Source organism: Streptomyces sp. WAC03905, assembly GCF_057371075.1.
In genome coordinates this window covers 110,795-167,075 of sequence record NZ_JBXYDZ010000003.1, presented here as the reverse complement: position 1 = coordinate 167,075, position 56,281 = coordinate 110,795, and the positions used below count along the sequence as shown (strand labels likewise).

General features: G+C 73.1%; 50 protein-coding genes (1 of these 50 only partly in view). 25 read left to right on the top strand and 25 right to left on the bottom strand.

Going from position 1 to position 56,281, the window contains the following annotated elements; all coding sequences use genetic code 11:
* A protein-coding gene (locus AC2RP6_RS03695; RefSeq protein ID WP_486444796.1) for a serine/threonine-protein kinase crosses the window boundary here: on the bottom strand, positions 1–1,348 show its 5' portion. Its footprint begins 551 nt before the window's first position; 1,348 of the gene's 1,899 nt are visible here — the first part of the coding sequence; the start codon lies at positions 1,346–1,348; the stop codon falls past the left edge of the window.
* Between the two features lie 303 nt (positions 1,349–1,651).
* Between AC2RP6_RS03695 and AC2RP6_RS03690 the strand changes: the two genes are divergently transcribed.
* The 3 genes from AC2RP6_RS03690 (at position 1,652) to AC2RP6_RS03680 (ending at position 7,347) form a co-directional block, all read left to right on the top strand.
* On the top strand, positions 1,652–3,475 hold the full coding sequence (locus AC2RP6_RS03690) for a VanW family protein (RefSeq protein ID WP_486444795.1): 1,824 nt from the start codon (positions 1,652–1,654) through the stop codon (positions 3,473–3,475).
* Between the two features lie 182 nt (positions 3,476–3,657).
* A complete protein-coding gene (locus AC2RP6_RS03685) occupies positions 3,658–6,294 on the top strand; it encodes a SpoIIE family protein phosphatase (protein ID WP_486444794.1) in 2,637 nt (878 codons plus the stop codon).
* A 54-nt stretch (positions 6,295–6,348) separates the two neighbouring features.
* Positions 6,349–7,347: an RNA ligase family protein gene (locus AC2RP6_RS03680; RefSeq protein ID WP_486444793.1), complete on the top strand. Its 999-nt coding sequence runs from the start codon at positions 6,349–6,351 to the stop codon at positions 7,345–7,347.
* A gap of 41 nt (positions 7,348–7,388) precedes the next feature.
* Here the strand turns inward: AC2RP6_RS03680 and AC2RP6_RS03675 are convergent, their stop codons facing one another.
* Positions 7,389–9,473 carry a SpoIIE family protein phosphatase gene (locus AC2RP6_RS03675; protein ID WP_486444792.1) on the bottom strand — a complete coding sequence of 695 codons (2,085 nt, stop codon included), beginning with the start codon at positions 9,471–9,473 and terminating at the stop codon, positions 7,389–7,391.
* A 315-nt stretch (positions 9,474–9,788) separates the two neighbouring features.
* Here AC2RP6_RS03675 and AC2RP6_RS03670 point away from each other — a divergent pair, with 315 nt between their 5' ends.
* Positions 9,789–10,142: a hypothetical protein gene (locus AC2RP6_RS03670; protein ID WP_486444791.1), complete on the top strand. Its 354-nt coding sequence runs from the start codon at positions 9,789–9,791 to the stop codon at positions 10,140–10,142.
* Between the two features lie 45 nt (positions 10,143–10,187).
* Here AC2RP6_RS03670 and AC2RP6_RS03665 read toward each other — a convergent pair whose 3' ends face one another.
* Together AC2RP6_RS03665 and AC2RP6_RS03660 are read right to left on the bottom strand one after the other, a co-directional pair.
* On the bottom strand, positions 10,188–11,555 hold the full coding sequence (locus AC2RP6_RS03665) for a pyridoxal phosphate-dependent decarboxylase family protein (RefSeq protein WP_486444790.1): 1,368 nt from the start codon (positions 11,553–11,555) through the stop codon (positions 10,188–10,190).
* Between the two features lie 114 nt (positions 11,556–11,669).
* Entirely contained in the window at positions 11,670–12,194 is a 525-nt protein-coding gene (locus AC2RP6_RS03660) for a flavoprotein (RefSeq protein WP_486444789.1), read from the bottom strand.
* A 294-nt stretch (positions 12,195–12,488) separates the two neighbouring features.
* On the opposite strand from AC2RP6_RS03660, the gene AC2RP6_RS03655 reads away from it, so the two are divergent.
* The 4 genes from AC2RP6_RS03655 (at position 12,489) to AC2RP6_RS03640 (ending at position 16,317) form a co-directional block, all read left to right on the top strand.
* Positions 12,489–13,334, top strand: coding sequence for a hypothetical protein (locus AC2RP6_RS03655; RefSeq protein ID WP_486444788.1), 846 nt, complete (start codon positions 12,489–12,491; stop codon positions 13,332–13,334).
* A gap of 377 nt (positions 13,335–13,711) precedes the next feature.
* Positions 13,712–14,404, top strand: a complete 693-nt coding sequence (locus tag AC2RP6_RS03650) for a DUF6882 domain-containing protein (RefSeq protein WP_486444787.1) — start codon at positions 13,712–13,714, stop codon at positions 14,402–14,404.
* A 536-nt stretch (positions 14,405–14,940) separates the two neighbouring features.
* The gene (locus AC2RP6_RS03645; protein ID WP_486444786.1) at positions 14,941–15,585 is read left to right on the top strand and encodes a DUF4360 domain-containing protein; all 645 of its coding nucleotides are present in this window, start codon (positions 14,941–14,943) and stop codon (positions 15,583–15,585) included.
* Positions 15,586–15,633: 48 nt separating this feature from the next.
* On the top strand, positions 15,634–16,317 hold the full coding sequence (locus AC2RP6_RS03640) for a DUF4360 domain-containing protein (protein ID WP_486444785.1): 684 nt from the start codon (positions 15,634–15,636) through the stop codon (positions 16,315–16,317).
* Between the two features lie 85 nt (positions 16,318–16,402).
* Here the strand turns inward: AC2RP6_RS03640 and AC2RP6_RS03635 are convergent, their stop codons facing one another.
* Positions 16,403–16,867, bottom strand: a complete 465-nt coding sequence (locus AC2RP6_RS03635) for a hypothetical protein (RefSeq protein WP_486444784.1) — start codon at positions 16,865–16,867, stop codon at positions 16,403–16,405.
* Positions 16,868–16,998: 131 nt separating this feature from the next.
* Between AC2RP6_RS03635 and AC2RP6_RS03630 the strand changes: the two genes are divergently transcribed.
* The 3 genes from AC2RP6_RS03630 to AC2RP6_RS03620 all read left to right on the top strand — a co-directional run bounded on the left by AC2RP6_RS03630 (position 16,999) and on the right by AC2RP6_RS03620 (position 21,370).
* Positions 16,999–17,550, top strand: coding sequence for a GNAT family N-acetyltransferase (locus AC2RP6_RS03630; RefSeq protein WP_486444783.1), 552 nt, complete (start codon positions 16,999–17,001; stop codon positions 17,548–17,550).
* 210 nt (positions 17,551–17,760) lie between these two features.
* Positions 17,761–18,828 (top strand): hypothetical protein, encoded by a 1,068-nt coding sequence (locus AC2RP6_RS03625; RefSeq protein ID WP_486444782.1) that lies wholly within the window; start codon positions 17,761–17,763, stop codon positions 18,826–18,828.
* A 388-nt stretch (positions 18,829–19,216) separates the two neighbouring features.
* Positions 19,217–21,370 (top strand): discoidin domain-containing protein, encoded by a 2,154-nt coding sequence (locus AC2RP6_RS03620; RefSeq protein WP_486444781.1) that lies wholly within the window; start codon positions 19,217–19,219, stop codon positions 21,368–21,370.
* A gap of 98 nt (positions 21,371–21,468) precedes the next feature.
* Here AC2RP6_RS03620 and AC2RP6_RS03615 read toward each other — a convergent pair whose 3' ends face one another.
* Genes AC2RP6_RS03615 through AC2RP6_RS03600 form a run of 4 tightly spaced genes read right to left on the bottom strand, consistent with a single transcriptional unit; the run spans position 21,469 to position 26,173 of the window.
* Positions 21,469–22,848, bottom strand: coding sequence for a GH1 family beta-glucosidase (locus AC2RP6_RS03615; protein ID WP_486444780.1), 1,380 nt, complete (start codon positions 22,846–22,848; stop codon positions 21,469–21,471).
* A complete protein-coding gene (locus tag AC2RP6_RS03610) occupies positions 22,845–23,744 on the bottom strand; it encodes a carbohydrate ABC transporter permease (RefSeq protein WP_486444779.1) in 900 nt (299 codons plus the stop codon). Before AC2RP6_RS03610 ends, AC2RP6_RS03615 begins: the two co-directional genes overlap by 4 nt.
* Positions 23,734–24,786 (bottom strand): carbohydrate ABC transporter permease, encoded by a 1,053-nt coding sequence (locus tag AC2RP6_RS03605; RefSeq protein ID WP_486444778.1) that lies wholly within the window; start codon positions 24,784–24,786, stop codon positions 23,734–23,736. The genes AC2RP6_RS03610 and AC2RP6_RS03605 overlap by 11 nt, the downstream gene beginning before the upstream one ends.
* Positions 24,787–24,811: 25 nt before the next feature.
* Positions 24,812–26,173: an ABC transporter substrate-binding protein gene (locus AC2RP6_RS03600; RefSeq protein ID WP_486444777.1), complete on the bottom strand. Its 1,362-nt coding sequence runs from the start codon at positions 26,171–26,173 to the stop codon at positions 24,812–24,814.
* Between the two features lie 143 nt (positions 26,174–26,316).
* Here AC2RP6_RS03600 and AC2RP6_RS03595 point away from each other — a divergent pair, with 143 nt between their 5' ends.
* From AC2RP6_RS03595 to AC2RP6_RS03580, 4 genes are all read left to right on the top strand, one after another.
* Positions 26,317–27,621: an ROK family transcriptional regulator gene (locus AC2RP6_RS03595; RefSeq protein ID WP_486444776.1), complete on the top strand. Its 1,305-nt coding sequence runs from the start codon at positions 26,317–26,319 to the stop codon at positions 27,619–27,621.
* Positions 27,622–27,679: 58 nt separating this feature from the next.
* Positions 27,680–28,513, top strand: coding sequence for a class I SAM-dependent methyltransferase (locus AC2RP6_RS03590; RefSeq protein ID WP_486444775.1), 834 nt, complete (start codon positions 27,680–27,682; stop codon positions 28,511–28,513).
* A 176-nt stretch (positions 28,514–28,689) separates the two neighbouring features.
* Complete coding sequence (locus tag AC2RP6_RS03585) at positions 28,690–29,112, top strand: Ig domain-containing protein (RefSeq protein WP_486444774.1); 423 nt, start codon at positions 28,690–28,692, stop codon at positions 29,110–29,112.
* Positions 29,113–29,209: 97 nt separating this feature from the next.
* Positions 29,210–29,827 (top strand): nucleoside/nucleotide kinase family protein, encoded by a 618-nt coding sequence (locus tag AC2RP6_RS03580; protein WP_486444773.1) that lies wholly within the window; start codon positions 29,210–29,212, stop codon positions 29,825–29,827.
* Positions 29,828–29,978: 151 nt separating this feature from the next.
* Here AC2RP6_RS03580 and AC2RP6_RS03575 read toward each other — a convergent pair whose 3' ends face one another.
* The 3 genes from AC2RP6_RS03575 to katG form a co-directional block, all read right to left on the bottom strand.
* Positions 29,979–30,248 carry a hypothetical protein gene (locus AC2RP6_RS03575; RefSeq protein ID WP_486444772.1) on the bottom strand — a complete coding sequence of 90 codons (270 nt, stop codon included), beginning with the start codon at positions 30,246–30,248 and terminating at the stop codon, positions 29,979–29,981.
* A gap of 57 nt (positions 30,249–30,305) precedes the next feature.
* Entirely contained in the window at positions 30,306–30,476 is a 171-nt protein-coding gene (locus AC2RP6_RS03570; protein WP_486444771.1) for a hypothetical protein, read from the bottom strand.
* Between the two features lie 115 nt (positions 30,477–30,591).
* Positions 30,592–32,784 carry a catalase/peroxidase HPI gene (gene katG / locus AC2RP6_RS03565; RefSeq protein WP_486444770.1) on the bottom strand — a complete coding sequence of 731 codons (2,193 nt, stop codon included), beginning with the start codon at positions 32,782–32,784 and terminating at the stop codon, positions 30,592–30,594.
* Positions 32,785–33,095: 311 nt separating this feature from the next.
* Here katG and AC2RP6_RS03560 point away from each other — a divergent pair, with 311 nt between their 5' ends.
* Complete coding sequence (locus AC2RP6_RS03560; RefSeq protein WP_486444769.1) at positions 33,096–33,524, top strand: Fur family transcriptional regulator; 429 nt, start codon at positions 33,096–33,098, stop codon at positions 33,522–33,524.
* Positions 33,525–33,541: 17 nt separating this feature from the next.
* Here the strand turns inward: AC2RP6_RS03560 and AC2RP6_RS03555 are convergent, their stop codons facing one another.
* From AC2RP6_RS03555 to AC2RP6_RS03545, 3 genes are all read right to left on the bottom strand, one after another.
* Complete coding sequence (locus tag AC2RP6_RS03555) at positions 33,542–33,763, bottom strand: hypothetical protein (RefSeq protein ID WP_486444768.1); 222 nt, start codon at positions 33,761–33,763, stop codon at positions 33,542–33,544.
* Positions 33,764–34,043: 280 nt separating this feature from the next.
* The gene (locus AC2RP6_RS03550) at positions 34,044–34,238 is read right to left on the bottom strand and encodes an antitoxin (RefSeq protein WP_486444767.1); all 195 of its coding nucleotides are present in this window, start codon (positions 34,236–34,238) and stop codon (positions 34,044–34,046) included.
* A gap of 95 nt (positions 34,239–34,333) precedes the next feature.
* Positions 34,334–34,651 (bottom strand): SCO4225 family membrane protein, encoded by a 318-nt coding sequence (locus tag AC2RP6_RS03545; protein ID WP_486444766.1) that lies wholly within the window; start codon positions 34,649–34,651, stop codon positions 34,334–34,336.
* A gap of 279 nt (positions 34,652–34,930) precedes the next feature.
* On the opposite strand from AC2RP6_RS03545, the gene AC2RP6_RS03540 reads away from it, so the two are divergent.
* A complete protein-coding gene (locus AC2RP6_RS03540) occupies positions 34,931–35,167 on the top strand; it encodes a hypothetical protein (protein ID WP_486444765.1) in 237 nt (78 codons plus the stop codon).
* A gap of 171 nt (positions 35,168–35,338) precedes the next feature.
* On the opposite strand, the gene AC2RP6_RS03535 is transcribed toward AC2RP6_RS03540, so the two are convergent.
* The gene (locus AC2RP6_RS03535; protein WP_486450216.1) at positions 35,339–35,785 is read right to left on the bottom strand and encodes a C40 family peptidase; all 447 of its coding nucleotides are present in this window, start codon (positions 35,783–35,785) and stop codon (positions 35,339–35,341) included.
* A 312-nt stretch (positions 35,786–36,097) separates the two neighbouring features.
* On the opposite strand from AC2RP6_RS03535, the gene AC2RP6_RS03530 reads away from it, so the two are divergent.
* Positions 36,098–37,435, top strand: coding sequence for an MFS transporter (locus AC2RP6_RS03530; protein ID WP_486444764.1), 1,338 nt, complete (start codon positions 36,098–36,100; stop codon positions 37,433–37,435).
* Positions 37,432–38,619 (top strand): anhydro-N-acetylmuramic acid kinase, encoded by a 1,188-nt coding sequence (locus AC2RP6_RS03525; RefSeq protein ID WP_486444763.1) that lies wholly within the window; start codon positions 37,432–37,434, stop codon positions 38,617–38,619. The genes AC2RP6_RS03530 and AC2RP6_RS03525 overlap by 4 nt, the downstream gene beginning before the upstream one ends.
* 135 nt (positions 38,620–38,754) lie before the next feature.
* On the opposite strand, the gene AC2RP6_RS03520 is transcribed toward AC2RP6_RS03525, so the two are convergent.
* Complete coding sequence (locus AC2RP6_RS03520) at positions 38,755–39,255, bottom strand: hemerythrin domain-containing protein (RefSeq protein WP_486444762.1); 501 nt, start codon at positions 39,253–39,255, stop codon at positions 38,755–38,757.
* A 366-nt stretch (positions 39,256–39,621) separates the two neighbouring features.
* Between AC2RP6_RS03520 and AC2RP6_RS03515 the strand changes: the two genes are divergently transcribed.
* Positions 39,622–41,160: a glutamate synthase subunit beta gene (locus AC2RP6_RS03515; RefSeq protein WP_486444761.1), complete on the top strand. Its 1,539-nt coding sequence runs from the start codon at positions 39,622–39,624 to the stop codon at positions 41,158–41,160.
* A gap of 66 nt (positions 41,161–41,226) precedes the next feature.
* On the opposite strand, the gene gap is transcribed toward AC2RP6_RS03515, so the two are convergent.
* Both gap and AC2RP6_RS03505 read right to left on the bottom strand, forming a co-directional pair.
* On the bottom strand, positions 41,227–42,225 hold the full coding sequence (gene gap, locus AC2RP6_RS03510) for a type I glyceraldehyde-3-phosphate dehydrogenase (protein WP_486444760.1): 999 nt from the start codon (positions 42,223–42,225) through the stop codon (positions 41,227–41,229).
* 128 nt (positions 42,226–42,353) lie between these two features.
* Entirely contained in the window at positions 42,354–43,310 is a 957-nt protein-coding gene (locus AC2RP6_RS03505) for a GlxA family transcriptional regulator (RefSeq protein WP_486444759.1), read from the bottom strand.
* 106 nt (positions 43,311–43,416) lie between these two features.
* On the opposite strand from AC2RP6_RS03505, the gene AC2RP6_RS03500 reads away from it, so the two are divergent.
* A complete protein-coding gene (locus tag AC2RP6_RS03500) occupies positions 43,417–44,649 on the top strand; it encodes an FAD-dependent oxidoreductase (RefSeq protein ID WP_486444758.1) in 1,233 nt (410 codons plus the stop codon).
* 54 nt (positions 44,650–44,703) lie between these two features.
* Here the strand turns inward: AC2RP6_RS03500 and AC2RP6_RS03495 are convergent, their stop codons facing one another.
* From AC2RP6_RS03495 to AC2RP6_RS03470, 6 genes are all read right to left on the bottom strand, one after another.
* A complete protein-coding gene (locus AC2RP6_RS03495; RefSeq protein ID WP_486444757.1) occupies positions 44,704–46,434 on the bottom strand; it encodes an acyl-CoA dehydrogenase family protein in 1,731 nt (576 codons plus the stop codon).
* Between the two features lie 116 nt (positions 46,435–46,550).
* Positions 46,551–47,120 carry a PadR family transcriptional regulator gene (locus AC2RP6_RS03490; protein ID WP_486444756.1) on the bottom strand — a complete coding sequence of 190 codons (570 nt, stop codon included), beginning with the start codon at positions 47,118–47,120 and terminating at the stop codon, positions 46,551–46,553.
* 99 nt (positions 47,121–47,219) lie between these two features.
* Positions 47,220–48,620, bottom strand: a complete 1,401-nt coding sequence (locus AC2RP6_RS03485; protein WP_486444755.1) for a carotenoid oxygenase family protein — start codon at positions 48,618–48,620, stop codon at positions 47,220–47,222.
* A 70-nt stretch (positions 48,621–48,690) separates the two neighbouring features.
* Positions 48,691–49,173 carry an SRPBCC family protein gene (locus tag AC2RP6_RS03480; RefSeq protein ID WP_486444754.1) on the bottom strand — a complete coding sequence of 161 codons (483 nt, stop codon included), beginning with the start codon at positions 49,171–49,173 and terminating at the stop codon, positions 48,691–48,693.
* Between the two features lie 24 nt (positions 49,174–49,197).
* Positions 49,198–50,706 carry an MFS transporter gene (locus tag AC2RP6_RS03475; protein ID WP_486444753.1) on the bottom strand — a complete coding sequence of 503 codons (1,509 nt, stop codon included), beginning with the start codon at positions 50,704–50,706 and terminating at the stop codon, positions 49,198–49,200.
* 88 nt (positions 50,707–50,794) lie between these two features.
* The gene (locus tag AC2RP6_RS03470) at positions 50,795–51,361 is read right to left on the bottom strand and encodes a TetR/AcrR family transcriptional regulator (RefSeq protein ID WP_486444752.1); all 567 of its coding nucleotides are present in this window, start codon (positions 51,359–51,361) and stop codon (positions 50,795–50,797) included.
* A gap of 164 nt (positions 51,362–51,525) precedes the next feature.
* Here AC2RP6_RS03470 and AC2RP6_RS03465 point away from each other — a divergent pair, with 164 nt between their 5' ends.
* The 4 genes from AC2RP6_RS03465 (at position 51,526) to AC2RP6_RS03450 (ending at position 56,231) form a co-directional block, all read left to right on the top strand.
* Positions 51,526–51,858 (top strand): hypothetical protein, encoded by a 333-nt coding sequence (locus AC2RP6_RS03465; protein ID WP_486444751.1) that lies wholly within the window; start codon positions 51,526–51,528, stop codon positions 51,856–51,858.
* Positions 51,859–52,398: 540 nt separating this feature from the next.
* Positions 52,399–54,939 carry a DUF6777 domain-containing protein gene (locus AC2RP6_RS03460; protein ID WP_486444750.1) on the top strand — a complete coding sequence of 847 codons (2,541 nt, stop codon included), beginning with the start codon at positions 52,399–52,401 and terminating at the stop codon, positions 54,937–54,939.
* Positions 54,940–55,191: 252 nt separating this feature from the next.
* Entirely contained in the window at positions 55,192–55,680 is a 489-nt protein-coding gene (locus AC2RP6_RS03455) for a hypothetical protein (RefSeq protein ID WP_486444749.1), read from the top strand.
* A gap of 89 nt (positions 55,681–55,769) precedes the next feature.
* Entirely contained in the window at positions 55,770–56,231 is a 462-nt protein-coding gene (locus AC2RP6_RS03450; protein ID WP_486444748.1) for an ATP-binding protein, read from the top strand.
* Positions 56,232–56,281: the final 50 nt, after the last annotated feature.

Here is a 56,281-nt window from a genome sequence, read left to right as displayed (position 1 = left end):
GCCGGGGCCGGTCCCGCCGCCGCCCGCCGTGACCGGTGCGGTACCCGTGGCGCCCTGCGGCTGACCCGGGTCGGGGGCGGGCGGCGGTGCGGCAGGGGCCGTACCGGACGGATCGCCGGCGGCGGCAGCGGCGGGGCCGCCGCTGCGTGGGGGGAGCGGCCGGGGTGTTCTGCGCCTCGGCCCGCGGCGAGGACGTGTGCGGCAGGTACTGGATGGCGAGCGTCGTGCCGCCGGAGACCACCACGACGGGGATGACGGCGAGGAGCGCACGGGTGCGGCGGCGGCGCTCGCGCCGCTCCGGACGCCCGGGTCCGTCCGGCGCGGCCGCGACGGCGGGCGCGGGGCCGCCGCGCGGGTCCCCCTCCCCGCCGGCCGCGGCTCCCGGATCCGGCTTTCCGCCAACCAGCGGGAGCGTGGGCACGTCGATGTCCTGGACGTCCGCGGCGAAGGCGGCCCGTTCGGTCAGGCGCTCGTCGACGGCCGGGGGCCACAGCGGCTGCGTGAACGGGCCGTGCAGGGAGGCGCGCTCCAGGAGTTCCGGCGCGGTCGGCCGATCGTCCGGATCCTTCGCGAGGCAGGCCTCCACCAGGTCGGCCAGCTCCGGGTCCGCCTCCCGCAGGGGCTCCAGAGCGGGCTCCTCGTGGACGATGCGGTACAGCACGCCGTGCCCCGACTCCTCCCCGAAGGGCGGCTGCCCGCACGCCGCGTACGCCAGTACCGACCCCAGCGCGAACACGTCGGTGGCTCCGCTGAGCCGGCGCTTGCCCGAGGCCTGCTCGGGGGCCATGTAGGCGGGCGTGCCCACGACCATGCCGGTCCTGGTCAGCATGCTCTGCTCGGCGGCCCGGGCGACACCGAAGTCGATGAGGGTCAACCCGTCCAGGGTCAGCATGACGTTCGAGGGCTTGAGGTCGCGGTGCACCATGCCCAGCGCGTGGACCGCCGTCAGGCCGGCCGCCGCCTCCCGCAGCAGCAGCCACAGCGCGTCCCCGGGCAGGGGGCCGCCGTGCAGCGCGATGGCTTCCCGCAGGGTGATCCCGGGGATGTAGGCGGTGGCGAACCACGGCGGCTTCGCCTCGCGGTCGCTGGCCAGGAGGGGCGCGGTGGCGTCTGCGGGCAGCCGGGCGAGATTGTCCAGCTCGTGCCCGAAACGGCGCAGGAAGTCCTCGTCCTCGCCGACGACGGAGGCCAGGAGCTGCTTGACGGCGACGTACCGGCCGTCCTGGACGCCGAGGTACACCCGGCCCATGCCGCCGGCCCCGAGCCGCCCCGCCAGCGGGATGGGCCCGATCCGGAGAGGGTCCTCCGCCTCCAGCGGCTCGGCCCCGCTCCCCGTCAGCTCTAACACGTCGTCGCCTGCCCCGCCTCGGATGGAAACAGTTCCCGGAAATCTATCCCGATGATCCGAAGAGGGCAACGCGCCTGCTGAGCAGCCGAGTTGCCGGTCGGAGCGGGTGCCGGAGCCCGCCCCGGACGGCCAGACCCGGCGGCGGGCGGGCCTCGGATTCCCACCGCCCCGGCATCGTGAGAACGGTTACATTCTTCCCTTATTTGCCCTTTTGGGTGAATCATGATTCCCGGAACTGTCGTCTATGGGCCGTGCGAGTCGCGGCCCGCGCCGCCCGGGACGGTCGGCGCCACTGGGAGTGACATGGGACGCGTGCGCGGCTGGACGGGCAACCGGCGGATGGCCCTGCCGATGGTGGCGGGCGGAGCCGTCGTCCTCGGGCTGGGCGGCCTCTACGTCACCGGACTGGTGGCCGGCGGCGACATCGACCAGGGCACCCGTGTGCGCGGCGTCGACATCGGCGGAATGACCGCCGCGCAGGCCCGCCGGGCGCTGGACAGCGGGCTCGGACCCGCCGCCGCGGCCCCCGTCGCCCTGAAGATCGGCGACCGCGTCGAGAAGGCCGATCCCGCCGCGCTCGGGCTGTCGCTCGATGCCGGGGCGACCGCCGACCGCGCCGTGCGCAAGGGCTACGACCCCGTCACCGTCATCGGCGGCCTCTTCGCCTCCGGCGACCGCGACGTCGAACCCGTGGTCCGCTCGGACGAGAAGAAGGGCCGGGCCGAGGTGGCCCGCATCGCCGAGGCCACCGCCCGCGGGCCCCGCGACGGCGCCATCGCCTTCGAGAAGGGCGCCGCGAAGGCCGTGACCCCCCTCACCGGCGTCACCCTCGTCCAGGACCGGGCCCTCGACACCCTCCGCGACTCCTACCTGCGCACGGACACGTCCCCGGTCGTGCTGCCGGTCGAGCGCACCGAGCCGGTCGTCGGAGCCGAGGAGACCGGCCGGGCCATGAAGCAGTTCGCGCAGCCCGCCATGTCGGGGCCCGTCGCGCTCACCGTCGCCGGGAAGAACCTGTCGATCACCCCCGCCGTGCTCGGCGCGCACCTGAAGATGCGGGCCGACGCCGAGGGCCGTCTCGTGCCCGCCCTCGACTCCAAGGGCCTGCTCGCCGACCCCGCAGTGGCCCGGCCGATCGAGGAGGTCAGCCGCCCGCCGCTGGACGCCGCACCCCGCGTGGGCCCCGACGGCACCGTGGTCCTGGCCCAGCAGAGCCGTGCGGGACGCAAGGTCACCGAGGACGCGCTCGGCAAGGCGGTGCTGCCGCTCCTGACCCGTACGGGCGCCGCCCGCAGCGGCGAGGTCGCCACGGTCGCCGTCCAGCCGGAGCTGACGAGCGAGGCGGCCCGGCTCGGCATCAAGGAGAAGCTCTCCTCCTTCACCGTCGAGTTCCCCGCCGCCCCCTACCGCAGCACCAACATCGGCCGCGCCGTGGAGCTGATCAACGGCTCGGTGGTCCAGCCGGGCAAGGAGTGGAGCTTCAACCGCACGGTCGGCGAGCGCACCAAGGAGAACGGCTTCGTCGACGGCATCATGATCAATGACGGCCAGTACGTGAAGTCGCCCGGCGGCGGCGTCTCCGCGGTCGCCACGACCATGTACAACGCCGTCTTCTTCGCGGGTCTCAAGCCCCTGGAGCACGGCGCCCACTCCTTCTACATCGAGCGCTACCCCGAGGGCCGCGAGGCCACCGTCGCCTGGGGCACCCTGGACCTGCGCTGGCTCAACGACTCCGGCCACCCCGTCTACGTACAGGCCCGGTCCACCGACACCTCGCTGACCATCACCCTCCTGGGGACGAAGAAGTACGACGAGATACGCGCGACCAAGGGCCCCCGCAGCAACATCACCCCGCCCGCGAAGCGCACCGGTACCGGACCCGCCTGCGAGGTCCAGACCCCCCTCGAAGGCTTCGACGTGACCGTCGGCCGGGTCTTCGTCCAGGGCGGCAAGGAAGTCCGCAACGAGGAGTTCAAGACCCACTACACCCCGCGCGACGAGGTCGTCTGCACCCCGGAGACCCCCGGGGGAGCGCAGCCGCCGGCCCCCACGGGGCAGACCGCGCCCGCACCGTCCGGCACCACCGCCGGCCACGTCAGCGCCGCGGCCGCACCCGGCTCGTCGTGACGGCGGCACGGGACGAGGCGTGACACTCCCGACGCGAATTGTGCATGCCGGGAGCCATGGAGGCCCGGAAGTGCTACAACTGGGTTCGTGACCATTCCTCGCCACCCGTGCCGGGCACGTCGGTGCGGTCACCCCTAGGCAACCGCTTCAGGAGCGTCGCCGGCCAGGTATTCGTCCTCCAGGTGGCGATCGTGGTGTTGCTCGCAGCCGGAGCACTCCTGGCCCTCGTGCTCCAGTCGCGGCACGACATCGACCGCGAGGCACGCAACCGGTCGGTGTCCGTCGCCGAGACCTTCGCGCGCTCCATCGGCCTCCAGCCCGCGCTGAAGACCTCCGACCCCTCCGCGCTCCTGCAGCCCCTCACCGAGGAGACGCGCAAGGCCGCCGGCGTCGACTTCATCGTGGTGATGGACACCAACGGCATCCGCTACACGCACCCCCAGCCGGACCGCATCGGGAAACGATTCGTCGGAACGATCAAACCCTCCCTCGCCGGGAACGTCCTGACCGAGAGCGTCCAGGGCCCGCTCGGCAAGGAGATCCAGGCGGTGGTCCCGGTCAAGGACGCCGACGGCAAGGTCGTCGCCCTCGTCTCGGCGGGTCTGACGGTCAAGAACGTCACCGGCGTCGTCGACCGCCAGCTCCCGGTCATCCTCCTGGCCATCGCCACCGGCATGGCCCTCGCCACCGTGGGCACCTGGCTGATCAGCAGACGCCTGCGCCGCCAGACCCACGGGCTCGGCACGCAGGAGATGACCCGCATGTACGAGCACCACGACGCGGTGCTCCACGCCGTCCGCGAAGGCGTCCTGATCACCGACGGCGACGGCCAGCTGCTCCTGGCCAACGACGAGGCCAAGCGCCTCCTCGGCCTGCCCGAGGACGCGGAGGGCCGCCACATCGGCGACGTTCCCGGCCTCGAACGCCGCATGGCCGACCTGCTGCTCTCCGGCCGCGAGGCCACCGACGAGGTGATCGGCTCCGGCGACCGCCTGCTCGTCGTCAACCAGCGGCCGACCCACCCCCGCGGCCGTCCCGAGGGCGCGGCGGTCACCATCCGCGACTCCACCGAGATGCAGATCCTCACCACCCGGGCCGAGACCGCCCGCAGGCGCCTCAAACTGCTGTACGACGCCGGCGGTGACATCGGCACCACCCTCGACGTGGTCCGCACCGCCGAGGAACTCGCCGCCGTCGCCGTACCCCGCTTCGCGGACTTCGTCACCGTCGACCTCGCCGACCAGGTCATCGACGGCGACGAGCCCGCGCCGGGAGCCGACATGCGGCGCACCGCGATCAGCGGCATCCGCTCCGACCACCCCCTGTACCCCGTCGGCCGGCTGATCGACTTCCTGCCGTCCACCCCGCAGGCCCGCGGCTACGGCACCGGCCGGGCGGAACTCGTCCCCGACCTGTCGCAGGCACCCGGCTGGCAGGCCCAGGACCCGCCCCGCGCCCGCGCCATCGTCGACTACGGCATCCACTCGCTCATCGCGGCCCCCCTCATGGCCCGGGGCGTCGTCCTCGGCGTGGTCAACTTCTGGCGGTCGCAGAAGCAGGAGCCCTTCGACGAGGACGAGCTGTCCCTCGCCGAGGAACTCGTCGCCCGCGCGGCGGTCAGCATGGACAACGCCCGGCGCTACACCCGCGAGCACGCCCTCGCCGTCACGCTCCAGCGCAGCCTGCTGCCGCGCGCCCTGCCCGAACAGAGCGCCATGGACGTCGCGCACTTCTACCTGCCCGCACAGTCGGGGGTCGGCGGCGACTGGTTCGACGTGATCCCGCTCCCCGGCAGCCGGGTCGCCCTGGTCGTCGGCGACGTCGTCGGACACGGCCTGCACGCCGCCGCCACCATGGGCCGGCTGCGCACCGCCGTCCACAACTTCTCCTCCCTCGACCTGCCGCCCGACGAGATCCTCGCCCGCCTGGACGACCTCGTACAGCGCATCGACCACGACCACAACGGCGACACCGACGACACGGACGGCGGCGGCGTCCTGGGCGCCACCTGCCTGTACGCCGTCTACGACCCGGTCTCCCAGCGCTGCACGATGGCCCGCGCCGGACACCTGCCGCCGCTCGTGGTCGCACCGGACGGCAGCACCCGCATCGTCGAACTGCCCGCCGGCCCCCCGCTGGGGCTGGGCGGCATGCCGTTCGAGACGGCGGAAGTGGAGCTGGCCGAGGGCAGCCAGCTGGTCCTCTACACCGACGGGCTGGTGGAGGAACGCACCCGTGACATCGGCGAGGGCCTGGAACTGCTCCGCGCGGCCCTGAGCCACGCCGACCGCGACCCCCACGACAGCTGCCGGGCCGTGCTCGACATGATGCTCCCGGCCCGGCCGACCGACGACGTGGCCCTGCTCATCGCGCGCACCCGGACCCTCGGCCCGGACCGGGTCGCCCAGTGGGACGTGCCCTTCGAGCCGAGCGCGGTCGGTGCCATGCGCAGCGTCGCCGCCAAGAAGCTCGACGAATGGGACCTGGGCGAGCTCGGCTTCGCGGCGGAACTGATCCTCAGCGAGCTGATCACGAACGCGTTGCGGCACGGGAGCGAGCCGGTGCGGGTCCGGCTCCTGCGCGACCACAACCTGACCTGCGAGGTCTGGGACGGCAGCAGCACGGCCCCCCACCTGCGCTACGCCGCCACCACCGACGAGGGCGGACGCGGACTGTTCCTGGTGGCGCAGCTCAGCGAGCACTGGGGCACCCGCTACACGCCCGAGGGCAAGGTCATCTGGGCGGAACTGGCCCTGCCCGGCACCCCCGGCGGCGGAGAGGCCGTCCTCCAGGCCTTCCTGGACGTCGACCCCCTCTGACGCCGCAGCCCCAGGCCGTACCGGGCTCGGCGAGCAGGTCGCTACCATCGGCCGGTGCACCGAGAAACCGGCTGGTCCCCCTATCCCAAGATCCCCGCGAACACCCGGCTGGGAGAGGCCCGCGGGCGGACCTGGGTGGCCCACGAGAAGATCCACGGCGCGAACTTCGCCGTCGTGTGCGACGCGGCGGGCGCCCACCCCGCCAAGCGACGCGAACTGCTCGGCGACGGCGGACTCGACGACTTCTTCGGTGTCGGCCGGATCTGGCCCGCCCTGGCGGTCGCGGCGACCCGCTGCGCCCAGGCGCTGCGGGAGGCCGTCGGCGCCGCGCCGTCGGCGGTCGTGACCGTGTACGGCGAACTGGCCGGCGGCCGCTATCCCCACCCCGACGTGCCGCCCGTGCCGGGCGCGGCGGCCGTGCAGACCGGTGTCTGGTACGCCCCCGACCTGGTCTGGCTGCCCTTCGACGCGACCGTGACCGACGGGGACGGGCCGTGCTGGGTCGCCGACCGCACCCTGCGGGCGGCGGCGGAGCGGGCCGGCCTGCGCTGCGTACCGCTGCTGGCCGAAGGGCCGCTCGCACGGCTCCAGGAACTGCCGGCGCTCTTCCCGACCCGGCTGCCCGGCCTGCTCGGCCTGCCTGCGCTGCCCGACAACCTCGCGGAGGGCCTCGTCGTCAAACCCGCGGGCGGGTCCCGCGGGCCCGCCCGGCCCATGGCCAAGGCCAAGCAGCCCGCCTTCGCCGAGGACGAACGGTTCGACGGCGCGCGCCCCTACGAGGCGCCCGCCGAAGGCGCCGCGGGCGTACCGGGCTGGCTGCTCGCCCACGGCACCGGCCTGCTCACCCCGGCCCGCGCCGCTTCGGCCGTCAGCAAGCTCGGACCCCGCACCCCGCCGCAGGAGCTGGCCGCCGAGATCGCGCGGGACGCCGCAGACGAGGTCGCCGACGGCCTGGGCGGCCTGGACGCGGCCGTGCGGCGCGCCCTGGAGGACTCCCTCCACGCCGGCGCCCTCGCCCTGGCCCGCTTCGACGCGTCCGACCGCCTGTCCTGACGCCACGGCCCCGGGTGCTCGTCCCGGCGGCCGCGCCGGGGTCAGCGGCCGCTCCGGTGGTTCGTGCCGATCCGGGCCGTCAGCAGGGCGATGTCGTCATCGGCCGACGCCGGGACGAGATGGGCGATCAACGAGTCGCACAGGTGGTCGAGGGGCTGGAGCGGCTCCGTGAGCAGCCCGGTCAACTCGCCCAGACGCTCGTCGATGTCCCGGTTGCGGGCCTCGATCAGCCCGTCGGTGTACAGCACGAGCAGGCTCCCCGCGGGGAGGGTGATGTCGGTCGTGGTGAAGGTGACCCCACCGACCCCGAGCGGGGCACCGGGCGGGGTCTTCACCAGGTAGACGGTGCCGTCCGGCTGCGCCACGGCGGGCGGCGGGTGACCGGCCCGCGTGACCGTGCAGTGGCCGGTCGCCGGGTCGCACACCACGTACAGGAACGTGGCGAGCATCGGCTCCGCGAGGTCCGCGAGGGTCGCCTCCAGCTGGTGCAGCAGCGCGGTCGGCGGCATGTCGAGCCGCGCCAGGGCGCGCACGGTCGCGGCCAGGCGCCCCATCACCGCGGCGGCGGCGATGCCGTGCCCCATCACGTCGCCCATGATCAGGCCGGCCCTGCCGCCGGTCAGGGGCACGACGTCGTACCAGTCCCCGCCGACCTCGTTGACGTCGCTCGCCGGGAGGTAACGGTGGGCGATCTCGATCCCCGGCGGCGGCGTGATGTGCTGCGGCAGCATGCTGCGCTGCAGTACGACCGCGGTCTCGTGCTCGTGGTGGTACAGGCGGGCGTTGTCGATGCTGATGGCGGTCCGCGCGGCCAGCTCCCCGGCGAGCGTGACGTCGTCCGCGCCGAACGGCTCGAAGGGCCGGGTGCGGAAGAAGGAGGCCACACCGAGGACCAGGCCCCGCGCGATCAGCGGGACCATCATGAACGAGTGCACGCCCGCCTCGACGAGCTGCGCGGGCCGGGGCGTGTGCCGGGCGGCCGGGGCCACGGCCATGGCGTCCAGCTGGGCCACGAGGAAGGGCTGGCGGGCCGAGAGGGCCTGGGTGTACGGGGCGGTCGTGGGGAAGGTGAGGGTCCTGCCGAGCGGCGCGAGGATCTGCGTGACGGCGGTACCGGCCAGCGGGGCCTTGCCCAGCCGGCGCAGCGCCACACCACCGGTCAGGCCCATCCCCGGTTCGTTGCCGCACGCCAGCGAGTCCAGGACGTCGACGGTGACCGCACTGGCCAGGTGGGGCACGGCCAGGTCGGCCAGCTCCTGCGCGGTGCGTTCGAGGTCGAGGCTGGCGCCGATCCGTGAGCTGGCCTCCGTGAGCAGGGCGAGCCGGCGCCGGCCCGCCTCGGCCTCGGTGTGGTCGCGCTGCTGCGTGGTGATGTCGAGCAGGGAGGCGATCACGCCGATCGCCTGGCCGCCGGGGTCCTCGGCCCGGACGTACGAGCACGCCCACACGTGGTCGTGCTCCGGGTCGGCGGGGGTCCGGCCGGTGCGCAGGCGGTTGAGGACCGGTTCGCCGGTCTCCAGCACCTGCCGCATCGCCTCCTCCATCTCGCCCGCGTTCACCTCCGGCAGGACCTCGGCCAGACGCCGGCCCACATGGGCCGATTCCGTCAGACCGTTCATCGCCTCCAGCGCCGGATTGACCTGCAGGAACCGCAGCTGTGTGTCCAGGACGGCGATCCCGACGGGAGAGCGGGCGAACAGGCCGTCCCACACCGCCGAGGCCCCCCTGATCCGCCGGGCCGCGTGGGCGTCCGCCGCGAACACCAGCACGGCCGACGCACCGTGCCGCCGATCGGGTACGGGGCAGGCCCAGATCTCCAGCTCCAGGGGATGGCCGTTGCGGTGCCAGGCGGTGACCGTGCCCATCACGCCGCGTCCGGTGGCCGCGGTCTCCCACAGGGACCGGCCCAGACTGCGGTCGGCGCCGGGGTGGAGGAGGTCGGCGATGTGCCGCCCGAGCACCTGGGGCGGGTCGTAGCCCAGCAGCTCCTGCGCGCCGTGGTTCCACCGCACGATCATCCCGTCGCCGCTCGTGGCCACGAGTGCCACCGGCAGGGCGCCCAGCCACCCGCCGGCGTCCTGGGCGGCGCTGCTGATGAGGTCCTGCAGCGGCATCTCCTCATGCATCCCGCACCCGCTCCTTCCGGGCGGACCCGGCCTCGGGGCACGGCGGCCCCGGGGCGCGGCGCGGCTCCTGCCGGCCGCTCGCCGAGTGCGGTCCGCGGCCGCTTCCGTTCCCCTTCATCACCTTCATCCTCGCTCCGGGCGACGGGCCGCGCCCCCCGGCCGCCGCACTCGGGTGGGGAGCCCGCCCGGGCCGGCGGGGCGCCGTGGCGGCCGGGTTCATCCGGTCGGCCGAGCACAGCAAGCCACCCGCGCCGCACCGGGCCACGCTGTGGGCAAGGACCGCACCGACACCACCGCACAGACGAGGACCGCACCATGTCCCACAGGCGACGTATCGGCATCATCGCGGGGGCCGCAGCGCTGCTGCTCGGCGCCACCGCTTGCTCGGGTCTGGGTCGGACCACGGTCGGCCAGCTCAGCTTCCGCGGCCACGACTCGCCGGTCGAGATCACCTACTCCAACAGCCTCGTCACGGGCTGCCACCGCATCGCCATTCCCGACGGGGCCACCCACGTCGAGAACAACACCCTCGTCGACGTCATCCTCTACCAGAACTTCGACTGCAAGCAGACCGACGAGCCGAACAACGGGATCTACGTGGCGACGACCCTCTCGAACGTGACCGCCCCCCGCGCCCGGCCCTGGCGGAGCTTCAGCGTCGTCCACTGACGCCGCCGGGCCGCGCCGCCGGCCCGGCGCGGGCAGCCGTCCCGGTCAGGGGCCCGCGGCGGCGCGCCGGATCGAATCCAGCGCGCGGGCCACGTCGTCGTCGTCCGTCGACCAGTTGCTCACCGAGATGCGCATGACCCGTCGGCCGTGCCAGGTCGACCCGCTGATCCACGTCGTACCGTCGTCGAGCAGCCGGGTGAGGACCCGCTCGGTGCGCTCGTCGTCGCCGAACTCGGCGCACACCTGAGTGAACACCACCTCGTTGAGTACTCGCGCGCCGTCGATCGCGGCGATGCCGTCGGCGAACGCGCAGGCGTGCCGGCACAGTCCGTCGACGAGGTCGGCGACCCCGGAGCGGCCGAGCGACCTCAGCGCCGCCCACACCGTGAACGCCCGCCCGCGACGGGAGAGCTCGGGGACCTTGTCGACCGGGTCCCCGTGTTCGTGCTGGATGAGGTAGTCGCCGCGCAGACCCATCGCGGCCCGGAGCGCGGACGGGTCGCGCACCACGGCGAGCCCGCAGTCGTAGGGGACGTTCAGGGTCTTGTGCGCGTCCGTCGCCCACGAATCGGCCGACGCGCAGCCCTCGGTCAGGTGCGCGTGGCGCGGCGAAGCGGCCGCCCACAGTCCGAAGGCCCCGTCGACGTGCACCCACGCTCCCGCCTCCCGGGCGGCGCGTACGGTCTCGGTGAAGGGGTCGAACGCGCCCGAGTGGATGTCCCCGGCCTGGAGGATCACGACGGCGGGACCCTCACCGCCCGACGCCAGGACGTGTCGCAGCGCCCGCGGATCCATGCGCCCCTGGCCGTCGGCGTCCACCAGGACGGGGGCGCCCAGCCCCAGGTAACGCAGCGCCAGGTCGACGGCCATGTGACGGTCCCGGCCGGCGACGGCCCGTACGCGCGGACCTCCGACGAGTCCGTCGCGGGCGACGCTCCAGCCGGAGCGGCGCAACACCTCGTCGCGCGCGGCGGCGAGGCAGGTGAAGTTCGCCATCGTGGCACCGGTGGTGAAGCCGACACCGGCGTCGTCCGGCAGACCGAGCAGGTCCAGCAGCCACGCGCCGGCGACCTCCTCCACCGCCGCGTACGCGGGTGAGGCGGCCCGCATCACCGCGTTCTGGTCCCAGGCGCTGACCAGCCAGTCGGCGGCGAGCGCGGCGGGCTCCGTACCACCTACCACGAACCCGTAGAACCGGCCGCTCGGGAACGCGGTCAGTCCCGGCTCGCAGGCCGTGGCGAGCAGGTCGACGACATCGGCCGGAACGCCGGGGCCGTCGGGCAGTTCGGTGCCGAGCGCGCGCACGGTCTCGTCGACCGAAGCGCGCGCGGGAACCCGCCGTTCGGACAGGCTCGCCAGCCACCGGACGGCATGCTCGTGCGCGCGCCGGAGCGCGGCCTCGCGCGCGTCCATACTTCGGACTATGGGACAGGAGCCGCCGCCCCGCAAGCCACGGCTCGTACGGTTGTTCCCCCGTCGGCCTGGCCGTGCGGGTCCGAGCGGCCGGTGCGCGCCGGTCCGCGCCGGTCAGTGCTGGACGGGGGTGACGTCGAGCCCGGCCAGGGCGGCGGTCCAGGGGAAGGGGGCCGCGTCGACGGCGGTGTTGTCGTGCGGGAGGAGCTGGACCCCGGCGTTGCGCAGCGTGGCGAGGGAGATCTCGTACTGGGGGTGCGCGGCGAGGGCGCTGTTGGTGCAGGAAATGGCGGTGACGGGGGTGCCGTTGCCGAGTGCCTCGGCGGCGAGGCCGACCGTCAGCCGGTCGGTGAGGCCGAGGGCCCAGGCGTTGACGGTGTTGAAGGTGGCGGGTGCGTAGAGGAGCGCGTCGGGGGCCGGCCACTGCTCCGGTTCGCCGGGCAGCCGGTACTGCCACAGGACCGGGTGGCCGGTCAGGGCGGCGAGCCCGTCGAGGCTCTCCGCGAGCCAGTGCGCGGCGGTGGGAGTGAGCCCGAGGCAGACGTTCCAGCCGCGGGCCTGGGCGTCTTCGATGACGCGGGCGACGTCGAAAACGGGCGGGGCGGCGGAGCAGAGCAGGTAGAGGGTCTTGGTGGTCATGCGGCCATATGATCATATCGCTTGACCTCAAGTGTGGTTGAGGGAGCAGGATCGAGTCCATCGGCGCACCGCAAGGTGCTCATCGGCGTCGAGGAGCCGGTCGAGTTCGCCCGGGGCGAGCCGGGACGGGGAGGTCGTTGACGAGGAAGGCGGACGGCCCCGGCTGCTGACCGCCTGCCGGAACACCCGGGTGGTGAAGGACCCCGGGCGGGCCTGACCCGGGGCGGGACACGGGGCCGCCACCCGCGCGGTGTCCGTGTCGCTGCGGGGCGGCGGGTGGGGGACAGTGGAGCTGTGGCCGACGTCGACGCGGTGGCAGCCGAGCTGTACGGGCTCAGGCCGGAGGAGTTCACGGCAGCCCGGGACGCCTACGTGGCCGGCGCGCGCAAGGCGGGGCAGCGGGACGTGGCGAAGCGCATCGCCGCCCTGCGCAAGCCCACGCTCGCGGTGTGGGCCGCCAACCGGCTCGCCCGCGCCGAGGCCGACCAGGCCCAGCACCTGCTGGAACTCGGGCGGGGGCTGCGCGAGGCGCACCGGACCCTGTCGGGCGAGGAATTGCGCAGACTGTCCCACCAGCAGCACGTGGTGATCGCGGCGATGGCCGGCGAGGCCCGGCGGCTGGCCGGAGAAGCGGGGCAGGAACTGTCCGCGGGGGTGCAGCGGGAGGTCGAGCAGATCCTGCGGAGCGTCCTCGCCGACCCGGAAGCGGCCAACGCCTGGGCGCGCGGAGCACTGGAGAAGGCGCCGCCCCCGGCCGTGGGCTTCGCCGAGGTGGCACCGGCACCGGGCACGGAGCCGCGCCCGCAGCAACAACCGGAGCAGGCAAGAAAATCGGGGAGGAAGCCGGAGCCGAAGCGGAAGCCGGAGGCGCAGCGGAAGCCGGCACCGGAACCGGACGTGCAGCAGGTCGCGCGCGCCGAGGAGGCCCTGGCCCGCGCACAGACGGAGCGGCAACGGGCCCGCACCGCCCTCGGCGCGCTCGACGAGCGCATCACGGAGCTGGAAGAGCGGCTGGCCGGTGCCCGGGAGGAGCGCGAGTCGCTCGCGGCCGCCACGGAGGCGGCCGACGCCCGCCACCGCGAGGCCGCCCGGGAGGCGAAGGCGGCCCGGACGGCCTCCCGGACGCCCCGGCGAGCCTGACCGGAGGGCAGCTGCCGCCCCGCACCAACGTCGGTGCCCCACTCGGGACTCGTGCCGATCAGGCCGGGCTCGCGGCGCCCCGCCACCGCGCGTCGCCGCGTCGTCCTCGGTCGGCGGCGCTCCGCGTCGCCTCCCCGGTCCGCCTTGCGAGCAACGCCGTCATGCACCGCTCCCCGATCCGGCCCGACCGACGGGACACCCCTAGCCCTGTCGTCAAAGTTGCACCTGGCCCGCGGCGCCCGGCACCGCACCTCGCGGCGTTGTCGGGGCGCCCAAGTACGTCCAGTACTCGGGCGCCCCTCCGCCTTGCGATGCACGGCACCGGACACCGCGGGCCTGACCGGCGCCACTTTGACGACAGGACCTAGGCTCATGACATGATCATGAAGACAGAGTTCAGTGACGCGTTCCTGCTGGAAGCGGAACGGCACGCGGCCTGGGGCGCCGCACAACTGGAGGCCCTGACCGGGTTCATGCCCACGGGTGCCTGGACGGCGGACCTGGAGGCGTGCCTTTACCGGCAGGGCGACCTGGAACTGCGGATCGCCGTCCTGGGCACCTACGACCTCGGGGAGCGGACCTGGATGTGGGGCTGGGCCAATCCGGGGCTGCGCGGCAGCGAGGTCGTCGCCCTGACCGGCGCGATCGGACGCTACGGACGGGCCCACGGGATCGCCGAGTTCACCGAGGAGGTCCTGGACCTGTCCGGCTTCGAGGACCCCCGCCGGGCCGCGGAGACTCTGGCCTTCGCGGGCATGGGCGTGGCCGAGGCGCCCGGTTACCTGGGTCTTCCGGCGGGGCCGGACAGCCGCGTCTACTTCCTCCCGGACGATCCGCGGGTGCCGCGCGCCGGCCTCGACGCGGTGGCCCTGCCGCGCCGACTGATGACCGGGGCCGGCCTGATCGGCCGGTCGGCCCGGCGGGTGGTCACCGGCTACCTGGAGCACCACGGCCTGCCGTCGCGGGAGGAGGGAAACCTGATCCGGGCCGACCTGCCCGGTGGCGGCGCGGCGGAGGTCGAGTTCGACGCCGCCGACCGCATCGCCGCCGTACGCCTGACCGCGCTCTGACCGACGGCCCGGCCGCCGACACCGGGCATCACCGCCCGGATGCGACCCCCGGCCGCGGCCGGGCCGTGGTGCCCGATTTCCGGACCGCGCCCTGCGGTCCGCGTGCCCACCGACGGCGGCGGAGGGGCACGCCATCCCGTCGCGTCCGGCCAAGTTGCGGACCGTGCGCGTCACGCTCCGCCGGGGGGCCCGGTCCGCCGACCGCCGCTCCACCTGCGCTGCGCCCGGAACGCGGTCCACCTCCGCGGGCGGGTGACGCCCGGGTCGGGTGTTCCTGCCGGGACCGGCGTGGGCTCCGCCCCTCCACCGAACCGGGCCATTCCGGTTCATGGCGGGCGTCGCCACGGCGGGCGCGAAGGGTCGCCCCGGCCGTGGACCGGATACGCGTCGTCGAAGCGGAATTCGGCCAAGGGGTCGGTGCGCGCCCCGGCTCCGGGCGGTTGTCCATATCCCGTCCTGTTGCCGCACCCGGCCGCGTGGTGGCATGTCCATGCCGAAATTCGGATCGGCGGCCCCCGATGAATGGAGAAACAAGGATGTTGCTCCGCAAACTGACCGTCGGCGCGGCGGTGGTGGCGTTGTCCACCCTGGCGATGCCGGCACAAGCCCACGACGCCACGTATCCACCCGGGAGAATCACCGTCGACGTCGTGGGCGTGAACGGTTCGGGGTGTCCCCAGGGCACGGCCAGCGTGGCCGCCGCCTCCGACAACACCTCCTTCACGGTCACGTACAGCGACTACCTCGCGCAGACCGGCGCCGGCTCGGGCGGCACCGACTTCCGCAAGAACTGCCAGCTCGCCCTCCAGATCCACGTGCCGCAGGGCTACACGTACGCCATCGCCCGGGCGGACTACCGGGGCTTCGCCCACCTCCAGCGCGGCGCCTACGGCCAGGAGCGCGCCAACTACTACTTCCAGGGCATGGCCCAGACGACCCGCAGGACCCACCAGTTCAACGGCCCCTACTCCGACAACTGGCAGGCGAGCGACCAGACGGAGTACGCCGACCTGGTCTGGGCGCCGTGCGGCGAGGAGCGCAACCTCAACGTCAACAGCGAACTGCGCGTGTACGCGGGAACGTCGAGCCCGCAGGCCCTCAGTTTCATGAGCATGGACTCCACGGACGGCAGCGTCAGCACGGTCTACCACTTCGCCTGGAAGGAATGTCCTGCGGTCTGACAGGGCGTGAGCCTCGGAACCAGCACATCACGGTCAGGAGTGACAACGATGTCCCATTCCCTGCCCCGCACCCTGTTCACCGGCGCCGCGGCCGCGGCACTGATCGCCACCGCCACCCCGGCCGGAGCCGCCGGCGCCACCCCGCAGATCACCGCACCGCCCGACAAGATCGTGATCGAGTTGGCCACGGTGAACGGCTCGGGCTGTCGGGAGGGCACGGCGGAAGTGGCGGTCGCGCCCGACAACACGGCCTTCACCGTCACCTACAGCGACTACCTCGCCCAGGTCGGGCCCGGTGCCCCGCCGACCGGATTCCGCAAGAACTGCCAGCTCAATCTGCGGGTCCACGTCCCCTCGGGATTCACCTACGCCATTGTCCAGGCGGACTACCGCGGATTCGCATTCCTCCAACCCGGCGCATGGGGCCAGGAGAAGGCGAACTACTACTTCCAGGGAATGCCGCAGACGACCCAGCGCACCCACCAGTTCAACGGTCCGCTGAATGACAACTGGCAGGCGACCGACCGCACGGAGTACGCGGACCTCGTCTGGGCGCCGTGCGGCGAAAAGCGCAATTTCAACATCAACACCGAACTGCGCGTCAACGCGGGCACGTCGAACCCGCAGTCGGCCACCAGCTTCATGACCATGGACTCCACCGATGCCAGCGTGAGCACCCTGTACCACCTCGCCTGGCAGGCCTGCCCGGCTCCCCGGCCGCGGCCCAGCTGAGCCACGCGGGCATCCTGATCGGTCTCGTCGCACGAGACCGAACGGCGGTGCGGGCACCGTGGGCCCGTACCGCCGTCCCGGCCGCTCAGGCCGTGCGCCGCGGCCCCTCGCGAAAGTGGGCTCGGGCCGCCGGCAGGTACATCGGGACGACCGCGGCCGCGGCCAGCACATCGGGCAGGGCGTTGACGACGGCCCACCACGCCGGGTCGATGCCGTCCACACCGAGACCGCCGACCCGGAAGAGCAGGAACACCGCACCCACGACCGTCAGTACGGCCCGGGCCCAGCCGCGCCCGGCCCGCATCCGCACCGCGACGAACAGCCACGCGGCCAGGAGCACGCCCAGTACACCGGCCGACCAGGCGAGTCGAGTCAGCGCGGCGCCCCGCCCGGAGAACTCGGTCAGCTCGTCCAGGCCGGTGGGCGGCACCACGAACGCCCCCAGGACCCACACCAGGACCTCCGCCGCGACGGCCGCCAGGGTGAGTGCCCACGCCGCCTCTGTCTCCTTCGGGCGCCCTGGGCCCGCGCTGCCCGTACCTGTCTCCATGACGGCCTCCTTCCGGGGTACGCACCGTGAGAGGGCGAACGGGCCTTCGGGGTTGCCCCTGTTCGCCGTCCGCTGTCCGCCGTCGTCCGCCGTCCGGCCATCCCGCGCCGGTCATCGGATAGGTTGGCGCGATGCCGGAACTGCGAACCGAACGGCTTGTCCTGCGCTCATGGCGGGAGGCCGACCTGCGCCCCTGGGCGGCGATGAACGCCGACCCCGAAGTCCGCGAGCACTTCGGCGGCGTCCTCACCCGTGCGCAGAGCGAGGCCTCCGTGGCCCGCTTCCAGGCGGCCATCGAACAGCGGGGCTGGGGCTGGTGGGCCGTCGAGGTGCAGGACACCGGTGAGTTCATCGGCTTCACGGGACTGGACCCGGTCGACGAGGACATGCCGTTCACCGGCGTGGAGGCCGGCTGGCGGCTGGCCCGCTCGGCCTGGGGGCACGGCTACGCCACCGAGGCCGCCCTCGCCGCCGTCGCCTTCGGGTTCGACACCCTCGCGCTGCCCGAGGTCCTCGCGGTGACCACGGCCACCAACCTCCGCTCCCGGGCGGTGATGCGCCGCATCGGCATGACCCGTGATCCGGCCGACGACTTCGACGACCCGACGGTGCCCGAAGGGCCGCGGCGCCGGAGCGTGGTGTACCGGCTCCGGGCACAGGACCGCCGCCCCGCCGGGAGGTGACCGCCCCGCCGCCGCGCGCACGGACGTGCGGCGGGCCCGGGGCGGCTGACCTGCACGGGAGTTGACGTCACGGGGCCGGGGGCCGTGCACGGACGCTGCCCGGGGCGGGTTACCGTAGCCCTTCATCCGAGGGGGACAACAGACATGTCGCAGAACACGGGGTGGGCTCAGCACCCGGGACAGCCCGTTCCACCATGGGGAGGCGGCTGGGTGCCGCCGTCGGCGCCGAAACCGGGCGTCATACCCCTCCAGCCGCTCAGCCTGGGGGACATACTCGGCGGTGCCTTCTCGGCCTTCCGCCGGAACTGGAAGGCCCTGGTCGGCATCATCGTCGCCGTGCAGGGGCTCGGGGTCCTGCTCGTGGGCCTCGCGATCGGCATCGGCGTCGCGGTCGTGTCCGACCGGTTCTCCGCCGTCTTCGACCTCGGGCCGGGGGAGACCGCCGCCGACGAGGACGTGATGGCCCTGGTCCTGGCCTTCGTGCCGGCTCTCGTGCTCCTGATGGTCACGCTGACGGTCGGGGCGGCGCTGATCAGCGCACTGGGTCCGGCCGTCATCCAGGAGGCCGTCCTGGGCCGCACCGCCACCTTCGGCGCGATGTGGCGCCGAACCTGGTCCCGGCTGCCGGCGGTGCTCGGCAGCATGCTGCTCACCGCGCTGATCGCGGGCGGCCCGATGCTGGTCGTCTACGCGGTCTGCGTGCCGCTCGTCGTCCTGTCCGCCGACGGATCCGGGCCGCCGGCCGCACTGCTCGTGCTGATCCTCGGTGTCCTGGTCTGCCTGCCCGTCTCGATCTGGCTCATGACCCGGCTCAGCCTCGCGCCCGCCGTCGCGGTCTGCGAAGGGCTCGGCACCGTCGCCTCGCTGCGGCGCTCCGCGCACCTGGTCAAGGACGGCTGGTGGCGGGTGTTCGGCATCTCCATGCTGGGCTCCTTCGTGGCGATGGCCGTGGGCTACGTCATCCAGATGCCGTTCAGCTTCATCGGCCTGGCGGCGTTCCTGCCGAGCGTCCTGGGGGCGGACGACGGGAACGGAGACCCGGAGATGGCGGTCGCCGGACTCGGCATCTACGTCCTGTGCATGGTGATCGGCGGCCTGGCCAGCGGGATCTTCCAGTTCGGCTTCCCGCCGCTGGTCCTGTCCCTGCTTTACGTGGACCTGCGCGTCCGCAAGGAGAACCTCGCGGAGACCCTGATCGCGGCGTCGGCCCCCGCCGGCACCCCGCCCCCGCCGACTTCGGCCCCGCCTACCCCGGCCCCGTCACCCGACCGGCCATGACGGCGTCCGACCGAGGCGTCGGACGACGGTGATGCGGGGGCTCGCCCAGGGGGCGGGCCCCCGTGGCCGTGTAAAGCATCGAACGCATGGTGGTTCTTGTCGCCTCTCTGGAGTCACTTCCTGAACTACCGATCGTGATCGGCTGCGGCGGGTCCCGTCGGCGGTGCTTACGGGGGCGCACGCTCGGTTTGCCAGTACAGCCACGGCGAAATTTTTCGTCAATGCTTTTCACAAGGATTGAAGAAACAGCGAGTTCACAGCCCTGCCCCGCATGTGACGTCCCGTGCGGCCTTCGCTTCGTGAACGCTCAAACCCTTGACGGCCTTCCCGGCGGGCAGTTCACTCACGCTTCGATCCCCCCGGATCCTCGACGTCAGGAGCACCCCACATGCCTCCACGCCCCAGGCCGTCCCTCGCGGCGGCGCTCGCGGCCGCACTGGTCGCCGCCCTCCTCGTGCTGCTGCCCGGCAGCGCGACCGCCCAGGCCGCACCCGTCCTGCTCTCCCAGGGCAGGCCGGCGACCGCCTCCAGTACCGAAGGTGCCGGCACCCCCGCCTCTGCCGCCGTCGACGGCGACAACGGCACCCGCTGGTCGAGCCAGTTCGCCGACCCGCAGTGGATACAGGTCGACCTCGGTACCCCCGCCCTGCTGAGCCAGGTGGTGCTGCGCTGGGAGACCGCCCACGCCCGCGCCTACCGGATCGAGCTGTCCACGGACGGATCGCACTGGACCACGGCCTACTCCACCGCCGCCGGCACCGGCGGCGTGCAGACCCTCGACATCACCGGCACCGCCCGGTACGTGCGCGTATACGGGACCGAGCGCGCCACCGCCTGGGGCTACTCGCTCTGGGAGGTCCAGGTCTACGGGACCACCGACACCGGCCCCGCCCTCCCCGGCGGCGGCGACCTCGGCCCGAACGTGATCGTCTTCGACCCGTCCACCCCCGGCATCCAGGCCCGGCTCGACCAGGTGTTCCAGCAGCAGGAGTCCGCGCAGTTCGGCTCGGGCCGCTACCAGTTCCTCTTCAAGCCGGGGACCTACAACGGCCTCAACGCCCAGATCGGCTTCTACACATCCATCTCCGGCCTCGGCCTGAGTCCCGACGACACCACCATCAACGGTGACGTCACCGTCGACGCGGGCTGGTTCAACGGCAACGCCACCCAGAACTTCTGGCGCTCCGCCGAGAACCTGGCCCTCAACCCGGTCAACGGCACCGACCGCTGGGCCGTCTCCCAGGCCGCCCCCTTCCGCCGGATGCACGTCAGGGGCGGCCTCAACCTCGCCCCGAACGGCTACGGCTGGGCCTCCGGCGGCTACATCGCCGACTCCAAGATCGACGGCCAGGTGGGCAACTACTCGCAGCAGCAGTGGTACACCCGGGACAGCTCGATCGGCGGCTGGTCCAACGGCGTCTGGAACCAGGTCTTCTCCGGCACCCAGGGCGCACCCGCGCAGGGCTTCCCGAACCCGCCGTACACCACCCTCGACACCACGCCCGTCTCGCGCGAGAAGCCCTTCCTGTACCTCGACGGCAACGACTACAAGGTGTTCGTACCGAGCAAGCGGACCGGCGCGCGCGGTACCTCGTGGGGCAACGGAACCGCCCCGCAGGGCAGTTCGATCCCGCTCGGCCAGTTCTACGTGGTCAAGCCGGGTGCGAGCGCCGCGACCATCAACCAGGCGCTGACCCAGGGCCTGCACCTGCTGTTCACCCCGGGCGTCTACCACGTCGACCGGACCATCCAGGTCAATCGCCCCGGCACCGTGGTACTGGGCCTCGGCCTCGCCACCATCGTCCCCGACAACGGGGTGACCGCCATGAAGGTCGGTGACGTCGACGGGGTCCGCCTGGCCGGCTTCCTGATCGACGCCGGCCCCGTCAACTCACCCTCCCTGCTGGAGGTCGGCCCCGCCGGCACCACCACCGACCACGCCGGCGACCCGACCACCGTGCAGGACGTGTTCATCCGCGTCGGCGGGGCCGGGCCGGGCAAGGCCACCGTCGGCATGGTCGTCAACAACCACGACACGATCGTCGACCACACCTGGATCTGGCGGGCCGACCACGGCGACGGCGTCGGATGGGAGACCAACCGCTCCGACTACGGTTTCCGCGTCAACGGCGACGACGTCCTCGCCACCGGGCTCTTCGTGGAGCACTTCAACAAGTACGACGTGCAGTGGAACGGCGAACGCGGCCGGACGATCTTCTTCCAGAACGAGAAGGCGTACGACGCACCCAACCAGGCGGCGATCCAGAACGGCTCCGTCAAGGGTTACGCCGCCTACCAGGTGGCCGACTCCGTCAACGCCCACGAGGGCTGGGGCCTGGGCAGTTACTGCTACTACAACGTCGACCCGACGATCCGCCAGGAGCACGGTTTCCAGGCACCGGTCAAGCCGGGCGTGCGGTTCCACGACCTGCTGGTGGTCTCGCTCGGCGGCAACGGACAGTACGAGCACGTGATCAACAGCGTGGGCGCCCCGACCTCGGGCACCTCCACCGTCCCGTCCACGATCGTCTCCTTCCCCTGACCCGACACCGACACCGACACCGACACCGACCCCGATCCCAGGAAGGCGCTGCGGGGCGGCCGGAGCCGCCCCGCAGCGCCACCGTCCGCGGCGCGCCGTCACCCTCTCCGGTGGGCGGCGATGATCCCGGCGTAGTGGCGGCCGCTCGATTTCACCGTGCGCCGCTGGGTGGCGTAGTCGACGTGGACCAGGCCGAAGCGCTTGTCGTAGCCGTAGGCCCACTCGAAGTTGTCCAGCAGCGACCACGCGTAGTACCCGGCCACCCGTGCGCCCCTGCGGGCGGCGCGGGCGCAGGCGGCGAGATGGGCGGTGAGGTAGGCGGCCCGTTCCGGGTCGTGCACGCTGCCGTCCGGGGCGACGGTGTCCGGGTAGGCCGAGCCGTTCTCGGTGATGTGGATCGGCCCCGCGCCGTACTCCAGGTGCAGGCGCATGATCAGCGTTTCGAGGCCGCCGGCGTCGACCTCCCAGTCCATCCCGGTGCGATGGACACCGGGACGCGCGACCTGCCGGGCGTAGGGGGCCGGGCCGTCCGGGTCGGCGATGACCACCTGCGGGAAGTAGTAGTTGAGCCCGAGCCAGTCCGGCGGAGCGGCGATGGCGGCGAGGTCGCCCGGCCGCTCGGGGAGGTCGACCCGGTACACCTCGCGCATGTCGGCGGGGAACCCGCGGCCGTGGACGGGGTCGAGCCACCAGCGGTTGACGTGCCCGTCCATCCGGCGAGCGGCGGCCAGGTCGGCGTCGCGGGGGGTGGCCGGCTCGACGGTGGAGAGGTTGTTCACGATGCCGACGCGGGCGCCGGGCGCGGCCGCCCGGACGGCGCGGGCGGCGAGCCCGTGCCCGAGGAGGAGGTGGTAGGAGGCACGGACGGCCGCGGTCAGGTCGGTCAGACCCGGCGCCATCCGGCCCTCCAGATGGCCGATCCAGGCGGAGCACAGCGGCTCGTTGAGGGTGGTCCACTGGGTGACCCGGTCGCCGAGGCGCGCGGCGACGAGCCCCGCGTACGAGGCGAAGTGCTCGGCGGTGTCCCGTTCGGGCCAGCCCCCGCGGTCCTGGAGGGCCTGCGGGAGGTCCCAGTGGTAGAGGGTGACGGAGGGCTGGATGCCGGCGGCGAGGAGCGCGTCGACCAGGCGGTCGTAGAAGTCCAGGCCCTTGGGGTTGACCGGGCCGTCGCCACCGGGCAGGACGCGCGGCCAGGCGACGGAGAGCCGGTAGGCGTTGGTGCCCAGCTCCCGCATCAGCGCGATGTCCTCGGGCCAGCGGTGGTAGTGGTCGCAGGCGGTGTCTCCGGTGTGGCCGCCGTCGACCGCGCCGGGGACGCGGGAGAAGGTGTCCCAGATGGACGGGCCCCGGCCGTCCTCGTCGACGGCCCCTTCGATCTGGTAGGCGGAGGTGGCGGTGCCCCACAGGAAGTCGCGGGGCAGCGCACGCACGTCGACGGCGTCCGTGCCGGTGCCGGGAAGGCTTTCGGAGAGGGTCATTTGACGGCTCCTGCCGTGAGTCCGGCCACCAGGTACTTCTGCAGCAGAAGGAACCCGGCGACGACGGGGATGCTGACGACGAGCGAGGCGGCCATGATCTGGTTCCAGTAGACGTCGTTCTGCGTGGAGTAGCCCTGCAGGCCGACGGCCAGGGTGCGGGTGGCGTCGTTGGTCATGACGGAGGCGAACAGGACCTCGCCCCACGCCGTCATGAAGGCGTAGACGGCGACGGCGACGATGCCCGGCACGGCGGCCGGCACCACCACGCGGAAGAGGGCGCCGAGGGGCCCGCAGCCGTCGACGGTGGCCGCCTCGTCGAGGTCGCGCGGCACCGAGTCGAAGTAGCCGATGAGCATCCAGATGGAGAAGGGGAGGGAGAAGGTGAGGTACGTGAGGATCAGCGCGCCGCGGGACCCGTAGAGGGCGATCCCGGTGGCGTTGCCGATGTTCACGAAGAGCAGGAACAGCGGCAGCAGGAAGAGGATCCCGGGGAACATCTGGGTGGAGAGCACCGTCAGGGTGAACAGGCGCCTGCCGCGGAAGCGGTGGCGGCTGACGGCGTAGGCCGCGAAGACGGCGATGACCACGGACGCGACGGTGGCGGTGCCCGCCACGATCAGCGAGTTCACCAGGTACTCGGCGAGCGGGACGGTGTGCCAGATGTCGGCGTAGGGGCGCAGCGTGAGCCCGCTCGGGATCCACCGGAAGCGTGCCGAGACGTCCTGGAGCGGTTTGAGGGAGGTGGTGACCATCACGAAGACGGGCGGCAGGGTGAAGGCGGCGAGGAGGGTGAGGAAGGCGGCCCGCAGCGTCCGGAACGAGGCCGGCGGATCGAGCGGGCCCCGGCCGCGGGTACGGGTGCGGCCGCCCTCGGTGGAGTGCGTACTAGCGGGCATCGGCGTCCTTCCGGCCGCGACCGGTCAGGAGGAGGTACGCGGCGGTGACGAGGAGCAGGAAGAGCAGCAGCAGCACCGACATGGCCGAGCCGGTGCCGAAGTTCCAGGTGACGAAGCTCGATTGGTAGATGTGGACGGAGACGAGGTCGGCGGCCTCGGGGGCCGCTCTGCCGAACAGCAGGAAGGGGGTGTTGAAGTCGTTGAAGGTCCACAGGAACAGGACGAGGACCAGCACCTGGTTGACGGGGCCCAGCGAGGGCAGGGTGATGCGCCGGATCTGCTGCCACACGTCCGCGCCGTCGAGCGCCGCCGCCTCGTACAGGTCCCGGGGGATGTTCTGCAGGGCGGCCGTCACGATGAGGAAGGCGAAGGGCCAGCTCTTCCAGACGGAGACGGTCAGCATCGCCCAGAAGCTGTTGTCGCCGATCAGCCAGAAGGTGTTCTCGGCGCCGCCGAGGCCGAGCTGGTCGTGGAGGACGTGGTTCACCAGGCCGTTGTCCCGCTGGAACATGAACGCCCAGGTGATGACCGCGGCGTACGCGGGCAGGGCGTACGGGACGAAGAACAGCGCGCGCAGCAGGCCGCGGCCGCGGAAGGAGTGCTGCGTGAAGACGGCGGCGGCGGTTCCCAGCAGCCAGCACAGGGTGACGGACAGGACGGTGAACAGGCAGGTGGTGAGGAAGGAGTCGAGGAGTGCCTTGCCGACGGGCCGGCTGACGTCGACGGCGAGGTCGTAGTTGTCGAAGCCCGTCCACGGGGCCCGGGACCAGTCCCGGACGAAGAACTGGGTGAGCCGGCGGAAGCTCATGAGGATGCCCGTCACCATGGGCACCAGGTGGACGAGCAGTTCGAGCAGCAGGGCCGGGAGCAGCAGGAGGTAGGGCAGGGCGCCGCGGCGCAGTCGTCCGGGGCGGCGGTGGCCGCCGCCGGACCGGCGCGGGGGCGCGAGGCCGCCGCCCCCGGTCCGGCCCCCGGTCCGGCTCGCGGCTGTCGTCCCGGCGGCGGGCGCCGGGGGCGGGGAGGTCGTTGTCGCGGGGGTCAAGGGCGCGGAGGTCATGGCCGGCGGCTCAGCCCGCCATCTGCTGCTGGGCCTTGGCAAGTTTGGCCTTGACGGATTCGGTGGTCACGGGCCGGCCCGCCGCGGCGTCGGCGAAGAGCTCCTTGACGGCCGTGCCGACGGTCGTCTCGAACTGCGACTCCTCGGGCACCTGGGGGAGCGGGGCGGCACTGGTGGCGAGCGTGTCGCGCAGGACGGTGAGGTCCTGGTCCGCGAAGGCGGGGTCGCTCTGCGCCGCCTTGACGGGCGGGACGGAGCCGTAGGTCCGGTTGAGGATCTTCTGCTCCTCGTCGCTCGTCATGAACCCCACGAACTTCAGGGCGCCGTCGAGGTTGTCGGTGTTCTTGAAGACGGCCATGTTGATGCCGGCGACCATCGAGTTGACGTGCGCGGCGCCCGCACCCGCGGCGGAGGCCGGAACGGGGACGGGGGCGGTGCCCCAGTCGCCCTCCCGCATGCCGTGGGCCTTGAACGAACTGGCCGCGCTCTGCCACAGCACCATGGCGGTCCGGCCGCTCGCGAAGTCCTGGAGGGACTGGTTCTTGTCGTATTCGGCGTTGCCCGGCGCGACGATCCTGTCCTTGGCCATCAGATCGACGTACTGCTTGACTGCGTCGACGTTGGCGGGCGTGTCGAAGGTGGGCTTGCCGGCGGCGTCGAAGAAGGAACCGCCGTGCTGCCGGGACAGGACGAAGACCTGGTGGACGTTGTTGGCGAGGTTGGCGCCCTCGGCCCCCAGCGCCCAGGTGCCGGACGTGCCGTCGCGGCTGATCCTCCGGCCGGTCTCGACGAGCTCGTCCCAGGTGGCGGGCGGCTTCTCGACGCCCGCCTCCCGGAACACCTTCTTGTTGTAGTAGAGCGCGTACGCCATGGAGTAGAGGGGGACGGCGGCCGGGTCCTGGCCTGCGGCTCCGGCCGAGCCGATGGCGGACGCCACGAAGCGGTCCCGGCCGCCGACGGACTTGAAGTTCTCCGCGTCCCAGGGCAGCAGGGCCCCGGTGGCCTGGAGCGAGGCGGACCAGGTGTTGCCGATGTTCAGGACGTCGGGGCCCTGCCCGGAGGCGGTCGCGGCGAGGATCCGGTTGAGCAGGTCGGACCAGGGGATGACCTCCAGCTTGACCTTGATGCCGGTCCGCTCCTCGAACTTCTTCAGCTCCGGGCCGAGGACGGCCTGGTCGGCGGCGATGTCGGCGCCCTGGTTGGAAGCCCAGTAGGTGAGCTCGTGGGGGGCGGAGTTCGAGCCGGCGCCGTCGGTGGACCCGCCACCGCAGCCGGTGGCGGTGGCGATCAGGGCGGCGGCGGTGACGGCTGCGGCGGTGGCCCTGACGGCGGCTTCGACGACTGCCGTCGCTGGTGCTGTGGATCTGCGCATGGCGGCTCGGTCCCTTTCGACGGGGTTGATCCAGGCCTTAACTTAGGGCGTGAGTTAAGCGGTGTGGAAGGGTCGCGTCAAGGGGTCGCGCAAGGGTATGTTGCGAGCGGTGTCACGGCGACGTGACGGTGGAAAGGGGCCAGATGACCACAGCGCGAAGCGGACGCACGGTACGGGACCTGCGGCGCGGAAACCGCAGCGCCGTGCTCCAGCGGCTGTACTTCGACGGCCCGATGAGCCGCCAGGAACTCGGACCCGCGACCGGGCTGAGTTCCGGCTCCGTCAGCAACGTCGTCGGTGAACTCGTCGCCGACGGACTGCTGGAGGAGGCCGGCGTCGTCGACTCGGACGGCGGGCGCCCCCGCACCCTGCTGCGCGTCCGCCCCGGCAGCGCGCACATGATCGGCGTCGACGTCGGCGAGACCCGGGTGCGCGTCGAGCTGTTCGACCTCGCCCTGACCGAACTCGCCCGCACCGAGATGCCGTTGCTGCCCCGCGGCTGCTACGACGTCGGCCCCGTCGTCGACCACGTCAGGACGGGCATCGCCACCGTCCTGGCCGACGCGGGCATCGGCGCGGACCGGCTGCTGGGCGTCGGCGTCGGCGTGCCCGGCATCGTGGACCACGACGCTCCGGGCGGATCCGTGGTCCACGGCCAGACCATCGGCTGGGACGCGGTCCCGCTGGAACGGCTGCTGCGCACCACCGGGGCACTGCCCGAGGAGGTCCCGTACCTCATCGACAACGGCGCGCGCACCCTCGGACAGGCGGAGATGTGGTTCGGCGCCGGGCGCGGGGCCCGGGACGCGGTCGTCGTGCTGTTCGGCTCGGGCGTCGGCGCGAGCCTGATCACGGACGGCTCGCCGGACGGCGGAACCCCCGGGGGCACCCCGCTGGAATGGGGCCACCTGACCGTCTCGGTACGCGGCAGGCGGTGCCGCTGCGGCGCGCTGGGCTGTCTGGAGGCCTACACCGGCGCGGAGTCGCTTCTGGCCCGGTGGACCGAGCGCGGCGGCGGCCCCGCACGGACCGGGGAGGCGGACGAGGAGGAGGCCCTCACCGGCCTGCTCGCGGCCGCCCGCGCGGCGGACCCGGTGGCCGTGGAGATCCTGGAGGAGACGGCGGAGTACCTGGGCGCGGGCCTGTCGGACCTGGTCAACCTGTTCCAGCCGGAGCGGATCCTCATCGGCGGCTGGGCGGGGCTGCTGCTCGGCCCGTACATCCTGCCGTCGGTCCGGGAACACGCGACCCGCTACTCCCTGCGGCACCCGGCCGGACGGGTCACCGTCGGCCTCGGCGCGCTGGGACCGGACGCGGTCACGGTCGGCGCGGCCACCCTCCCCCTGTCGGCCTTCTTCGCCACGGGCGGACGGCGGGCCGCGCCGGAGCCGCCCGCGGAACCCCCGGCCTGGCACGCCTCCCTCTCGGGCCGGGCCGGCGGAGCCTGACGGGGTACGCCCGGCGCCCCGCCCCGCGCGCACGGCCGATCGAGGGGACAATTGCCCCATGGCTGACACAGGGCTGTCACCGGAGGACGCCGGCCCCCCGACCGGAGGGCGCTACGGCGAGCGGGTCTTCCGGCCGGACCAGGGAGGCGAGGGCGACCGGATCGACCTCGGCGCCCTCACCTACGACGACACCACCATGACCCGGCTCCGCACGCTCGGCGCGGGACCCGGGTGGAACTGCCTGGAGGTGGGAGCGGGAACGGGCACCGTGGCCCGCCGCCTGCTGGCGGAAGCGGGCGTCGCCGAGGTCCTCGCCGTGGACCGCGACGTCCGGTTCCTCGCCGCGCATCCCGTACCCGGACTGACCGTGCTCCAGGCGGACGTCACCGCGGACGACTTCACCCCGGGCCCCTTCCGGCTGGTCCACGCCCGGTTCGTGCTCATGCACCTGCCGTCCCCGCGGAACATGGTCACCCGGCTGAGCCGGCTGCTCGCCCCCGGCGGCGTCCTCGTCGTCAGCGACGCCGTCGACCTGACCACCGCCGCCGCGCCCGACACGCCGTACACACGCGCCATGCGGGCCATGTGGCGCGGGCTGCGCGACAGCATCGGCACGGACGTCTCCCACGTGCCCCGGCACCCCGAGCTGTTGCGGGAGGCCGGTCTGGAATCCGTGGCGGCCGAGATCCACGTACCGCCCCTCCAGCCGGGCAGCCCGATCAGCAGGTTCTGGGCGGACACCTGGGAGCGTGCCCGCACGGCCATGGTGGGCACCGGCCTCGTCGACGACGGACAGCTCGATGAAGCGGTGCGCTACCTCGATTCCCCCGGGTGCACCGGACTGTCACCGGGCATGCTCACCGCCTGGGGCTGGAAGCCCGCTCAGCCGTGACCCGGCCCGCCCGCCCCTCGAACGCGAGCGCGAGGGCCATCGACGCCGCGGGCGACGGCCGCCTATGATGCCGACGCCATACCGCACCTCGAACGCACCCACCCAGCACGGGGGTTGACGGCGCCCGGGAACCCGACCGGAACCGCCGGCGCCACCCGACGAGTTCGGAGGTCCTGTTGAGCACACCCTTACGCACCCGGCGCGGCCCGCGCAGACTGGCGGCCCTGGCCATCGCACTGGCCGCCCTGCTGGCGGCGCCCGCCGGCACGGCCCTCGGCGCGCCGCAGGACGGCGCCACCGGCGTCGTCCGCGAGGCGGCGGCCGCCCCGGCCGTGGTCAACCCCGGTAACCAGGTCAATCTCCAGTGGGACGCCGTCCGCCTGCAGATGACGGCCACGGGCGGCGCCGCACCCTACGGCTGGTCCGCCTCGAACCTGCCGCTCGGCGCCACGATCAACGCCTCGACCGGCCTGATCTCGGGCGTCCTGCGCGGGAGCGGAACCCGTACGGTCACCGTCACCGCCAAGGACGCCGCCGGCGCCACGGCCTCCACCACCTTCACCTGGCGCGTCATCCGCGACGCCTGCCCCCGCTGCTGAACACGCCGGGCGGCGGCGCAGCGCGCGGCACTGCGCGACGGCCACGGACCGCCGCCGCCCGGCGCGGCCGCCGTGCGTGATCGGGCAGGATACGCACGTGCAGACGACGGAACTGGTGGAGAGGGCGGCCGCGCTGGCCGCACGGGGCGGCCGGCGGATCCTCGGCGTGGCCGGGCCGCCGGGCGCCGGGAAGTCCACCCTCGCCGCCCTGCTGGCCGGCGCACTCGGTCCGCGCACGGCCGTGGTGGTCCCCATGGACGGGTTCCACCTCGCACAGGCCGAGTTGCACCGGCTGGGGCGTGCCGACCGCAAGGGCGCCCCCGACACCTTCGACGCGGCCGGGTACGTGTCGCTGCTGCTGCGCCTGCGCGCGTCCGACGGCGCCACGGTCTACGCGCCGGCCTTCGACCGCTCTTTGGAGGAGCCGGTCGCCGGCAGCATCGCCGTCGCCCCGGACGTACCGTTGGTGATCACCGAGGGGAACTACCTGCTGCACGACGTGGGGGAGTGGGCCGGCGTCCGGCCCCTGCTGGACGAGACCTGGTACTGCGCTGCGGACGAGGACACCCGGGTCCGTCGCCTGGTCGAACGGCACGTGCGCCACGGCAGGGAACCGGCCGACGCGCGGGCGTGGGTGGCCCGTTCGGACGAGGCGAACGCCCGGCTCGTCGCCCGCGGACGTCACCGCGCCGACCTCGTCGTCGACATCGCCTGACGGTGTCCGTGGGCTCTCGACGGCCCGGGCGGGGCGGGCCGGGCGTGGCGGAACGGCGTTGTCCGAATCCGCTGTTAGGGTGACGTGTGCTCGTCAAGGCGGGCGCATTTCGGTTTCTGACATTCCAACGGGGTTCACACGTGAAGTTTCGTCATGTCCGTGCAATAGCCGTCTTCGGCATCGCCATCGTCGCGCTGACGGGTGCCCGCGGCTCCCACGGCGCCAGCTGCGGCGGCAGCAGCCACTCCAGCTCCAGCAGCTCCGGCGGCAGCAGCGGCGGCAGCACCACCGGCGGCAGCAGCGGCAGCGACAGCACCAGCGGTACGAGCAGCAGCTCCGGCGGTACCACCACCACCGGCGGTTCCAGCCGGGACAAGGCCGAGCGCGACATCAAGATCGACAGCTGCAAGCTGGACAGCACCGGGAAGAACCTGGTCGCCCGGCTGACCGTCACCAACAGCGGTTCGCTGGACCAGACCTACAGCATCACCATGAAGTTCAACCCGGCCGCGGGCTCCAGCGCGGTCGCGGCGACGGCCCGGGTGACCGGACTCAAGGTCAAGGCCGGCGCCTCCCAGCAGACCGAGGCCACCGCGCCGTACACCGGCAAGGGCGACGGCAGCGAGTACAAGGAGTGCGTCGTCTCCACCGCGTCGAAGAGCTCCCCTCTGACACGCAGCCGACCCGGCCGTCACGCAGCCGGCACGGCCCCCGGTGCAGACGTCCCGGCCGGCCGCCACCAGCGGCCGGCCGGGACGCGCCCGTCAGGCCAGGTCGAACCGGTCGAGGTTCATGACCTTGTCCCAGGCGGCCACGAAGTCACCGACGAACTTCTCCCGCGCGTCCTTGGACGCGTAGACCTCCGCGATGGCCCGGAGCTGGGAGTTCGAACCGAAGACCAGGTCCACGGCCGTCGCGGTCCACCGGGGCTCGCCCTCCGCGCCGCCCTGGCGCCCCTCGAAGACGTTCTCGTCCGCCGTCGACGCCTTCCACTGCGTCCCCATGTCCAGCAGGTTGACGAAGAAGTCGTTCGTCAGGGTCTCCGGCCGGTCGGTGAACACGCCGTGCGAGGACCCCCCGAAGCCGGTGTTCAGGGCCCGCATACCGCCGATCAGCACCGTCATCTCCGGCGCCGTCAGGTTCAGCATGCTGGCACGGTCCAGCAGCAGCGTCTCCGGCGACAGCTTCTCACCCGCCGCCAGGTAGTTGCGGAACCCGTCGGCCCGCGGTTCGAGCACGGCGAACGACTCCACGTCCGTCTGCTCCTGCGTGGCGTCCGTACGCCCCGGCGCGAACGGCACCGTGACCTCGTGCCCGGCGTTCTTCGCGGCCTGCTCGATCGCCGCGCACCCGCCCAGGACGATCAGGTCGGCGAGGGACACCTTCGTCCCGCCGCCCTGGGAGCCGTTGAAGTCCCGCTGGATCCCTTCGAGGGTCCGTACCGTCTCGGTCACCTCGGGCAGGGCGTTGACCTCCCAGTCCTTCTGGGGCGCGAGCCGGATCCGGGCCCCGTTGGCGCCACCGCGCTTGTCGGTGCCGCGGAAGCTGGCCGCCGACGCCCAGGCCGTGGTGACCAGTTGGGACACGGTCAGCCCCGAAGCGAGGATCCGGCCCTTGAGGGCGGCGACGTCGCCGGCCGAGACCAGGTCGTGGTCGACCGCGGGGACCGGGTCCTGCCACAGCTGGGGCTCGGGGATCCACGGGCCGAGGTACCGCGAGACCGGCCCCATGTCGCGGTGCAGCAGCTTGTACCAGGCCCTGGCGAACGCGTCGGCGAGCTTGTCCGGGTTCTCGTGGAAGCTCTTCGCGATCGGCGCGTAGACCGGGTCCACCTTCAGCGCGAGGTCCGTCGTCAGCATCATCGGGGCGTGCCGCTTGGCCGGGTCGTGCGCGTCCGGCACGGTGCCCTGCGCCGAGGCGTCCTTCGGGGTCCACTGCTGCGCCCCGGCCGGACTCGTCGTCAGCTCCCAGTCGTACCGGAACAGGTTGTCCAGGTAGCCGTTGTCCCACTTCGTCGGCTCGTTCGTCCACGCGCCCTCGAGCCCGCTGGTGATGGTGTCACCGCCCCGGCCGCTGCCGTACGAGTTGTGCCAGCCGAGGCCCTGCTGCTCCAGCGGACCGGCCTCGGGTTCGGGACCGACGTACTCCGGGTCGACCGCGCCGTGGCACTTGCCGAAGGTGTGGCCGCCGATGATGAGCGCGGCCGTCTCCTCGTCGTTCATCGCCATGCGCCCGAACGTCTCACGAATGTCCCGGGCGGCGGCCATCGGATCCGGATTTCCGTTGGGGCCTTCGGGATTGACGTAGATCAGGCCCATCTGCACGGCACCGAAAGGACCGGTGAGTTCCCGGTCGCCGCTGTAGCGCTCGTCGCCGAGCCAGGTGTCCTCCGGCCCCCAGAAGACCTCGTCCGGCTCCCAGATGTCCTCCCGGCCGAATCCGAATCCGAAGGTCTTGAACCCCATGGATTCCATGGCGCAGTTGCCCGCGAATACCAGCAGGTCGGCCCAGGAGATCTTCCGGCCGTACTTCTGCTTGACCGGCCAGAGCAGGCGGCGCGCCTTGTCCAGACTCGCGTTGTCCGGCCAGCTGTTGAGGGGCGCGAAGCGCTGCGCGCCGGAACCGCCGCCACCGCGCCCGTCGGCGATGCGGTAGGTGCCCGCCGAGTGCCAGCTCATCCGGATGAAGAGCGGCCCGTAGTGGCCGTAGTCGGCGGGCCACCACTCCTGCGACGTCGTCATCACCTCGAAGACGTCCCGCTTCAGGGCCTCGACGTCCAGGGTCGCGAACTCCGCCGCGTAGTCGAAGTCCTCGCCCATCGGATTGGCCTGGGGCGAGTTCTGGTGGAGAACCTGGAGGTCCAACTGATTCGGCCACCAGTCCCGGTTCGTCCTGGGACGAGTGGGCGTCGGGGTCGGGGAGGGGATTGCTGGGTTCTCGCTTTCGCTGCCGGACACGTCCGTCCTTCTTCCTGTCTCGGTGCTTCCATCTGCTGGCTGCTCGCTCTTGACGGCGTCCGTATGGTCGCGCACCGCAGACCGTGCGGCGGAGAGAACACGCAGGGCTTCGCCGCCCAAGACGCATTCACGGTTTTCGCCCGCGCGGGAAAAGGGGAGAAGACCAATGATCGTAGGATCATCGTTATCGCATGGTCGTGGGCGAATGCCCTGTCCGCATCATCGCCGGGTAACCTGTAGCTCGCTTTTCGGGCCCGCGACAGGTCCGCCCCCCTTCCTTTGTCCCGCCGAGCGCGAACTGGTGAGCCGACATGAGTGACCTGCTGGAGCGGTTGCGGGGGCGCGGCTGGCGCATGACCTCCCAGCGGCGGGTCGTCGCGGAGGTCCTCGACGGCGAGCACGTGCACCTGACCGCCGACGAGGTGCACGCCCGTGCGGCCCGGAGGCTGCCCGAGATCTCCCGGGCCAGCGTCTACAACACCCTCGGCGAGCTGGTCTCCCTGGGTGAGGTCGCGGAACTCTCCGCGTACGGGCGCGCCAAGCGCTACGACCCCAACGGGCACCACCCCCACCAGCACCTGGTCTGCTCCGGCTGCGGCCTCATCCGCGACGTCCGTCCGACCGGCGACCCGCTGGCCGGCCTGCCCACACAGGAGCGTTTCGGCTTCGCGGTGTCCGACGTGGAGATCGTCTACCGCGGGCTGTGCCCGTCCTGCGCGGGCGGCCCGCCGCACGCGTGACCGGCAGAGCGTTTCGGCTACCACTCGGGGTGGACGTCGTGGCTGTCGTAGCGGTCGCCGGCGGCGGTGATCCAGGGCCGGAAACGGCCGGGCCCGGTGGCGTCGTGGGCGTAACCGACCGGTTCGCGGGTGTCGTCGGTCACTATGACGGCCCCGGCCCGCTGGGCACTGCGCAGGGCGTGCGTCCAGTGGCGGCCACGGTGGCCGGTGCGGTAGTCGGGGATCTTGCACTGGGACATCTCGGGGTCTCGCCGTCTCGGTCTCGTCATCGGATGCGGACATGACGTATACCCCGTTCGGGCCGGTTCGAACATATGTGTCCGGACCGGCGGACCCCCACGCGGACCGGGCCCCCCTCGTGACGGCCGCGCCAATGCTCAGGAGTGGTGGGGGACGCTCCGGCGTGGCGCCGCCCCACACCCTCGCCGGCGATTTCGGCGCGGGGTCCGGGGCAGCGCCCCGGGCACCGGCCCGGGGCGACCCCGATCGGCTGCCCGCCGCGGGAGCGGAAGGGTGGGCTCAGGCCTGGGGCGGCGGGGGGTTTCCCTGGTCGCGGCGCAACTGCTCCTTCAGCTTGTCCTGGGCGGTGTCGACCTGGCTGCTGTACTTGCCCTGGGTCTTGCCGTCGACGAAGTCTCCTGCCTTGTCGATGCCCTGGTCGGCCTGGCTCTCGTGACCGCGCAGCATCTGCTTGAGCTTGTCCATCATCGACATGTCGGCCTCCTTTGCGTCCGTCCCCCACGGCAAGGGTTCCCCATGATCGACGCGCCCGCATCCGCGAGTCTCTGACCTCGGCGGATACGGCCGGGTCAGAGGTCGACGCGGCTCGTTCCGCGGCGGACCGCGCGGACGGCCAGGCCGAGCAGGAAGGCCTGGAAGAGGTACGAGAAGGCCAGGAGGCACCACATGGTGGCGTCGGTCTGTGCCCAGGCCCCCACGGAGTTCACGACCGAGAGCAGGAGCGCCCCGGTGGGCGCGGCCAGCATCAGGGCGAACAGCCCGGCCGTCTGGTCGCCCCCGTCGCCGGCGCCGATCAGCAGCAGGAGGGCCGCCAGGCCGAGGTACGTACCCGACAGCCAGTTGCCGAAGGTGACGGTGGCGAACGTGCGGACCGGTCCAGAACGCATGGAACTCCTCGGGGTGCCCGGTGGGTACGGCCCACCTGAGGCCGTGACGATCACCATGGTGCGGCCGCCCCGCCGGGCGCGGCAGAGTACGCGTACTCAGCGCGGGTACTCAGTGCGCGGACCCGGCCTCGCGGCCGGGCTGCCCCGACCACGTCGTGCGGCCGACCCGGCCCCGTCGTGCGGGCGGACGCCGGCCGCGGCCCCCGGGCCGCGTCATTGCGGGCGTCCGACGCGCTGCCAATGGGCGCGACATGCCGGTCGGCATGGAACGATCTCCGCATGACAGAGAGCATGAGCCCGTACATGTCCTCGGCGCGGGTCACCGTCCTGGGGGTGCAGGCCGGAGACCCGCCCTTCCGGATCGTCGAGATCGACGGGGAGGTGGTCCGTATGGCGACATCCATGACCGACGTGATCCTGGCGGCCGCGGACGCGGGGATCACCATCCACGACCTCGACGATCCGGACTCGGTCCGCTGGGTCGGCGGCGGAAAACTCACCTGGCGGCTGCACTAGGGGCCGTGCCGGCGGTTGCGCCGTGCCGTCGCCCGCTTCCAGTCACGCACACCACCGAGAAAGGATCGGTGACCGGGGGTCGGTCGACGTGCACGCGCGCGTGCGCCGGCCACGGCCGGGCGGGCGGTGAACGCGAACGCGCCGCGAACGGGTGGTGGATCGGGTGGTGGCTCAGAGGGCGCGTCCGTATCGGACCGCTTCGCTCCAGATGCGTTCCAGTCGCACGGTCGTGCCGGGACGGGGAGCGTGCCAGATCCTGTCGTCGCCGGCGTAGATGCCGACGTGCGTCATGGTCTCTCCTCTTGGGAAGAAGACCAGGTCACCGGCCGTGCGATCGGCCTTGGGGATGTGGCGGGTGTGTTCGTACTGCTGGTCGGCCGTGCGCGGGAGGCGTTTGCCGGCCTTCTTGAAGGCGTAGAGGGTGAGGCCCGAGCAGTCGAAGCGTCTGGGGCCGGTGGCGCCGTAGGCGTACGGCGAGCCCTGTTTGGAGGCGGCCACCCGGACGGCTTTCGCGCCGTACGACGGTGCCGCGTACGCCGGGTCCGTGGGGCCGGTCAGGGCGCCGGCCGCGAGGAGCAGTATGAAGAAGACGGCACGTGCTCGGGGGCAACAGCACATCGGGGAAGTGCCCGTGAGGGCCTTTCGGAAGTCGGTCCTGGAGCAGGACATCGTGACACCTCCGCAATCGGTTGGCAGGCGACAAATCAGATCAGCGGCCTGGTCCTGTTCTCGGTGGCAGTCGTCTTGGCTCTGACGGCGGACCAGTTTTCCCGCACCCCCCGCCCCGATCGCATCGGACACGAAGCGATTTGTCCCGATTTTGCGTTCGATTGAAGAAGATACGAACAGATGACCGTCACACCGCCGCCGATATGCTGAATCGGGGCGCCGACAGGTATCGCTCGGCCGCCGAACGGGCACGCAGCACGGGTGAACCCGACCGAACTGCTCCCCGCGCCGCCGTCCCGCGCCGCGGCCCGCCGGGCCCTGCTCGCCGGTTCGGCGGGCAATCTGGTCGAGTGGTACGAGTTCGGCGTCTACGGCTGCTTCGCCACCGTCATCGCGGCCAACTTCTTCAGCCCGCAGGCGGGAAGCCCCGGCGCGGGCGCCGAAGCGCTGGTCGCCACGTACGCCTCCTTCGCGCTCGCCTTCTTCTTCCGGCCCGTCGGTGCCCTGCTGTTCGGGCGCGTCGGGGACCGGTTCGGCCGCCGTCCCGCCCTCGTCATGGTCATCGGTCTCATGACGCTCGCCACCACCCTCATCGGGCTCCTGCCCACGCGTGCCGACATCGGCGCCGCCGCCCCCTGGCTGCTCACGTTCCTGCGGGTGCTCCAAGGGCTGTCCGCCGGGGGCGAGTTCGGCGGAGCGGTGTCCCTGATGGTGGAGTACGCCCCGCCCGGCCGCCGCGGCCTCCACGGCGCATGGCAGTCCTTCACCGTCGCCCTCGGTCTGCTGGCCGGCGCCGCAACGGCCACCGCCCTCGCCGTGGCCTTGCCGGCCGAAGCGCTGTACGCGTGGGGGTGGCGGATCCCGTTCCTGCTGGCCCTGCCGCTGGGGACGGTCGCGCTGTGGCTGCGCACGGCCCTGGAGGAACCCCCGGACGCACCCCCCGGAGGCCCGCCCGGCGTGTCGGCCGCCCCGCGCGCGAGCGGGCCGGCCGCCCCAACGGACCTGGCGGAGCAGGCCCGTTCCGTCGTGCTCGGCATCGGACGGATCATGGGCTGGTCGGCGGCCGGCTATACCTTCCTGGTCGTGCTGCCGTCCCATCTCCAGGCCGCGCTCGGGGCGTCCTTCCGGGACGCCCTCCTCGCCACCACCCTCGTCAACCTCGGCTTCGCCGCGTCGATCCTGCCCGCCGGACGGCTCAGCGACCGCTTCGGGCGGCGCCCGGTCATGCTCGCCGGGGCGCTCGGGATCGCCCTGCTCGCCCACCCCCTCCTGCAGTTGCTCCAGTCACCCGGGGCGTCCCCGTCGGCCCGGGCCGCCGCCGTGCTCGCCGCCGGCGCGCTGGTCGGCCTGCTCGCCGGACCGGGGCCGGCCATGCTCGCCGAGATGTTCCCCCGGCGCGTCCGCTGCACCGGGCTCGGCCTGTCCTACGCCCTCGCCAACGCCGTGTTCTCCGGCTGCGCGGGACTCTTCATCACCGCGCTCACCGCCCGGACCGCCGACACCGCGGTCCCCGCCCACTACGCCGCCGGCGCCTGCGCCCTCAGCGCCGTGGCGCTGCTGACCCTGCGCGGCAACGACCACCGGGAGCCGCTGCGATGAGGGTGATCGGCCTCATGTCCGGGACCTCCTACGACGCCGTGGACGCCGCCGCCTGCGACCTCGAGCACCGGGCGGAGGACGGCGCGCTGCACCTCACCCCGCTGGGCATGGTCAGCGAGCCGTACCCGGCCGACCTGCGGGCCGGTCTCGCGGGTGCCCTGCCGCCCGCCACCACCACCCTCGCCGACGTGTGCCGCCTCGACACCCGCATCGGACAGGCCTTCGGGCGGACCGCCGTCCGGGCCGACCGCGAACTGTGCGCGCAGAAAGCCGAGTTGATTGCCTCGCACGGGCAGACCGTCTACCACTGGGTCGCGGACGGGCAGGTCCACGGAACCCTCCAGATCGGCGAACCGGCCTGGATCGCCGAGGCGACCGGCCGGCCGGTCGCCTCCGGCTTCCGCACGCGCGACGTCGCGGCCGGCGGGCAGGGCGCACCGCTGGTCAGCCTGATCGACCTGATGCTGCTGCGCGGCCGCCCCGGTGTTCCGGCGGCCCTGAACATCGGGGGGATCGCCAACGTCACCGTCGTGCCCCCGCACGCGGACCCCGTCGCCTTCGACACCGGCCCGGGCAACGCCCTCATCGACGCCGCGGTACGCGAACTGAGCGGCGGACGCCTGGCGTACGACGAGGACGGAGCACTCGCCGCCTCCGGACGCGTCCACGACGGCCTGCTCCGACGGCTCCTCGCCGAGCCGTACTACCGGCTGCCCGCACCACGGACGACGGGGAAGGAACTGTTCCACCCCGAGTATCTCCGCTCCCGCCTGGGGGAGTTCGGGCAACTTCCGCCGCAGGACGTCGTCGCCACGCTCACCCGCCTCACCGCCCGCACCGTCGCCGACGCGCTGCGGCCCCTGGGAGCCACCGAGGTGTTCGCCTCGGGAGGCGGCGTGCGCAATCCGACGCTGACGGCCATGCTCCGCACCGAGCTCGCCGGTACACGGCTGCGCGCCTCCGAGGAGCTCGGGCTGCCCGCCGCGGCGAAGGAGGCGTACGCCTTCGCCGTACTCGGATACCTCACCGTGCACGGCCTCGCGGGCAACGCGCCCGGTTGCACCGGAGCGGCCGGCCCCCGCGTCCTGGGGTCGATCACCCCGGGCAGCCGCCCACTCCACCTGCCGCCGCCGACGGCATCCGCCCCGCACTCCCTGTCCGTCCGCCCGGACGGCCGGTGCTGAGGCGCCCGGACGCGCGCCCGGTCGGGCCGGTCGGTGCGCCGCGGCGCACCGACCGGCCCGGGACGCTGTTCGCGCGGATCCCCGGCACGGAACCGTTCGAGGGCACCGCCCTCCGGCGTTCCGGCCGGGGACCCGTCACTTCCCCACGATCTTGCGGACGTTCTCGATGCTGCCGCAGTCCGACTCCAGCTGCCTCTTGCGCTCCGCCAGGAACGCGGCGCCCAGCTCCGCCCGGCGTTCGTCCGGGACGTTCTCCCGGGTACCGTTGAGGATGGTCCGCTCCTCCTCGTCCAAGTGGTGGGAGACCGCCTTGACGAGGTCCTCCAGGCGTTCGTCCCACTCGTCGGATCCGACCTCTTCGACCTCCAGGAGCTTCAGCAGCGCCTCGTTGCCCTCGGCGTGCTCCTCCTCGCCGTGCTCCACCTCGTCGTCGTCGACGCCCCGGAAACGCTTGAGCGCACCGTAGACCTCGGCCTCCTCGGCCTCGCCGTGGGCGATGAGCAACGCCGAGAACTGGTCCCGGGCCGCCGCGCGGTCGGCCTCGACGCTCCGCATCCGGCGGAACAGGTCCTCCATCGTCCGGTGGTCCTTCAGGATCACCTCGACCACGTCCTGGCCCTTGCCCTCGTCCGCCATTCCACACGCCTCCTCGATCGGGTTACGGTCACCTGGCGCTTGCTCGCTCGCCGCGACCTGAAACGTCCCGCCGCCGCTCCGCGACCTTCACGATCACCACGCAGACCTCCCCGACCACCCACCCCGAGCTGCTGGAACGGGGTCCGCGACGTCCAGGAGGGCTTCGTCTGCGCCCCGCCACGCGGCTGACACCCCCGGCGCGCGCGGGGGCGCCGCCGAGCGGCCCTGCGCGCCCGCCACCCGAGCGGCCCTGCGCGCCCGCCACCCGAGCGGCGTAACCTGGTCGGACCGCCACTGGGAGGGCGCGCCGCCACCGCGGTGCGCGCACCCGCACACCCCGCCGCTAATGATCCAGGGAGGCGGCGCGTGACCGATCCGTTCGGCTTCCTCAGGATCCCCCGCGAGCCCGTCCCGGCCCGGCCCGTCGAGGAACGGCTCGCCGACTGGCGCGAGGTGCACGCCGGCCAGGCACTGCTCCCGCTCGTCTCCCGGCAGGCCGGCCGCTGCATGGACTGCGGCATCCCCTTCTGCCACACCGGCTGCCCCCTCGGAAACCTCATACCCGAGTGGAACGCCTACGCCGCCCACGCCGACTGGCGCGCCGCGTACGAGCGGCTGCACGCGACCAACAATTTCCCGGAGGTCACCGGGCGGCTCTGCCCCGCTCCCTGCGAGGACGCCTGCGTCCTCACGATCAACGCGGACCCCGTGACCATCAAGAACGTCGAGCAGACCATCGCCGACGAGGGACTGCGGCGCGGCTACATGGGGCCGCGGCCGCCGGACCGGCACAGCGGCAGGACCGTGGCGGTCATAGGGTCCGGCCCGGCCGGACTGGCCGCCGCCCAGCAGCTGACCCGGGCCGGTCACACGGTCACGGTCCACGAGCGGGCGGACCGGATCGGCGGCCTGCTGCGCTACGGCATCCCCGAGTTCAAGATGGAGAAGGCCCACCTGGACCGCCGGATCGAGCAGATGCGCGCCGAGGGCACGGAGTTCGTCACGGGCCACGACGTCGGAGGCGCCGCCGCCGCGGACGCCACCGCCACCGCCGCAGCCGACGCCGCCGAGCTGCGCGGCCGGTGCGACGCCGTCGTCGTCGCGGTCGGAGCCGGCGAGCGCAGGGAGCTGACCGTCCCCGGCCGTGAGCTCCACGGCATCCACCAGGCCATGGACTACCTGACCTGCGCGAACCGGGTGCAGGAAGGCGACCGGGTCGCGTCCCCCGTCACCGCCGAGGGCCGGCACGTGGTCATCGTCGGAGGCGGCGACACCGGATCCGACTGCATGGGGACGGCCCTGCGGCAGGGCGCGATCTCCGTGGTCCAGCTCGACATCAACCCGGAGCCCGGCCCCGACCGCACCGACGACGAACCCTGGCCGGTGTACCCCAAGACGTACCGGATCTCCCACGCCCACGACGAGGCGCGCGGGCGCGCGGGCCGCGACCCCCGCCTGTTCGCCTGCGCCACCCTGCGCTTCGAGGGGGACGCGTCGGGCCGGGTGCGGGCCCTCCACCTGACCGCGGTCGAGCCGGTCGGCCGCAGCCCGCTGGCGGGGACCGAGCGGGTCCTGCCGGCAGGGCTGGTCCTGCTGGCCCTCGGCTTCTCCGGCCCCGAGCGGGCGGGGGGACTGCGCGAGCAGCTCGGCCTGGAGCTCGACGAGCGCGGCAACTTCGCGCGGGACGCCGGCTTCGCGGCCCGCGGCGGCCGGGCGCCCGGGGTGTTCGTCGCCGGCGACGCGGGCCGGGGCCAGTCACTCGTGGTGTGGGCCATCGCCGAGGGCCGGGCGGCGGCGGCCGCCGTGGACCGCTACCTCACCGGCTCGACCTGCCTGCCGGCGCCGGTCGCCGCGCACGACCTGCCGATGTCGGCGCTCGGCCGCATGCGCTACGGGGCCTTCTGAAAACGGCGCGCTCCGGCCGGCCCGAGGGGCCGGCCGGAGCGCGGGTCACTGACGGCGGGGCGGTGCTCAGCCCGCGGCCAGGAGCGTGAGGGTGTCGATCACGCGGTTCGAGAAGCCCCACTCGTTGTCGTACCAGGCGACGACCTTGACGTGCCGGCCGTCGACGCGGGTGAGTTCCGAGTCGAAGATCGACGAGGCGGGGTTGCCGGTGATGTCCGAGGACACCAGCGGGTCGTCCGAGTACTCCAGGACGCCGGCCAGCGGGCCCTCGGCCGCGGCGCGGTAGGCCTCCAGGATCTCCTCGCGCGTCACCTCGCGGGCGACCGTCGTGTTGAGCTCCACGATGGAGCCGACCGGGACGGGCACGCGGATCGAGTCACCCTGCAGCTTGCCGTCGAGCTGCGGAAGCACCAGGCCGATCGCCTTCGCGGCGCCCGTGGAGGTCGGCACGATGTTGACGCCGGCTGCGCGGGCGCGACGCGGGTCGCGGTGCGGGCCGTCCTGCAGGTTCTGCTCCTGCGTGTAGGCGTGCACCGTCGTCATGAAGCCGTGCTCGATGCCCGCGAGCTCGTCCAGGACGGCGGCCAGCGGGGCGAGCGCGTTGGTCGTGCAGGACGCGTTCGAGACGATGGTGTGCACGGCCGGGTCGTAGGCGTCGGTGTTCACGCCGTACGCCAGGGTCACGTCGGCACCGTCCGACGGCGCGCTGACCAGGACCTTCTTCGCGCCCGCCTTGAGGTGGGCGCGGGCGGCGTCGGCCGAGGTGAAGCGGCCGGTGGCCTCCAGCACGATGTCGACGCCGAGCTCCGCCCAGGGCAGCTGCTCCGGCTCGCGCTCGGCCAGCACCGTGATGCGGCGGCCGTCGACGACCAGGGTGTTCCCGTCGACGGTCACCGGGCGGCCGAGCCGGCCGGAGGTGCTGTCGTACGCCAGGAGCCGCGCGAGGGCCTTCGGCTCGGTGAGGTCGTTGACGGCGACGACCTCGAGGTCGCTTTCGCGCTCCAGCAGCGCGCGCAGCACGTTGCGTCCGATGCGGCCGAATCCGTTGATGGCGATGCGAGTCATGAGCGAGTCCCTTTCGTTCGCCATCAGGTTCGCCCTCCGCGGCCGACCGCGACAGCGGCGTGATCGCCACTGTTCAAAAGGATCTCGCCAGCCCGGTCGGCGGGATCCTCGCGGGTCCGGTCCCGTTCCTACTCACCCTTCGTGAAGGTGCGCCGGTACTCGGTCGGGCTGGTCCCCAGGATCCGCTGGAAGTGCAGCCGCAGGTTCGCGCCCGTACCGAGGCCCACGTCCGCGGCGATCTGCTCGACGCCACGCTGCGAGCGTTCCAGCAGCTCACGGGCGACGTCGATGCGGGCCCGCATGACCCACTGCATCGGCGTGTAGCCGGTGTCCTCCGCGAACCGCCGGGAGAAGGTACGGGGCGACACCCCGGCGTGCCGGGCGAGCGTCTCCAGGGTGAGGGACTCACCGAGCCTGCGCAGCGCCCACTCGCGTGTCGCGGCGAACCGCTCGCCGAGCGGCTCCGGCACGCTGCGCGGCACGTACTGCGCCTGACCGCCGCTGCGGTAGGGGGCGGCCACCAGACGCCGCGCCGCGTGGTTGGACGCGCCGACCCCGAGGTCGCCGCGCAGGATGTGCAGACAGAGGTCGATGCCCGAGGCGGCGCCGGCCGAGGTGAGGACGCTGCCCTCGTCGACGAACAGGACGTTCTCGTCGACCCGCACGAGCGGGTGCTTGGCCGTGAGCGCCCGGGCGTAGTGCCAGTGCGTCGTGGCGCGCCTGCCGTCGAGGAGGCCCGTCGCGGCCAGCGCGAACGCGCCGGTCGAGATGGCGGCCAGCCGCGCCCCCCGCTCGTGGGCCGCGATCAGCGCGTCCAGGACCGCCCGCGGCGGATCCTCGCGGTCGGGGAAGCGGTAGCCGGGCACGAAGACGATGTCGGCCCACGCCAGGGCGTCCAGTCCGTGCGTCACGTGGTACGAGAGACCGTCGCCGCCGGCGACCAGCCCGGGCGCCGCGCCGCACACCCGTACCTCGTACGGCATGCTCGCGCGGGTCGTGAAGACCTGCGCGGGGATGCCCACGTCGAGCGGCTTCGCGCCGTCCAGGACGAGGACGGCGACGCGGTGGAGACGGGAGGCTGGCACGGGTCGAGCCTACGCGGGCCCCGGCGAGTGTCCCGCCGGGGCCGACGTCCCCGGTGCGGTATACGTGCCTGGGGATCGCCCGATCTCCGCGAAGGGAGTGGTTGCCGTGGAGCGAACGACCTGCTGCGTGGTGGGGGGCGGCCCGGCCGGAATGGTGCTCGCGCTGCTGCTGGCCCGCGCCGGGGCGGAGGTGACGGTGCTGGAGAAACACGGGGACTTCCTGCGCGACTTCCGCGGCGACACCGTGCACCCCAGCACCCTGTCGCTGCTGGACGACATCGGCCTCGCCGAACGCTTCGCGCGGCTGCCGCAGCGCCGCGTCACGACGGTGCAGCTGCCGATCGGACCCGACCGGTCCCTGGTCACCATCGGAAACGTCGGGGCGCTGCCCGGACCGTACAACTACATCGCGATGGTGCCCCAGTGGGACCTCCTGGACCTCCTCGCCGACGAGGCGGCCCGGGAGCCCTCCTTCCACCTGCGCATGGACACCGAGGCGACCGGTTTCCTCGTCGAGGGCGGCCGTGTCAACGGCGTGCGTTACCGCACCGCGGACGGCGCCACCGGCGCGCTGAGGGCCACCCTGACCGTGGCGTGTGACGGCCGCGGCTCACTGGCCAGGACGCTGCCCGAACTGGGCCTGGAACACTTCCCGTGCCCCATGGACGCCTGGTGGTTCCGCCTGCCGCGGCACGAGGACGACCCCAGCGGGCTCGTGGGCGGCCTCGGCGACCGGTTCTTCACCGCGCTCATCGACCGCGGCGACTACTGGCAGTGCGCCGCGCTCATCCCCAAGGGGACCGACACCGAGCGCCGCGCCGAGGGGCTGGAGCGGTTCACGACCCGCTTCGCCGAGGCCGCTCCCTGGCTGGCCGACCGGAGCCACGCCCTCAGCTCGTGGGACGAGGTGAAGCTGCTCGACGTACGACTGGACCGGCTGCGCCGCTGGCACCGCCCGGGCCTGCTGTGCATCGGCGACGCCGCCCACGCCATGTCACCCGTGGGCGGGATCGGCATCAACCTCGCCGTGCAGGACGCGGTCGCCGCCGCCCGCCACCTCGTGCGCCCGCTGCGCGCGGGCCGGGTCGGGCTGAACGACGTACGCCGCGTCCAGTTGCGCCGCTGGCCGACCACTGTGGCGACGCAGGGTCTCCAACGCCTGGCCCACACCCAGGTCATCGAACCGCTGCTGGAGGGCCGTACCGCGTTCGGCGACCCGGCGCGCGCCAAGCGGATCACGGAACTGTTCACCGAGATGCCCTGGCTGAACCGCGTCCCGGCGTACTTCATCGGCTACGGCGCCCTCCGCGAGCGCCCGCCGGCCGAATCCCTGCGCTGAGCCCCCCGGCGGTCGCCACGCACGGTGACGTGGCGACCGCCGGGAGACGGGGTACTACGGCGCCATCTCGTAGGCGCCGGCGAGGGCCTCGACCCGGGACCAGACGCGGGCCGAGCGGGCCTCGTCGACGACGGGGCGGCGGACGGAGGCCAGGGCCCACGCCTGCTGCTCCGGCGTGCTGGAGTCCTTGCCGTGCAGCTCGACGGCGTGCTGGGAGAAGTCCCGTACGAGCACCGAGAACAGCTCGTCCAGGACGGACTCGTCCAGGTCCGTCAGGCGGGCCTGCTCCAGGATCAGCTGACCGTGGACGACGAGGGCGAACAGCTGCCCCACGGAGAGCAGGAAGTCCAGGTCGCGGCCCTGTGCCTCGTCCGGCGCGATCGTGGCGGCGAACTCGGCCAGGGCGTCGGCCTGCTCGCGGAAGCGGGCGACGTTCGGCACGGAGTCGTAGGCGTCGTACGCCGGGCGCCAGTCGTGGAAGCGTACGGAGCCCAGGCCGCGGGCCGGTCCCTGCCGGAACAGGAAGTCGTCGTCGGCCGCGTCGAGGCGCGTCGGGACGGGCGCGTAGTCGGCCGGGTCCAGCAGGTGGTTGCGCATGAACTTGAGGATCAGCGCGAGGTTGACGTGGACCGTGCCCTCCAGCTTCGGCAGTCCGCGGATCTCGACGGCCGCCTGGGCGAAGTAGTTGTCCTTCTCGAAGCCCTTGGCGGCGATCACGTCCCACATCAGGTCGATGACCTTCTCGCCCTCCGTCGTGACCTTCATCTTGGTCATCGGGTTGAAGAGCAGGTAGCGGCGGTCGTCGGGCCCGGCGGAGCGGAAGTAGTCGACGGCGCGGTCGCTGAACAGCTTCATCCCGACCAGGCGGACGTAGGCGTCGGCCAGTTCGCGGCGCACGTGCGGGAAGGCGGTGACGGGCCGGCCGTAGAGGATCCGGCCGTGCGCGTGCGTGACGGCCTCGTACATCGCGTGCTCGCAGATGCCGATCGAGGCGGTGCACAGGTTGAACTTGCCGACGTTGACGGTGTTGAGCGCGGCGTCGAACGCGGCGCGCCCGGTGTGCAGGACGTCCTCGGCGGCCACCGGGTAGTCCTCCAGGCGGAACTCGCTGACGTACTTGGAGGAGTCGACGACGTTCTTCACGAGCCGGTACGCGGGGTGGCGGCTGTCGGCGGCGAAGAAGACGTAGCCGTCGGGGCCCTCGACGTCGGTGCGCCGGCCGAAGACGGAGACGAGCCCGGCGGCGTTGCCGTTGCCGATGTAGTACTTGGAGCCGCTGGCGCGGAAGCCGCCGGAACCGTCGGCGGCCGGCTCCAGCAGCATGTCGGTGGAGTAGATGTCGGCGCCGTGGCTCTTCTCGGACAGGCCGAAGGCGAACACCTCGCCCTCCGACAGGAGCTGCGCGGCGCGCTCGCGGGCGGCGGCGTTGTCGCTCTGCCAGACCGGGCCGAGGCCGAGGACGGTGACCTGCCAGGCGTACCAGTAGTCGAGGCCGTAGAAGCCGAAGATCTCGTTGAGGGCGGCGATCCGGGCCGTGTCCCAGCGCTTGTCCGGCTCGTCCTCGCCGGCGGCGGCCGCGGGGGTCAGGAAGGTCGCGAACAGCCCTTCCTTGGCGGAGAAGTCGAGGAAGTCGGCCAGCCAGGCGCGGGTGCGGTAGTCCTCGATGATCCGCCGCTTGCCGCGGGCCTCGAACCAGTCGACGGTGGCGCGCAGCAGCCTGCGGGTCTCCGGGTCGAAGTGCGCCGGGTCGTAGGTGTGCGGGTGGAACAGCAGGGGGTCGGACATGGCGGATCACCTTCCGAGGGGTCGGGGTCGGGGTCGGGCGGCTGAGACGGGGTGCGCGCGGGGCGCGTGGGGGAGGGAGGTGGCGACGGAGGTCGCGTTTCACGGGCCGACGGGGCCTACGCGGTCGGCGGCGCACTCCGCCGCAGCCGGTGCAGGGTCGCCAGGACGTCGTCGAGCCAGGCGATCGTCATCCGCTCCTGCGCGATCCCGCCGCGCAGGACGACGTGCTGGAGCTCCTGGCCGGTGTCGAGCGGTGCCGGGGCGTCGGGCCCGGTGAAGTCGCGCAGTTCCCCGGCGAGATAGCGGGCGAGGCGGTCACGGTGGGCCTGCTGGTGCCGCTCCACCTCGGGAATCAGGGCGGCCGGGTCGTCGAATGCCGCCCCGCGGATCTTCACGGCGAGTTCGTGCCGCAGGCTCTCCGGTTCGATCGGCTCGTGCAGCCACCGCGCGAGTGCGGCCCGGCCGGGACCCGCGGCCGAATACTCCTTCTTGTCCGGCCGTCCCTGCTGCGGGACCGTACGGACGGCGAGCATCCCGTCGCCCTCCATGCGCCCCAGTACGCGGTAGATCTGCTGGTGCGTGGCGGTCCAGAAGTAGCCGATCGACCGCTCGAACCGGCGGGCCAGCTCATAGCCGGAGCCCGGCTTCTCCAGCAGGGAGACGAGGATCGCGTGTTCGAGCGCCATACCCCGATCCTGCTATGCAACTCGTTGCATAGACAAGCGGCGGCGCCCAGGTGAGACGTGGCTCACCCGGGCGCCGGTCGACTGCCGGTCACGCTGCCGTCATGCGGCCGGTCGCGTCGCGGCGTCGGGGATCCAGGAGCCGTGGATCATGGCCGGGACCCGGCGCGGCAGGTGGATGGTGGCGACCGGCGGGACGGTCAGGTCGGAGGCGTCCAGGACGAGCAGCTGCGAGGCGTCGGCGTTGAGGTCGCTGACCACGGTCAGCAGGTACCCGGCGTCCTCCTGCGACGCACCCGCGCCTTCGGCGGGTACGAACACCGCCTCGCTGGGGAGTCGGCCGGCGCCGAACGGCAGCAACTGCCGGGCCCCGGTGGTGCGGTCGTACTTGACGAGGGTGTGGGCGGCGATCCCCATGTCGTCGGGGAAGGCGAGCGCGTACTGGTAGCGGTGTTCGATGCCGAGGAAGGCCTCGTTGATGGTCGGGAACTCCACGGTGAGGTCGTCGGTCACCTCCTCCTTGACGGCCCCGGCCGCCAGGTCCACGGTCCAGCGGGTGCTGCGCGAACCGTGGTTGGGTTCCGCTCCGCGGTCCTCGGCGCCGACCCACCAGTTCCAGGAGCGTTGCCAGCCGTCCCGGCCCACGGTCGGTCCCTCGACGACGACGCGCCCGTAGGCGTCCTCGTAGGCGTTCGCGAAGTGCATGCCGTAGCCCTGCCCGATCTCGAACCAGCGGATCTCGCGGGCCCGGCCGCCCGCACCCGCGGCCGTCCGCGGCATGACGCCGATGCGCGACACCTGCTCGTCGTCCCAGCCGTACGGGATGCCCGAGTGCTCGGCCGGGTCGAAGGTGACGGACCCCTCCAGGAAGACCACGTAGTGCTCGGTCAGGGCGAAGTCGTGCTTGAGCGCCGCGCTCGCACCCGGCACCTCCTGGCTCTCCAGCACCTTCCCGTCGGCGGAGGCGACGTGGTGGACCAGGTACGGCGGGAAGGGGGAGGAGGCGAAGAAGTGCAGCTCGCCGGTGACCGGGTCCTCCTTGGGATGCGCGGTCATCGCCGAGGTGAGCCGGCCCTCGAAGTCGTAGGCGCCCACGGTCTCCAGACCCGCCGTCAGCTCGAAGGGCAGCGCCGCTTCGCTGAGGGCGAGGAGCCGGCCGGCGTGCTCGATGACGTGGGTGCCCGCCGTGCTGGCGGTGAGGTCGGGGCCCCGGTCGGTCATGTAGGGGGCGCCGTCGAGCGCGGGGGTGTGGACCCACCGGTTGCGGTACCACTCGGCACGGCCGTTCCGGAGGCGGATGCCGTGGACCATGCCGCTGCCCTTGAACCAGTGGGTGGGGGTGATGCCGGGCTTGGGGTTGTGGCTGTTGCGGATGAGGCGGCCGGTCAGTTCGGGCGGGAGGGTGCCCTCGACGGTGAGTCCGGTGGCGGTGATCTCGTCGGCGACGGGGGTGTAGTGGCCGGTCAGGTAGGGCTTCGGGGTGTGGCTGCCGGTGCTGGTCATGGCGTTGTCCTCGGTTCTCGGGCGGCGGAACGGAACGATCGGGATGCGGTGCGTTCGGGGACGGGGCGCCTCAGTGCCGTTCGGCAGCGGCGGCGGCGCCCGCCACGGCCTCGGCCCGTGCCTTCAGAGCGGCGAGCCAGGCGTCCAGCGACTGCCGCAGCACCTGCTCCATCTCCGCGGCCCGGGCCTCGACGGGCTCGCCGCTCCAGGACTCCTCGGTACGGACCGTCACGGTGCCGGGCGTCGTCTCCTCGAACGTCCAGACGTGGATGCCGTCGATGCCGTGCGCCGGGCCGCCCCACACGATGCGCTCGCCGGGGACGACCTGGTGGACGGTGGACGTGATGTCGAGGCCGTGGGTCAGCCAGCGGATCGCGGTACCGGGGGCCAGCGGGCCGGCGTACTCCACCCGGTCCACGTCCGTGTTCCAGTCGGCCCACGCGGCGATGTCCGTGTGCAGGTCCCAGACGGTGGGGAGCGGGGCGTGCACGGTGGTCTCGACGCGGACGACGACGGGGGCCGCGGTGTCGACGGTGGTGGGGTGCGTGGTCATGACAGTGCTCCTCGGGTGGTGGGGTCAGCGGGTTCGGGACGACGTGGAAAGGGCTGCGGGTGAGGGGGCAGCGGGGGCGGGGGCCTCCCGGGTTCCCCGCTCCGGGCGGGTTCTGCGGGCGAGGAGCGGGGTCAGGGCCGCCCCGACGCCCAGGACGGCGGCCGAGAGGAGGAAGGCGGCGCGGTACCCCTCGGTGAGGGCCGCGGCCTGTGGCAGGTCGGGGGCGGCGGCGGTACGGGCGGCGGCCAGCGTGCCCAGGACGGCGAGACCGACCGCGCCGCCGATCTGGCGGGTGGTGTTGACCAGCCCGCCGGCCAGTCCCGCGTCGGCGGGCTCCACCCCGCCGACGGCCGAACCGGTGAGCTGGACGAAGGCCACGCCGAGGCCGGATCCCACGAGGAGGACCGGGCCGAGCAGGTGGACGAGGAAGGTCCCGCCGGCCGGGATCCGGGCCAGCCACAGGAATCCGGCGGCCTGGACCGCAAGGCCCGCGAGGAGGGTACGGTGCGGGCCGATGCGGCGGGCGAGCGCGGGCGCCAGACTTGAGCCGAGCATGTTGGCCGCGGCCAGCGGCAGTTGGGAGAGGCCGGCCTCCAAGGGCCCGGCGCCGAGGACCTGCTGCTGGTAGAGGGGGAGGAAGAAGAACAGGCCGACCCAGACCGCACCGAGCAGCGCCATGACGAGGTTGGCCGGACCCACGGCGCCGCGGGTGAGGATCCTCGACGGCAGGAGCGGGGCGGGGTGGCGTCGTTCGACCCGCACGAAGAGGGCGAGGAGGGCGGCCGCCGCGCCGAACGAGCCGAGGACCAGGGGCTCGGTCCAGCCGGAGCGGCCCGCGGCCGTGAGCCCGTACACCAGCGCGACCAGAGCGGAGGTGACCGTGAGGGATCCCGCCACGTCGAGCGGTGGGCGGGGCCCGGCGGCCTCCTCCGGGTCGGCGGGCACGAGCCGCAGGGCGGCCGCCAGGACCACCGCCGCCCCGATGCCGGAGGCGTGGAACACCCAGGGCCAGCCGGGGCCTTCGGTGAGGATCCCCCCGAGCAGGACTCCGGCCGCGCCGCCCGCACCGGAGACGGCGCCCCAGACGCCGAGGGCCCGGGCGCGGGCGGGACCCGGCGGGTGGAGCAGCATGACCAGGGAGAGCGCGGCGGGCGCGATCGCGGCGGCACCGACGCCCTGCGCCGTGCGCGCCGCGACGAGCATCCAGGGCTCGCTCGCCAGTCCGGCGGCAACGGCCGCCACCGCGAAGAGCGCGAGCCCGGCGGTCAGGACGCGACGCCGTCCGAGGAGGTCGGCCGCCCGGCCGCCGAGCAGGAGCAGCGCGCCGAAGGCGAGCCCGTAGGCGTTGACGACCCAGGACATGCCCGCGTCCGAGAGTCCGACCCCGTCGCGCACGGCGGGGAGGGCGACGTTCACGATCGAGGTGCTGAGGGTGACCGCGAACTGGGCGGCGGCCAGGGCCCCGAGGGTCGCCGCGGCGGTCGCAGCGACGGCGGGGGAGGGGGGCTGTCGGTCGGGCGGTGTGGCGTGCATGCGCGATCTCCTGTGTGTGGTTGACCACTCACTCTTTGGTCCGAAAGGAAGGCGGGCGGACCGTGCGGATCCGCCCGGCCGTCGCCCGCTAGTAGTGCCGGATGCCGGCCGAGAGGGTCCGGGACCAGGGCGCGTCGACCTCGTGGGCGTCCAGCGACACCAGGAGGTGGCAGAGCATCCCGGTCGCGAAGAACTGCTGCACCGCGGCCTCCGCCGCGCCCGACGCCCCGCGTACGTACTCCACCATGCGGGCGTACCCGGCGCGCACGGCCTCCCGTACGGCGGGTTCGGACACGGCCGCCGCCTGGGCGTGGGTCAGGACGAGCAGCAGGTCCTTGTCGGCGATGAGGTGCGCGTACGTGTCGCCCATCGTGTCCAGAACGGCCTCGGGGCTGCTGCCCTGCGCCTGGGCGGCGCCTTCTTCGAGGCTGGCCCGGACCCGCGAGAAGCAGCGCTCGACGACGGCGGTGAAGAGCGCCTCCTTGTTCGGGAACAGTCGGTAGACGTAGGCCTGGGAGATCCCCGCGGCCTTGGCCACCTCGGTGGTCGTCGTGCCGAAGTAGCCGCGGGCGGCGAAGGCCCCGATGGCCGTCCGCAGGACCGTCTCGCGGCGCTCTTCGGCGGAGGAGAGTTGACGTCGTCGTTCCGTGTTCATGTGAGTAATAAACCACTCACACTGTTCCCTGTCAATGTCCTTCACCGGCGGCGTGGCTGCGGACGTCGGTCGCCGCGGCCACGTCCGGGGAGGGCCGCGATACTCAGACGGTATGAGTAGCCCCGCTCAGGCGGGGCCGTCGGGTCGCCCGTAGCCTGCCGGCCATGAGTTCCCCGGAGCAGGTCACCGAGCCGGAGCAGCAGGAAGAGCCGCGCAACGGCGGCGGCACGGGATCGCTGGTCCTCGGCATCACCGCCGTCGTGGCCTTCGGTTGCCCGTTCCTGCCCGAAGCGCTCCCGCCCCTGGTCCGCTTCCTGCCCCTGTACCTGGTCCTGCCCCTCGGCATCTGCGCCGTCGTCCTGGGCCTTCCCGGCCTGTGGCGCACGTGGGGCACGGAGTACTCCAGCCCCGTTCGGGCCCGTATCGGGGTCCTGCTCGGGACGTCGGCCGTCCTGGGGCCGCTCGTCTGGTTCTTCTTCCACCTCGGCGCCGGCTGACCAGCCTTCGGCCCCTGGTCGCTGACCGGCACCCGGCCCCCGGTGGGTCCTGTCAAGTCCCGAAAGGTCGCGACGTGACGCGCCGCGGGGGCAGGGGGCTTACTCGAGGGACGGGTCCACCCCCAGTACGTGGCCCCACCGATGTCGCAGGTGAGCGGACGACCCCGCAGGGGCCGTCCTTTCGCCGACCTCTGCTTCGCGGCGCCGGTTTCGAGTCCCCCTCCGGGATGTGGAGGCGTTGACGGTCAGAAGGAGCGAGCGCATGCGAGTCACCATCGTTGTCCCGGTGCCCCGTGTCAGGGGGCGAGTGTCGTGAGTTCCGTGCCTTCTTCGTCCGAACACCCCACGGGCCCGCCGCCCGGCCCGCTGTCGGGCCGCGGGGCGCAGCCGCGGCCCGCGCCGCCACCGGAGGCTCCGCCGCCGGTGCCGCCGCCCCCGCCGCAGCCTTCGTCCCTGCCGCAGCCTTCGTCCCCGTCGTCCCGCGCGGACGACGGGGAGGAGCGGCGCGGACGGCGGCGCCGGCGGTCGCGCAGGGCCCTCGTGAGTGCGAGTACGGCGGCCGTCGTGGTCTCGGCGGCGGTCGTCAGCTTCACCGTGCTGGGCGGGAACACCGCGGCCGGCGGCGAGGTCTTCCTGGAGGCCGCCGCGGCGGCGGGCCCCGATCCGTTCACCCCGTCGACGGCCGCGGAGTCCGAGGACGCCCTCGCGGCCGCGGCGCGGGAGACGGCCGCGGCGGTGCGGGGCGGCACGAGCGGGGCGCGCACCCTGGAGGTCGACGGCGGACACCCGGGCCTGTACGGGGGCACGCGCAACGTCGCGAGCTGTGACGTGGAGAAGCAGATCAAGTTCCTCTCGGAGCACCCGGACAAGGGCGGTGCCTTCGCCACCACGCTGGGCGTCCGGCAGGCCGGGATCCCGTCCTATCTGCGTTCGCTCACGCCGGTCCGGCTGGGCTGGGACACCCGGGTCACGAACCACGGGTACAGGAACGACGCGCCCACCGGCTACCAGGCCGTCCTGCAGGCCGGTACGTCCGTACTGGTGGACGGCCGTGGCGTCCCGCGGGTCCGGTGTGCGTGCGGCAACCCCCTGACGCCCCCCGTCGCGGTGCGGGGCAGGCCCAGGCTGAGCGGGACGGAGTGGTCCTCGTTCCGCTCCGCCGAGCTGGTGGCGGTCAGGCCGGCCGCGAAGCCGGTGAAGACCGTCACGGTCTTCGACCCGGCCCGCAAGGCCTGGTACGAGCGCCCGAGCGGGGCGGCGCGGGGCCGGCCCGACCGCGAGGTCGAACCCCCGCCCGGCCGGCCCGCCGGCTCGCGGTACCCGGCCCTGCCCCCGGCCCCCGCCGAGGAGCCGGGCACCGGAAGGGCCCCCGCGAAGCAGCCCGCGACCGTGCCGGACCGGCAACCGGGCGGGGGGACGGGTCAGGACACCGGCCGACAGCCCGATGAGCCCGGCACGGGACGGGACGGGGCCCCGGCGAAGCATCCCGTCGGGCCGTCGGGCCAGGAGCCGGGCCGGGGCGAGGACCACGGGCAGGACCCCGGCAAGGTTCCGGCGGGGGAGTCGGGCACAGGCCAGCGCAGGGACCCGGCCGGGCCGCCCACGACGGTGCCGGACGGGGACCCTGACAAGGGGTCGGGCACGGGCCACGGCAAGGACCCCGGCAAGCAGCCGGGCGAGGCTCCCGCGGAGGAGCCGGGTACGGGCCAGGGCGACAAGGCCGGGAACGAGCCGGGCAAGGTGCCCGGACAAGGATCAGGAACGGGCTCGGGCCGTGCGCCGGGGACCGACGGCGGGACGGACGAGGCGCCCGGGCCGCGCCCGGAGAAGGGCGCGGGCACAGTGCCCGGTCAGGAATCCGGCAAGGGCAAGGGCAACGGTCACGTGCCGGGTCAGGAATCGGGCACGGGCCAGGGCAAAGCCCCGGAGAACCCGCCCGGGCGGCAGGAGCCGGGCCAGGCGTCCGAAGGCGCACCGGACAAGGGCTCGGGTAGCGGATCCGGTCAGGACCCGGGCAAGGACCCCGGTCAGGGGACCGGCAACGCGCCGGGCAAGGGCGCGGGCAAGCTGCCGGGTCAGGGGCCGGACAAGGAGCCGCACACCGGGTCCGGCCAGGACACGGGTTCGGGCTCCGGACGGGACACGGGTGGCAAAACCCCCGGTCAGGGCTCCGGTGACGGCTCGGGTGCGGACCCCGGCACGGCTCCCGCCCAGGGAACGGGCAAGCAGCCCAGGCGCGGCACGAGCCAGGGCACCGGCCGGGGTGCGGGGCAGACCCCCAGCCACGGCACCGGTCGGGCGCCCGCCCACGACTCGAGCAAGCCGCCCGTCAAGGACACGGGCAAGCCGCCCGCCCAGGGCAACGGCAGGCCACCTGCCCAGGGCACGGGCACAACGCCCGCCCAGGGCACAGGCAAAGCGCCCGGCCAGGGCACCGGTACGACACCCGGCCAGGGCAAGGGCAAGGCGCCCGCCCAGGGCACGGACGAGGCGCCCAGCCAAAGCACTGGTACAACACCCGCCCAAGGCACCGGCAAGCCGCCCGGCCAGGGCACCGGCAAGCCGCCCGGCCAGGGCACGGACGAGGCGCCCAGCCAAAGCACTGGTACAACACCCGCCCAAGGCACCGGCAAGCCGCCCGGCCAGGGCACCGGCAAGCCGTCCGGCCAGGGCACGGGCAAGGTGCCCGGCCAAGGCACCGGTACAACACCTGGCCAGGGCACGGGTAAGCCGCCCGGCCAGGGCACCGGCAAGGCGCCCGCCCAGGGCACGGGCAAGGCGCCCAGCCAAAGCACTGGTACAAAACCCGGCCAGGGCACCGGCAAGGCGCCCGGTCAGGGCGGTGGGGAGACGGCCGGTCAGGAGGCGGGTGCCGGCGGCGGTCAGGGTAACGGGACGGGGCAGGCGCCGCCGGGCAAGGGCACCGGCGCCCGGGACCGGGACCGGAAGACCGGGCGGGAGACCGGCCCCGATCCCGGGAGCCGCCAGGTCCCGGACGGCGCCGTCGACGGGGGCACGCAAGAGCAGTCGGACCGGCCCGGCGGAACGGGGAGCCGGGAGGAGGAGCCGCTGCTCAGGTAGCTCCCTGGACGTCGCAGCCGAGGCCGCCGTCACTCCCGGACCGGGTCCCGAACCCGGCGGCGTGCACACCACGGTCCGAGCAGCGGCGACAGGGTCCACAGCACCCACCTTGAAGGGAGAGATATGGCGGTTTGAAGCTCTTGGCAATCCTTCACCCCCTTCGTCACGAATCCGTGGTGACGCTCCAGATGGTGAAGGAGCAGACGAGGCCGAATGCTTGATGAACCTGATGAAAGGGAGGAGGTGAGCCCGATGACCGCTTCGATGCACACGAAGCGCGTGGTCGTCGGAGTCGCATCCGCCGGGCTGCTGGCAGGCGGCTCGCTGCTGGGACTGTCCGGTACGGCGAGCGCCGCCCCGGTGGCAGCGCCGACCACGGCGCATGCGATGCTCGCCGGCACCACCACCAGCACCAGCACGAGCGACCGCGACCGTGATCACGATCGTGACCGTGACCGCAACTGGGACAACAACCGGGACAGCAACCGTCACGACCGCTGGGACCGCCGCGGCCACGATCGGTGCACCTGGGTCAAGGGCCACTGGGTCACCGGCAAGTGGGGCAAGGGCCACTGGGAAAGCAAGTGGCACCCGGGCAGCTGGCACCCCGGTTACCGGGACCACCACGGCAAGTGGCACGACGGCTGGTGGAGCAAGGGTTACTGGAAGCAGCACTGGGTGCCCGGTCACTCGGTGAACCACTGGGTGCCCGGTCACTGGAACTGCCACAACAAGTGGTAGCGCCCACCCGGGCCCGGCGAGGGTCCGGGGCCACGGCCCCGGGCCCCCGCCCCACCACCCCCGCAGGAACCCCGCCACAGGACCCCGCCATGAACACCGTCACCGCCACCCCCGCCCCCACGGCACGGACCCCCGCACCCGCCTGTCCACCCCCCACGCCGCCGCCAACGCTGCACCACCCCCTGCCGCCGGGCCCGCAGGCCGCCCCGGAAGCCCGTCGTGCGGCCGCCCGGCTGCTCGCCGTCCACCCCGCCGACCGCCCGCCCGACACCGCCGAGGACATCCTCCTCATCGTCTCCGAGCTGACGGCCAACGCCGTCCGGCACGCCCGACCGCCCTACGCCCTCACCCTCAGCGTGGAGTCCGGCCGGGCCGGAATAGCCCTCAGCGACGCCTCCCGCTCGCTGCCCCGGCAGCCCGGCGGCCGCGGCCCGCTGGCCACCCGGGGCCGAGGCCTCGCGATCATCCGCGCTCTCGGAGCCGAACTCTTCGTCAGCCCAGCGCCCTTCGGCAAGCAGGTCATCGCAGTGCTCACCTGGACCGAGCACTGACTTCCGAGCCACCTCCGAGCCGACCTCCGACGCGGACCGGCCGGCGATCC

Excerpts from the sequence above, each read along its gene's own strand:
- AC2RP6_RS03550 (WP_486444767.1), bottom strand. The coding sequence starts at position 34,238 with ATGTCGATGATGGACAAGCTCAAGCAGATGCTGCGCGGTCACGAGAGC.
- AC2RP6_RS03675 (WP_486444792.1), bottom strand. The coding sequence starts at position 9,473 with ATGCATGAGGAGATGCCGCTGCAGGACCTCATCAGCAGCGCCGCCCAG.
- gap (WP_486444760.1), bottom strand. The coding sequence starts at position 42,225 with ATGACTCGCATCGCCATCAACGGATTCGGCCGCATCGGACGCAACGTG.
- AC2RP6_RS03520 (WP_486444762.1), bottom strand. The coding sequence starts at position 39,255 with ATGGCGGACGAGGGCAAGGGCCAGGACGTGGTCGAGGTGATCCTGAAG.
- AC2RP6_RS03595 (WP_486444776.1), top strand. The coding sequence starts at position 26,317 with ATGACCACAGCGCGAAGCGGACGCACGGTACGGGACCTGCGGCGCGGA.
- AC2RP6_RS03450 (WP_486444748.1), top strand. The coding sequence starts at position 55,770 with ATGAACACCGTCACCGCCACCCCCGCCCCCACGGCACGGACCCCCGCA.
- AC2RP6_RS03480 (WP_486444754.1), bottom strand. The coding sequence starts at position 49,173 with ATGACCACGCACCCCACCACCGTCGACACCGCGGCCCCCGTCGTCGTC.
- AC2RP6_RS03525 (WP_486444763.1), top strand. The coding sequence starts at position 37,432 with ATGAGGGTGATCGGCCTCATGTCCGGGACCTCCTACGACGCCGTGGAC.
- AC2RP6_RS03620 (WP_486444781.1), top strand. The coding sequence starts at position 19,217 with ATGCCTCCACGCCCCAGGCCGTCCCTCGCGGCGGCGCTCGCGGCCGCA.
- AC2RP6_RS03660 (WP_486444789.1), bottom strand. The coding sequence starts at position 12,194 with ATGACCACCAAGACCCTCTACCTGCTCTGCTCCGCCGCCCCGCCCGTT.
- AC2RP6_RS03465 (WP_486444751.1), top strand. The coding sequence starts at position 51,526 with ATGAGTTCCCCGGAGCAGGTCACCGAGCCGGAGCAGCAGGAAGAGCCG.
- AC2RP6_RS03470 (WP_486444752.1), bottom strand. The coding sequence starts at position 51,361 with ATGAACACGGAACGACGACGTCAACTCTCCTCCGCCGAAGAGCGCCGC.
- AC2RP6_RS03545 (WP_486444766.1), bottom strand. The coding sequence starts at position 34,651 with ATGCGTTCTGGACCGGTCCGCACGTTCGCCACCGTCACCTTCGGCAAC.
- AC2RP6_RS03540 (WP_486444765.1), top strand. The coding sequence starts at position 34,931 with ATGACAGAGAGCATGAGCCCGTACATGTCCTCGGCGCGGGTCACCGTC.
- AC2RP6_RS03495 (WP_486444757.1), bottom strand. The coding sequence starts at position 46,434 with ATGTCCGACCCCCTGCTGTTCCACCCGCACACCTACGACCCGGCGCAC.
- AC2RP6_RS03665 (WP_486444790.1), bottom strand. The coding sequence starts at position 11,555 with ATGGACGCGCGCGAGGCCGCGCTCCGGCGCGCGCACGAGCATGCCGTC.
- AC2RP6_RS03635 (WP_486444784.1), bottom strand. The coding sequence starts at position 16,867 with ATGGAGACAGGTACGGGCAGCGCGGGCCCAGGGCGCCCGAAGGAGACA.
- AC2RP6_RS03560 (WP_486444769.1), top strand. The coding sequence starts at position 33,096 with ATGAGTGACCTGCTGGAGCGGTTGCGGGGGCGCGGCTGGCGCATGACC.
- AC2RP6_RS03630 (WP_486444783.1), top strand. The coding sequence starts at position 16,999 with ATGCCGGAACTGCGAACCGAACGGCTTGTCCTGCGCTCATGGCGGGAG.
- AC2RP6_RS03555 (WP_486444768.1), bottom strand. The coding sequence starts at position 33,763 with ATGTCCCAGTGCAAGATCCCCGACTACCGCACCGGCCACCGTGGCCGC.
- AC2RP6_RS03610 (WP_486444779.1), bottom strand. The coding sequence starts at position 23,744 with ATGCCCGCTAGTACGCACTCCACCGAGGGCGGCCGCACCCGTACCCGC.
- AC2RP6_RS03535 (WP_486450216.1), bottom strand. The coding sequence starts at position 35,785 with ATGTGCTGTTGCCCCCGAGCACGTGCCGTCTTCTTCATACTGCTCCTC.
- AC2RP6_RS03650 (WP_486444787.1), top strand. The coding sequence starts at position 13,712 with ATGATCATGAAGACAGAGTTCAGTGACGCGTTCCTGCTGGAAGCGGAA.
- AC2RP6_RS03645 (WP_486444786.1), top strand. The coding sequence starts at position 14,941 with ATGTTGCTCCGCAAACTGACCGTCGGCGCGGCGGTGGTGGCGTTGTCC.
- AC2RP6_RS03670 (WP_486444791.1), top strand. The coding sequence starts at position 9,789 with ATGTCCCACAGGCGACGTATCGGCATCATCGCGGGGGCCGCAGCGCTG.
- AC2RP6_RS03475 (WP_486444753.1), bottom strand. The coding sequence starts at position 50,706 with ATGCACGCCACACCGCCCGACCGACAGCCCCCCTCCCCCGCCGTCGCT.
- AC2RP6_RS03640 (WP_486444785.1), top strand. The coding sequence starts at position 15,634 with ATGTCCCATTCCCTGCCCCGCACCCTGTTCACCGGCGCCGCGGCCGCG.
- AC2RP6_RS03455 (WP_486444749.1), top strand. The coding sequence starts at position 55,192 with ATGACCGCTTCGATGCACACGAAGCGCGTGGTCGTCGGAGTCGCATCC.
- AC2RP6_RS03600 (WP_486444777.1), bottom strand. The coding sequence starts at position 26,173 with ATGCGCAGATCCACAGCACCAGCGACGGCAGTCGTCGAAGCCGCCGTC.
- AC2RP6_RS03485 (WP_486444755.1), bottom strand. The coding sequence starts at position 48,620 with ATGACCAGCACCGGCAGCCACACCCCGAAGCCCTACCTGACCGGCCAC.
- AC2RP6_RS03490 (WP_486444756.1), bottom strand. The coding sequence starts at position 47,120 with ATGGCGCTCGAACACGCGATCCTCGTCTCCCTGCTGGAGAAGCCGGGC.
- AC2RP6_RS03690 (WP_486444795.1), top strand. The coding sequence starts at position 1,652 with ATGGGACGCGTGCGCGGCTGGACGGGCAACCGGCGGATGGCCCTGCCG.
- AC2RP6_RS03615 (WP_486444780.1), bottom strand. The coding sequence starts at position 22,848 with ATGACCCTCTCCGAAAGCCTTCCCGGCACCGGCACGGACGCCGTCGAC.
- AC2RP6_RS03590 (WP_486444775.1), top strand. The coding sequence starts at position 27,680 with ATGGCTGACACAGGGCTGTCACCGGAGGACGCCGGCCCCCCGACCGGA.